Origin of the sequence: Streptomyces sp. CT34 (assembly GCF_000805335.1) — a bacterium.
Taxonomy (GTDB): Bacteria; Actinomycetota; Actinomycetes; order Streptomycetales; family Streptomycetaceae; genus Streptomyces.
Map to the genome: position 1 here is coordinate 7,484,134 of NZ_KN708638.1, position 52,851 is coordinate 7,536,984.

Genomic DNA, 52,851 nt, shown 5'->3' on the forward strand with positions numbered 1-52,851 from the left:
GATCCCGGCCGGTGCCCGCCAGGTCGTAGCGGTCTACGGCAAGGGGCCCAACTCCCCCGACGCCACCGTGGTGCTGTACGACAGGGACGTCAACGGGTGGGAGCGCAAGGGGAGTTGGCCCGCGCACAACGGGCGCCGCGGCTGGACGGCGGACCATCACGAGGGCGATCAGCGCAGCCCCGTCGGGGTGTTCTCGCTGACCGACGCCGGGGGAGTGCTCGCCGATCCGGGCGCCGGGCTGCCCTATACACACTCGGCGGCGTTCACCCCGCCGTCGTACTGGTCCGAGAACACCCGCCATGACTTCGACTACGTGGTGGCGATCGACTACAACCGGGTCCCGGGGAGGTCCCCCTTGGACCCGACCCGCCCTCTGGGGCGGTCCAGGGGCGGCGGAGTGTGGCTGCACCTGGATCACGGGACCGGGACCTCGGCCTGTGTGACGGTGGCGAAGCCCGCGATGACGGCGCTGCTGCGGGCTCTTGATCCGGCCCGGCACCCCGTTGTGGTGATGGGGGACAGGGGCCACCTGTCGTCCTGAAGGCCGGCGTTCGGGGGTGGCAGGGCCCGCGTACGGGGCGGTCGAGCGATCTGCCGGCGCGGTCGGTCCGCCGCGTTGGAGTGCCGCCATGCACCTTCGGTATGCGTTCCGCCGGTACCCGAACGGGCCTCGGCGTGCCGCACTTGCCAGGGCGTTCGGGCGTGCGCGGGTGGTCTTCAGCGACGCGCTTCGTGCTCGGGGGACGGCCCGCGTCGCCGGGCTGCCGTTCCGCACGTCCGGCGAGTTGTCCGAGCGGCCGGGACCGCCGTGCGGCCCCGGCCGTCGGGCGGGTTGGGGCGCAAGAAGGCCAATCGGACTCCTGGTGTGCACAGTTGGGCTTTCCGCCGCGAGGTGTGTGCGGTCCGCGACCGGACGGGAACGCTCCGCCGCGCCGCCCCACCGGCCCCCGCCACCGCCTTTCGCAAGACACTGAAAACCCTTGCTTGAAACCTTGACGTGTCCACGCACGGAACGGCAGTCTCCGAAGCGGAACCCCCCATGGCGGCCTGGCGCGTGGCTGCTCTCGTGGGCGCGGTACGCCGTGCCCCATGACGAAGGAGCCGCAAGATGCAGCAACGTTCCCGTGTGCTGGGCGGGACGCTGGCCGGCCTGCTGGCCGCGGTCGGCCTCGCCACCTTCGCCCCCTGGTCCTCGCAGGCCACCCCACCCGGCGACAAGACCGTCACGGCCACCCTCTTCGAGTGGAAGTACACGGACGTCGCCCGGGCCTGCGCCGACCAACTGGGGCCGGCCGGCTACGGCTACGTCGAGGTCTCGCCCGCCTCCGAGCACATCCAGGGCGACCAGTGGTGGACGTCGTACCAGCCCGTCAGCTACAAGATCGCCGGCCGGCTGGGCGACCGCGGCGCCTTCGCCTCCATGGTCAGCGCCTGCCACAGTGCGGGCGTCAAGGTCCTCGCCGACGCCGTCATCAACCACATGTCGGCGGGGTCCGGTACGGGCACCGGAGGCACCCACTACACCAAGTACAACTACCCCGGCTACTACCAGGACCAGGACTTCCACAGCTGCCGCAAACCCATCTCCGACTACGCCGACCGCAATGACGTCCAGGACTGCGAACTGGTCGGCCTGGCCGATCTCGACACCGGAAGCGACTACGTCCGCACCACCATCGCGAAATACCTCGACGATCTGCGGTCGCTGGGCGTGGACGGATTCCGGGTGGACGCCGCCAAACACATCTCCGCCACCGATCTCGCCGCCATCAAGGGCAAGATGAAGGACCCCGGATACTGGGTGCAGGAGGTCGTCTACGGCGCCGGCGAGGCCGTCCAGCCCGACGAGTACACCGGAATCGGCGATGTCGACGAATTCCGCTACGGCACCCACCTCAAGAGCGCTTTCCAGAGCGGCAACATCGCTCAGCTCAAGTCCGTCGCGGACGGCAAGCTCGGCGGCGACAAGGCCCGTACCTTCGTCGACAACTGGGACACCGAGCGCAACGGCTCCACGCTGACGTACAAGGACGGCGCGGTCCATACCCTCGCCAGTGTCTTCATGCTCGCGTCGCCCTACGGTTCGCCCAACGTCTATTCCGGGTACGCGTGGACCGACAAGGACGCGGGCCCGCCGGCCTCCGGCAGCAGCGGCTGGACCAACGAGCACGCCAAGCAGGAGATCACCGGCATGGTCGGATTCCGCAACGCGGTGGGCTCGGCGGAGCTGACGGACTGGTGGGACAACGGGGGCGGTGCGATCGCCTTCGGCCGGGGCAAGGCGGGATTCGTCGTCATCAACAACGGTGACGGCGAACTGCACCGGACCTTCGCCACCTCGCTGCCGGGCGGCACGTACTGCAATGTCGTGGCCGCGGCGCCCGCCTCGTGCGACGGGCACACGGTCACCGTGGGCGCGGACGGCAAGGCGCAGATCACCGTCCCCGCCAGGAGCGCCGTGGCGCTGCACATCACGCGCTGACCTGCGCCGGGGCCGGTGTAACTCCCCGAGTCCGACGGGGAGTTAGCTCAGGCCGGGCCGGGGCGCGTCGCGCGTTCCAGTGCCAGGAGGGCCGAGTAGTAGCCTCGGCCCTCCGTGGCGTGGTCCATACCGATTTCGCACATCCGGTTCGCGGAGAGGTGCGCGTCGAAACGGCGGGCGGTGACCTCGGCGGCTTCCTTCGCCGTCGCCGACTCGGTCAGTTCCCGGTGCAGCATGCCGCGGTCGCCGGCGAACGCGCAGCAGCCCGCGTCGTCCGGCACCACCACCTCGCGCGCGCACGCCTCGGCGACCTGCCGGAGCCGGTCCTCGTCGCCCAGGTGCCGCATGGAGCAGGTGGGGTGGAGGACCGCGGAGCCGAGGGCGCGGTGGATGTCGAGACGGGGGAGGAGTTCGTCGGCGGCCCAGACGAGCGAGTCGATCACCGTCAGCTCGGCGTGCAGGGCGCGGTGGAACGGCGTCAGGTACGGCACGACCTCGCGGGCGATGCCGAGGGTGCAGGAGGAGGCGTCGACGATCAGCGGCAGTTCCCCACCGGCCGTCCACCCCCAGGCCGCCTCGACGATGCGCTGTGCCATGACGCGGTTGCCGCGCTGGTAGCCCTTGGAGTGCCAGATCGTGGCGCAGCAGGTGCCGGTGACGTCCGGGGGGATCCACACCGGGCGGCCGGCCCGCCGGGACACCGCCACCACCGCCTCGGGCAGCGAAGGCCCACGGTAGCCGGCCGGCTCGCCGAAGATCCGGTTCACACATGCCGGGTAGTACACGGCCGCCGCGCCCGCCCGCTGTGTGCCGGGCAGCTTGCGGGCCGCGGCCCCCGGGATCTGCGGCAACCACTCGGGTACCAGATCGGGGCGAACGGCCTTGCGGGCGGCCCCGGTCACCGACGTCAGCAGCCGGTCGCCGATCCGGTCCGCGGCGGCCACCGCCAGCCGCGCGGCCCGCTCCACGGCCGCGAACCGCCGCGCGGTCCGCTCGGCCAGCCACTCCTCGCGCGGCGAGTGCCGCAGATGCCGGAAGTCCCTCATCAGCGCACCGGTGTCGATGCCCACCGGGCAGGCCAGTTCGCAGGTGGAGTCGCCGGCGCAGGTGTCCACCGCGGCGTAGCCGTACGCGTCGAGCAGCGCCTCGCCGACGGCGGAGCCGGGCGGCTGGCGCAGCATCTCGCGGCGCAGCACGATGCGTTGGCGGGGTGTGGTGGTCAGGTCCTTGCTGGGGCAGGTCGGCTCGCAGAAGCCGCACTCGATGCACGGGTCGGCGATGGCCTCGACCTGCGGGATGGTCTTCAGCCCGCGCAGGTGCGCCCGCGGATCGCGGTCCAGGAGGATGCGCGGGGCCAGGATGCCGTGCGGGTCCACGGTCTGCTTGATCCGCCACATCAACTCCGTTGCCCGCGGCCCCCATTCGAGCTCCAGGAATGGCGCGATGTTGCGGCCGGTGGCGTGCTCGGCCTTGAGCGAGCCGTCGAAGCGGCCGACGGTCAGCCGGCAGAAGTCGTCCATGAAGGCGGCGTAGCGGGCCACGTCGTCCGGGTCGGCAGCGTCGAAGGCGAGCAGGAAGTGCAGGTTGCCGTGGGCGGCGTGGCCGGCGACCGCCGCGTCGAAGCCGTGCCGGGCCTGGAGCTCCAGGAGCGCCGTGCAGGCGTCGGCGAGCCGGTCCGGCGGCACCGCGAAGTCCTCCGTGATCAGTGTGGTACCGGACGGCCGGGATCCGCCGACCGCAGTGACGAACGCCCGGCGGGCCTTCCAGTAGCCGCCGATGGCCGCCGGGTCCCGGGTGAAGGTGTTGGTGACGGAGGCGACCGGCGCGACCAGCTCCAGCCCGTCCAGCAGCCGTGCCGCGGTCCTCTCGTACGCCTGCTGTGCGGCCTCGTCCGGCGCCCGGAACTCGACCAGCAGCGCGGTGGTCTCCTTCGGCAGCTCCGCCCAGTCGGCGGGCACCCCGGCCACGCTCACCGAGGCGCGCAGGGTGTTGCCGTCCATCAGCTCCACGGCCCGCGCGCCCGCCTCGTTGAAGCGCGGTACGGCGGCGGCAGCGCAGGCGAGGGTGGGGAAGAAGAGGAGCACGGTGGTGGTGTGCCGGTCCAGCGGCAGGGTGTCGAAGACCGTCTCGGCGATGAAGCCGAGCGTGCCCTCGGAGCCGACCATCAGCCCGCGCAGGATCTCTACCGGCGTGCCGCCGTCGAGGAAGGCGTCCAGCCGGTAGCCGTTGGTGTTCTTGATCCGGTACTTGGCGCGGATCCGCGCCACCAGCCCGGGGTCCGCCTCGATCTCCGCCTTGAGCGCCAGCAGCCCCGCGCAGAGCGCCGGTTCGGCGCGTGCCAGCTCGGTGTCCGCGTCCGGGCCGGCGGTGTCGACGACGGTGCCGGACGGCAGGACGAGGGTGAGCGAGGCGAGCGTCCGGTAGGAGTTGCGGGTGGTGCCGGCGGTCATCCCGGAGGCGTTGTTGGCGACCACCCCGCCGAGGGTGCAGGCGATCGCGCTGGCCGGGTCGGGACCGAGCAGCCGGCCGTGGCGGGCGAGCGCGGCGTTGGCCCGCAGCACCGTCGTGCCGGGCCGGATGCGGGCGCGGGCGCCGTCGTCGAGGACCTCGATCCCGGCCCAGTGGCGGCGTACGTCGACGAGGATGTCCTCGCCCTGCGCCTGGCCGTTGAGGGACGTTCCGGCGGCCCGGAAGACGACGTTGCGGCCCTTGCCGTGGGCGTAGGAGAACACCGCGGAGATGTCGTCGACGTCCTCGGCGAGCACCACGACCTGCGGGACGAAGCGGTACGGGCTGGCGTCGGAGGCGTAGCGGACCAGGTCGGAGACCTCGTGCAGCACCTTGTCCGGGCCGAGCAGCGCGACGAGGTCGGCGCGCAGCGGCTCGGGGGTGCCCGCGGCCAGCCGGTCGGGCACCCGGTCGGGCGCCGGCCCGGTGGTGGCCGTGGGGCGCAGGGCGTGGGGGCGGGGCTCCAGCAGGGGCACGGTCACTCCTCCGGTGAGGCGGCGCTGCCGTGGTGCTCGGGTCAGTGATGCCCACCCGGCCCGTCGACCAGAGCCGACAGCAGGTCGCCGAACACCTCGCGCTGCTCGGCGGTCAGTGGGGCCAGGATCTCCTCCGCCGCGGCCCGCCGGGCACTGCGCAACGCGCGGAGCGCCCTGCGCCCGGTGTCGGTGAGCTCGATCCGCACCACCCGCCGGTTGGCCGGATCCGGGACCCGGCGCACCGAACCGTTCGCCTCCAGCGCGTCCACCAGCGTCGTCACCGCGCGCGGTACCACCTCCAGGCGTTCGGCGAGGTCGGCCATCCGCGGCGGGGTGCCGTGGTAGTGGTCCACGATCCGCAGCAGCCGGGACTGGGCCGGGGTGAAGGCGATGTCCAGCTGCTCCAGATGGCGCTTCTGGGCGCGGTGCATCCGGCGGGTCAGCCGGACCAGCTGTTCGGCGAGGTTCCCGCTGCCGGCGAACGGTGCGGGGGAAGGCGAGGGCATGACCCGAGAATAGCAGGACCTGATTCATTGTGAGTATAGGTAACAATGAGCTAGGCTCCGCGTTGTCCCTTTCCGGTACGCATCCTCGAAGGAGCCCATGCGCCACGACGAACCCCAATGGACCGCACCGCCCAAGGACCCGGACGCCCCGGTCCCCCTGCGGCGGATCCTCGCCCTCTTCCGCCCCTACCGCGCCCGGCTCGCCCTCGTCGGCCTGCTGGTCGCCGCCTCGTCCCTGGTCTCGGTGGCGTCCCCGTTCCTCCTCAGGGAGATCCTGGACGTCGCCATCCCCGGGCGGCGCACCGGACTGCTGTCCCTGCTCGCCCTCGGTATGATCGCCACCGCCGTGACCACCAGCGTCTTCGGCGTGCTGCAGACCCTGATATCCACCACCGTCGGCCAGCGCGTGATGCACGATCTGCGCACCGCCGTCTACGCCAAGCTCCAGCGGATGCCGCTGGCCTTCTTCACCCGCACCCGCACCGGCGAGGTCCAGTCCCGGATCGCCAACGACATCGGCGGCATGCAGGCCACCGTCACCTCCACCGCGACGTCCCTGGTCTCCAACCTGACCTCCGTCGTCGCCACCGTCGTCGCCATGGTCGCCCTCGACTGGCGGCTGACCGTCGTCTCGCTCCTCCTGCTCCCGGTCTTCGTCTGGATCAGCCGCCGGGTCGGCAACGAACGCAAGAAGATCACCACCCAGCGGCAGAAGCAGCTGGCGTCGATGTCCGCGATGGTCACCGAATCCCTCTCCGTCAGCGGCATCCTGCTCGGCCGCACCATGGGCCGCGCCGACTCGCTCACCAGGAACTTCGCCGAGGAATCCGAGCGCCTGGTCGGCCTGGAGGTCCGCGCCAACATGGCCGGCCGCTGGCGGATGGCCACCATCGGCATCGTCATGGCCGCCATGCCCGCGCTCATCTACTGGGCGGCCGGGATCGTCCTCCAGCTCGGCGGCCCGGTCTTCTCCATCGGCACCCTGGTCGCCTTCGTGGCCCTCCAGCAGGGCCTGCTGCGCCCCACCGTCTCGCTGCTGTCCACCGGCGTCGACATGCAGACCTCGCTGGCACTCTTCCAGCGCATCTTCGAGTACCTGGACCTGCCGGTCGCCATCACCGAGCCCGCCGACCCCGTACAGCTGCCCGCCCCGCGCGGTGAAATCCGCTTCGAGAACGTGCGGTTCGGCTACGACCCCGAAGCCGCGCCCACCCTGGACGGCATCGACCTGACGATCCCGGCGGGCGGCAGCCTCGCCGTCGTCGGCCCCACCGGCAGCGGCAAGAGCACCCTGAGCTACCTCGTCCCCCGCCTCTACGACGTGACCGGGGGCCGGGTCACCCTCGACGGCACCGACGTCCGCGACCTCGGCTTCGCCACCCTCGCCCGCTCGGTCGGCGTGGTCGCCCAGGAGACCTACCTCTTCCACGCCTCGGTCGCCGACAACCTCCGGTTCGCCAAGCCCGACGCCACCGATGAGGAGATCGAACGCGCCGCCCGGGCCGCCCAGATCCACGACCACATCGCGGCCCTCCCGGACGGCTACGACACCCTCGTCGGCGAGCGCGGCTACCGCTTCTCCGGCGGTGAGAAGCAGCGCATCGCACTCGCCCGCACCATCCTGCGCGACCCGCCGGTCCTCGTCCTGGACGAGGCGACCAGCGCCCTGGACACCCGCACCGAACACGCCGTCCAGCAGGCCATCGACGCCCTCTCCGAGGGCCGCACCACGGTCACCATCGCGCACCGCCTCTCCACCATCCGCGACGCCGACCAGATCGTCGTCCTGGACGCCGGCCGGATCGCCGAACGCGGCACCCACGACGAGCTGCTGGCCGCCAACGGGCGTTATGCGGCGCTGCTGCGGCGCGATGCGCACCACGTGCCGGCGGACGGCGACGGGGCGGCGGACGACGGGCACGCCGCGGGCATGCTGGTGTGACCGGCGGGACGCCGGGCCGGCGGTGCGCACCCCGACCCGGCGCCGCCGCGCCCGGCGATCAGAGCGCCGTGAGATCGACCGCCGCCGCCATCGCCCGGTACCCCGCGTCGTTCGGGTGCTTGCGGTCCCCGCCGTCGTAACCGGGCGCCAGCGCCGCCGCGTCCGCCGGATCGGCCAGCACCGCCGCGAAGTCCGCCACCGCATCGAACGCGCCCGAGGTGCGGATCCACGCGTTGACCTCCCGGCGCTTCGCCTCGGCGGTCGGGGTGTGGTACTCCGACCCCTTGAACGGTGTGATGGTCGCCCCGGTGACCCGCACTCCGGCCGCCCGCGCCCGGTCGATCAACTCCTGGTACCCGGCGATGAGTTGACCGGCCGAGAGGTCCGGAGCGGGCTGGTACGTCGGCAGGTCGACCTCGCTGAACCCGATGTCGTTGAGGCCCACCAGCACGACGACGGACCGCACGCCCGGCTGCTCCAGCACATCCCGCCCGAACCGCTCCCCGGCCCGGTCGCCGTACCACGCCGAGTCGTGCAGCAGCAGATTCCCGCCGATGCCGTGGTTGAGCACCGGGCGCGGGGTGCCCACGGCGGCCAGCCGCTCGGCCAGCGCGTCCGGGTAGCGCGCATTGCCGTCGACCGTCGACCCGAAGCCGTCGGTGATCGAGTCGCCGAACGCCACGACGGTGTCCCGCCGCGCCGCCCCGCCGCCGGCCAGTTCCACGGCGGCGAGGTAGTACCACGACACCGTCGTCTCACCGAAGACCGCCGGATCCACCTCCCCCAACTGCTCGCCCGCCGCCCGGTAGGAGGTGGCGAACGCCTGCGCGTGGAAGGTCGCCGGGCCGGTCGGCCGGGCGAAATACAGGGACACGGTCAGCGCGTCGAAGGCCGCCACTCGCAGCTCCACCGCATCGCTGTGCACCTCGCCGCCCGCCGGGATCCGTACCGAATCCGCCCCGCCGAAGGTGAGCCGGCGGCCGGTACCGCCGTGCACCGCCGGCCCCCGGTCCGTCCGCGCGAGCCACCCGCCGGACACCTCCAGCGGCGCGGTCCCGTAGCGGTTGGAGAGCTTGATCCGGGCCGAGGTCCCCGCCCCGGTGACCCGTACGACCTGCCGTACGGTCTGGTCCGCGAACCCCTCCTCGGCCCAGTTCTTGTCGAACCCCGCACTGGGACGCTGCATGGACGCGGACCAACCGGCCTGCCAATCAAGGGAGTTGACGCTGCTCATGGTGTGCTGCCTGCCTCTCGGTCGGTCGCCCGGTGGCGATGACCAGGAGTCTGGCGGCCGGCGCGGGGGCGGCCCAGACACCTCCGTGTGGTACGCAGCGGATGCCTACCAACGCGAGGGTCACCCTCCGCGCCGCAGCCGTCAGTCCGCCGCCAGCAGGACCACCTCCAGCGTCCGCGGACCGTGCACCCCCTCCACCCGGTCCAGTTCGATGTCGCTGGTCGCCGACGGCCCGGAGATCCAGGTCAGCGGGCGGTCCGGGGCCAGCCGCGGCAGCGCCTCGGGGACCGAGCCGACGACCTGGCCGGGGACGCGCACGACGCAGATGTGATGGTCGGGGACCAGGGTGATCCGGCGCCGCCCCTGGTCGGGCCCGGCGTCCAGCACGATGGTTCCGGTCTCCGCGATCGCCAGCGCACACCCCGTCACCACACTGTCCACGGCGTCCAGTTCACGCGCCGTGGCCGACGGCAGATCGGGCACCCGCGTCACCTCGGCCGCGGCCAGCCACCCCGGCTCCAGCCCCGGCGGCACCACCACCGACCGCGCCCCGCGCTCCGCCAGCAGCCGGCCGATCAGTGCCGGCAGCCCATCCGGGCCGCTGCGGTGCACGATCGCACGGTATTCCGCGAGATTCCCGGCGAGCAGCTCGACGGTCTGCCCGGCCGTACGCGAGCCGTGCACCCGCAGGTAGTCGCGGGCAACCGGCGGATCGCTCGGCCCCTCACCGCGCGGCACATCGGCCAGCGCCCGGCGGATCCGCGCCAACACCACGTCCCTGCCGCTCACTTGGCGCCTCCCCGCTGCTCTCCGGACGCGCCGTGGTCTCCCGACGCCTTGTCAGGGCGCCGCTCGCCACGAGTGCGCCGCCACCAGTCGCGGAACGACTCGGCCGGCACCGCCGGCAGCTCACGGCTGTCGGACCAGGCCCGCCCCGGCCCCGGCAGCCGCCGCGGATGCAGCCGCCGGGTACGCGAGGCCAGCCGCATCCCGCCGCGCAGCGCGCCGGGATGGTCGAACGCCCAGGCCGCGGCCCGCATCGCGGCCCGCTCCGCGGCATGGCCCCTGGCCGGCTTGAGGACGGTGCGGGTGCCGCGCCGGGTGACCGGTCCGCCCTCCACCACCCGCTCCCGCAGATGCACCAGGACCTCGGGGATGTCGATGGCGACCGGACACACCTCGTAACACGCCCCGCACAGCGACGAGGCGTACGGCAGCGACGCCTCCAACGAGCCCTCGGTACCGCGCAGTTGGGGGGTGAGGATGGCCCCGATCGGGCCCGGATACGGGGAACCGTACGCATGCCCGCCGGCCCGCTCGTACACCGGGCAGACGTTCAGGCAGGCCGAGCAGCGGATGCAGCGCAGCGCCTGCCGCCCCACGGTGTCGGCGAGGGTGTCGGTCCGCCCGTTGTCGAGCAGCACGAGATGGAAGGTCCGGGGCCCGTCGCCGTCCGTGGTCCCCGTCCACGTCGTGGTGTACGGGTTCATCCGCTCGGCCGTCGAGGAGCGGGGCAGCAGCTGGAGGAAGATCTCCAGATCCTGCCAGGTCGGCACGGTCTTCTCGATGCCGACGACGGAGATCAGCGTCTCCGGCAGCGTCAGGCACATCCGGCCGTTGCCCTCGGACTCGACGACCACCAGCGTGCCGGACTCGGCGACCATGAAGTTGGCACCGGAGATCCCCACCTTCGCGGTCAGGAACTTCTCCCGCAGGTGCAGCCGGGCCGCCTCGGCCAGCTCGGCGGGGGAGTCGGACAGCCCCTCCGGCGCCGGACGTCCCCAACTCCCCATCTCCCGGCGGAAGATGTCCCGGATCTCGGAGCGGTTGCGATGGATCGCCGGAACCAGGATGTGCGACGGCAGATCGTCCCCGAGCTGCACGATCAGCTCGGCCAGATCCGTCTCGTACGCCCGGATACCGGCCTCGGCCAGCGCCTCGTTCAGCCCGATCTCCTGTGTGGCCATCGACTTGACCTTGACGACCTCGCGCTCACCGGTCTCCCGCACCAGCCGCGTCACGATCCGGTTGGCCTCCTCGGCGTCCGTCGCCCAGTGCACCCGGCCACCCGCGGCGGTCACCGACTCCTCCAACAGCTCCAGGTAGTGGTCGAGATGACGGAGCGTCCGGTCCTTCACCGCGGCGCCCGCGGCCCGCAGCTGCGCCCAGTCGTCCAGCTCGGCGACGGCCCTGGCCCGCTTGTCGCGGATGGTGTGGGTGGCATGGGTGAGATTGGCCCGTAGCCGGCCGTCGCGGGTGGAGACCGCGGCGGCCCGGGGGAACGCCGGCATCCCGAGATAGCTGCCGCTCATCGCACGCCCCCCTCCGCGCCGCCGGCCGCATCCGCGACGGCACCGCCCGGCGCATCGTCCTCCGTACCGTCCTTCGTACCGGCCAGGATCTCCGCGATGTGCACCGGACGCACCCGCGAGCCCTGCCGCGCCAGCGTGCCCCCGATGTGCAGCAGACAGGAGTTGTCGACCGTGCAGACCGCCGAGGCACCGGTCCGGGCCACCGCCCGGACCTTGTCGGCCCCCATCGCCGCCGACACCGCCGGATTCTTCACCGCGAAGGTGCCGCCGAACCCGCAGCACTCCTCGGCACCCGGCAACTCCCGCAGCTCCAGCCCCCTGACGTGCTCCAGCAGCCGCCGCGGCCGGTCGCCCAGCCCCAGCATGCGCAGACCGTGACAGGTGGGGTGATAGGTGACGGTGTGCGGGTAGTACGCGCCCACATCCGTCACCTTCAGGACGTCCACCAGGAATTCGGTGAGCTCGTACGTCTTGGGCACGGCCCGCGCCGCCGCGTCGGCCAGCTCCCGGCCGTGCCCCTCGGCCGCCGCCTTCGCCCCGATCCGCGGATAGTTGTCGCGCACCATCGCGGCACAGGAACCGGACGGCGTGACCACGTACTCGTAGTCCCGGAACGCCCGGTCGAAGCGGCGCACCAGCGGCTCGGTGGCATGCCGGTAGCCGGTGTTGAACTGGGGCTGCCCGCAGCAGCTCTGCGCGTCGGGAAAGTCCACCTCGACGCCCAGCCGCTCCAGCAGCGTCACCACCGCCCGCCCGGTTCGCGGATAGAGCGTGTCATTGATGCAGGTGACGAACAGTGCTACCCGCACGTTGCGATCTCCTTGCCGTCAGTGTGCCGTTTTCTTGCGGCGGTGTTTCGGCCGCCTTGCCCTCCGCCGAATCCCCTGGCGGTCGCCCGCCTCACCGGTACATGATCACGTGTCGGATCATCCTGCCCCAGCGGCAGGCCCAGGAGAAGAACCGGAGCGGAGGACCATGTCCCGTGCACAGCCGATAGCCGAGGAGCGGGCGCCCAGCGGCGACCGCTCGCCGTCGCCGTTGCGTCAGCTGGCCGCCGCCTCCATCGGCAACGCCGTCGAGTGGTACGACTGGTACGCCTACTCCTTCCTGGCCGTCTACTTCGCCGACCAGGTCTTCCCCAAGGAGGCCGGCAACTCCCTGGTGCCGCTGCTGTCGACCTTCGCGGTCTTCGCCGTCGGCTTCTTCATGCGGCCGGTCGGCGGACTGGTGATGGGCGCGGTCGCCGACCGACGCGGCCGGCGGGCCGCGCTGACCCTGACGATCCTGCTGATGGGCGGCGCCAGCCTGCTGGTCGCGCTCACCCCCACCTACGCGGCCACCGGCGTGCTCGCCCCGGTCGTACTGGTCATCGCCCGCCTCGTCCAAGGTCTGTCGGTGGGCGGGGAGTTCGCCGCCTCCACCACCTTCCTCGTCGAATCCGCCGGTCCGGGCCGGCGAGGGCTGTTCTCCAGCTTCCAGTACGTCTCCACGACCCTCGGCCAGCTGCTCGCCTCCGGGACCGGGGCGCTGCTCGCCGGACTGCTCACCGAGCGCCAGATGGGGCAGTGGGGCTGGCGGGCCGCCTTCCTCGGCGGCGCCCTGCTGAGCCTGATCGGACTCTGGATCCGGAGCGGCGCCCAGGAGACCCTGTCCGCAGCGCACAGCTCCTCTCCCACTCCGCCGTCCGCCCGCGCGGGCGGGGCCGCGAGCACAGCGGAGACCCCGGCCGCCGTGCCACGGGCCGACCGCCCCGGCCTCTTCGAGGGCCTGCGCCGTTACCCCCGCCAGTCGCTCCTCATCTGCGGCATCACCGCCGGCGGCACCCTCGCGTACTACACCTGGACCACGTACCTCCCCACCTACGCCCAGGTCAACGCCGGCTTCGACAAGGGCGATTCGCTCACCGTCGGCACCCTCTCGCTCGTCTTCTTCGCCCTGCTCCAGCCGCTCGGCGGCATGCTCGCGGACCGCATCGGCCGCAAACCGCTGCTGCTCGCCTTCGCCCTCGGCTTCGCCGTGCTGGCCGTTCCGCTGCTGCACCTGGTCACCGACGCCTTCCTCTCCCTCCTGCTGGTGCAGTGCGCGGGCATGGTCCTGCTCACCGGCTACACCGCGGTCGCCGCCGCGGTGAACGCCGAGGTCTTCCCCGCCCGGGTACGCGCCGCCGGCATCGGCTTCCCGTACTCCCTCACGGTCGCCCTCTTCGGCGGCACCGCCCCGTACGTCGGCACCTGGTTCAAGCAGGCCGGCCACCCGGACCTCTTCCCCTGGTACGTCGCCGTGCTCTGCCTGATCTCCTTCGGCGTCTACCTGACGCTGCCGGAGACCGCGCACCGGGAACTGGAGAAGTAGCCCGCGAACGCAAGCCTTGTCAGACAACCTGTCAGACAAGGCAGCCGGACCAAGCTCTCGGACAAGGAGCCCGTTCGTGCTGGCCCACACCGCACCGTCGGTGGGAAACTGCCCTGCGCGCGGGGTGCGACCCGTGCGGCACGGCGGCAGGCGGCACGCGGACGGCGCGCGGCTGTCTGACCACGGACCCGGGAGACGGATATGGCCGGCAGACAAACCCAGGGACGGCGCCCGGTCGTCGCGCTCTACGAGCGGATGGTCGAGGCGGTCCGCGCGGGCACCTACCCGCCCGGCTCCGCCCTCCCGACCGAGCCCCGGCTCGCCGCCGAACTGGGCGTGAGCCGCCCCGCCCTGCGCGAGGCGCTGATCCTGCTCCAGGAGGACGGCGTGATCACCGTGCGGCGCGGGGTGGGGCGCACGGTCAGCCACCATCTCCCGCCGCGCGGCTTCGAGTTCCTCAAGCCCGTCGAAGAGCTGCTGGGGAAGGGGCGGCAGGCCGTGACCGTGCCGCTGGCCCGTACCGCCGAGGAGCCGACGGACTTCTCCACGCAGCATCTGGTGCTGCCGTCCAACGGCGAGGTGCGCTTCTGGGAGAGCCTGATCGAGGTCGCCGGGATGCCCGCCTGCCTGACCCAGGAATGGGCCGCGGACGAGACGGTGGGGGAGCGGCTGCCGGACGCCGTCGCGGCGTTCGACGGGCCCGAGGGGCGCACGTCGTCCATGCTGCGGCTGCTGCTGGCGGCCGGGCGCGGGCTGCCGCTGACCGGCAGCAGTACCATCGTGGCCACCACACTCGGCCGGCAGCGCGGCCGGCAGCTGGGACGCCCGGCCGACACCCCCGGAGTCCTCGTCACCCAGGTCGTCCGGCTCGACCGCACCCCTCTCCTGGCCGCCAAGCACATGCTGCCCCCAGGGGCGCCCGCCCTCCCGGTGTGGCAGGCGCGGTGAACGGGTCCGGCGGCCCGATGACCCCTTCGGTGACGCGACGGCGGGGACGTGTCATACTCGCGCCCCATGACGTTGTCTGACAAGTTCCCCCGGCAGTCCGCCCACCCTCTGGACGGTGAGCGGATCCGCCGCGCCCCCAAGGTGCTGCTCCACGACCACCTCGACGGCGGTCTCCGTCCGGAGACGATCATCGAGCTGGCCGAGGCCGTCGGCTACCGCGACCTGCCGACCACCGACCCCGCCGCGCTGGCCGTCTGGTTCCGTGACGCCGCGGACTCCGGCTCCCTGGAGCGCTACCTGGAGACCTTCGCGCACACCTGCGCGGTGATGCAGACCGGCGAGGCGCTGTTCCGTATCGCCGCCGAGTGCGCCGAGGACCTGGCCGCCGACGGCGTCGTCTACGCCGAGGTGCGCTACGCCCCCGAGCAGCACCTGGCGGGCGGCCTGACCCTCGACGACGTCGTCGACGCGGTCAACGCGGGCTTCCGCGAGGGCGAACGCCGGGCGGCGGCGGCCGGCCACCGCATCCGCGTCGGCGCCCTGCTGTGCGCCATGCGGCACGCCGACCGCGCCCTGGAGATAGCCGAGCTCGCCGTCGCCCACCGCGACCGCGGTGTGGCCGGCTTCGACATCGCGGGCGGCGAGGTCGGCAACCCCGCGAGCCGGCACGCGGCGGCCTTCGACTACCTGCGCGGCCAGGGCGCCCGGGTGACGGTGCACGCCGGCGAGGCGGTCGGCATGGAGTCGATCCACGAGGCGGTGCTGCGCTGCGGTGCCCACCGCATCGGCCACGGCGTCCGTATCACCGACGACATCGCGATCGGCACCGACGGCCAGGTCACTCTGGGCCGCCTGGCCTCCTACGTGCGCGACATGCGGATCGCCCTGGAGGTCTGCCCGACCTCCAACCTCCAGACCGGCGCCGCCACCAGCTATCCGGAGCACCCGGTCGACCTGCTCCGCCGGCTCGGCTTCCGCGTCTGCCTCAACACCGACAACCGCCTGGTCAGCGGCACCACGATGACCCAGGAGTTCCAGCACCTGCGCGACACCTTCGGCTACGGCGCAGCCGAGCTGGAGGAGTTCACGGTCAACGCGGTGAAGTCCGCCTTCCTGCCCTTCGACGAGCGGACCGCCCTCCTCAACGAGGTCATCCGCCCCGGATACGCCAAGCTCCGCGCCGGGGAACTCAGCCGGGTCCCCATCCCGGACACCTCCGGCACCGCGGCGGCCTGACCGGGACCGCGGCGGCCTGACCGGCGCCGACCGGGATCCGGAGCGGTCCGGGCCGTCCAGGCCGTCCGGGATCGCCGCGCCCCGGATCCCGGCGCCGTCACCGGCGCCGACCGCTCAGGCCCGGCCGCCGGGTACGACGGAGGCGCCCACCGGTACGGGCACCGGCCGTCCCGGATCGCCCGCCGCCACTGCCGTCGGCCCGCCCGCCAGCAGCTCCCTGATGTCCCGGACCGCCGCCCGGCCCGCCCGGTTGGCGCCGATGGTGCTCGCCGACGGCCCGTAGCCGACCAGATGGATCCGCGGATCGCGGACCGCCCGGGTGCCCTCCATACGGATACCGCCCCCGGGCTCCCGCAGTCTCAGCGGAGCCAGGTGATCGATGGCGGCCCGGAACCCCGTCGCGTAGAGGATCACCTCGGCCTCCGCCGTTCGCCCGTCCGCCCACGCCACCCCGGTCGGGGTGACCCGGGAGAAGAGCGGCAGCCGCGTGAGGACGCCGCTCTCCCGGGCCCGCCGGACCGCGTCGGTCATCGGCAGCCCGGTCACACTCACCACGCTCCGCGGCGGCAGCCCCTGCCGGACCCGCTCCTCGACGAGCGCGACCGCGGCCCGCCCCTCCACCTCGCCGAACGGCCCGGCACGGAAGACGGGCGGTCGCCGGGTCACCCAGGTCGTGCCCGCCGCGACCGGCGCGATCTCCATCAGCTGCTGCACGGCCGAGGTGCCGCCCCCGACGACCACCACCCGCGCACCGCGGAACGCCTCGGGCCCCTCGTACTGCGCGCTGTGCAACTGCCGCCCGCGGAAGGTCTCCTGGCCGGGGAACCGCGGCCAGAACGGCCGGTCCCAGGTACCGGTCGCATTGATCACCGCCCGCGGCGCGTAGTCGCCCTGCGAGGTCTCCACCAGCAGCCGGCCACCGACGCCCGCACGCACCGCCGTCACACTCACCGGCCGGTGCACCCGCAGCCCGAAGGCCCGCTCGTACGAGGCGAAGTACCCGCCGATCACCTCGGACGACGGTCGCCGGGGATCGGCACCGGTCAGCTCCATCCCCGGCAGCGCGTGCATGCCGTGGACCTTGTCGTAGGTCAGCGTGGGCCACCGGAACTGCCAGGCGCCGCCGGGCCGCGGGGAGTGGTCGAGCACGACGAAGTCCCGGTCCGGCCGGTAGCCGGCCCGGCGCAGATGAAAGGCGGCGGCCAGTCCCGCCTGCCCGGCGCCGATCACCAGGACCTCGACCTCGCGCACCCAGGTGTAGTTCATGTTTCTACTAACCGAGGGAGGGGCGGATGTCTTCCCCGGCGGCGCCGGGCGGCCGGCGCGCGAGGCCGTACCCGGTGCGGCGAACGACCTCCCGGCCACCACCGGCGCGGTCCGGACTCCTCGGCGCCGGTGGTCAGCGCCCTGCGGCGCGGGTCACCGCCCGCCGGCGATCAGCAGCGGCGCACCGCCGGGCGCGGACGCCGGCCGCCCGTTCGCGGCCGGGACGCCGGCCAGCGGGGACGGCCCGGCGTCCAGCAGCCCGCGGGCGGCGAGCTCCGGCCGTACCCCCTCCCCGAACCAGTACGCCTCCTCCAGGTGCGGGTACCCGGACAGCACGAAGTGCTCGATCCCCAACGCGTGGTACTCCTCGATCCGGTCGGCCACCTCGGCATGGCTGCCGACCAGGGCGGTGCCCGCCCCGCCGCGTACCAGACCGACCCCCGCCCACAGGTTGGGCGAGATCTCCAGCCGGTCGCGCGAGCCGCCGTGCAGTGCCAGCATCCGCTGCTGACCCACCGACTCGCTCTTGCGCAGCGCCTGTTGGGCGGCGGCCACGGTCTCCGGATCGAGATCGTCCAGCAGCCGGCCGGCGGTCGCCCAGGCATCCTTCGACGAGTCCCGCGAGATGGTGTGCAGCCGGATCCCGAACCGCACCGTCCGCCCCTCCCGCTCCGCCAGGCCGCGCACCCAGTCGATCTTCTGCCGGACCTGCTCGGGTGGCTCCCCCCAGGTCAGATACACATCCACGTTCCGGGCCGCCACCGGACCGGCCGCGGCGGACGACCCCCCGAAGAAGATCTCCGGCAGTGGATCCGGCGGCAGCGCCGTCAGCCCGCCCTCGACCTGGTAGTGCTCCCCGCGGAAGTCGAACGGCGCCCCGCCCCACACACCCCGTACGACCCGCAGAAACTCATCCGTACGGGCATACCGCCGATCGTGGTCCAGATGATCCCCGAACCGCTTCTGCTCGGTGGCGTCACCACCCGTCACCACGTTCAGCAGCAGCCGCCCCCGCGAGATCCGCTGGTACGTGGCGGCCATCTGCGCCGCCAGCACCGGCGAGACGACCCCGGGCCGGAACGCGACCAGGAACTTCAGCCGCTCGGTGACCTGGGTCAGCGCCATCGTCGACAGCCAGGCGTCCTCGCACCACGTCCCGGTCGGCGTGAGCACCGCCTCGAACCCCAACTGCTCGGCGGCCTTGGCTATTTGGGCCAGGTACTCGACATCCGGGGCGCGTACCCCGCGCACCGGTGTGATGCGGTCCCGCCGGATGCCTCCGTCGGTGTACGCGTGCCGGTCGACGAGCGTCCGCCCGTCGCCGCCGGTCGGCAGAAACCAATGCAGGTGTACGGACATACCACCGGTCCTTTCCGTAGGTACGCGGTGCCGCGCTCGAAGGCGGCAGGCCACCGTTGAAGCGGGGGCGACGAACTCCCCGAGTCGTAGCCACGCGGAATCAGCTTCAGCGCCGCGAACGTGTCCACGATCTCGCCGCCGACTTCTCCCTCCCGCCCAGCGCGGCGGGCGCGGCCACCGGGAAACTCGGCCCGGTGACTCCGCACGGCCACAACACAGGCCCGCGAACAACTGAACAAAGAACCCGAACAAGAGCAACGGCCCAAGGCCCCAGCGCCGTCAGCCGACCCCGAAAGAAACCCCGGCGGAACCCGAAACGAAAACGGCTGGAACCCCGAAACGCGGAGTCGGGGGCAAGGGCGTCAGAACATCGGAAACGTCAGCAGCAGCCGCGACAACAACACGCGGCGGAGGCCACCCGCAGCAGGTCGACATGACCACGCGTAGTGAGCAGAGCGGACGAAGACATGCCCCCGAACGTAGCGCTGCCCCCGAACGGGGTCAAACCTCATCTCGCCTGCTGGACCTTTATTGCCACAGCATTGACCAGCGTTACGGAAATCCCACCCGCCTCAACCCAACTCCCCGTCCCCCACCGCGAAATGGACCCACGGCCAAATGAATCCATGGCCGGCGAAACTGAACCCCTGAGCCATCCCCCATTCACCACCGCACCCGCGAAGTGACGCCCGGAACCCGGTGGACTTGGGGCAGAACGGCAGACTCAGGTGCTGTGCCGCCCTTTGGGGACCCGCGGCGACCCGGTTCAAGTCCGGGGCGGGCGCCGCTGACGACCCCGAAACAAATGGGGCCTGAGCAAGTGCAGTGCGCGACCTGCTCAGACCGCCACCCATCCCTCCGGCTTTCCAGCAGCCTCTACAAGAAGCCCTTACTTGTGGTCACGCCACTTGGCAGCAGGCCCCCCTTTCGGGTTGGACGGAAGACCGAAGCGTGCCGGCTTCTCTGCTTCTGTACGGTTCCAAGGACGTTCGGCGTCAGAATAGCCCGCCCGTAAGGGACCCGATCTCGCGGGTCGTACACTGACCGGAAGTCACCAGCAAACACGGTTTGATGACCCTGCCCCCTGTGACGAAATAGTGCTTGTCCGGCAGTGGAATATCCGCTCCTCCGCACCGTTGACGGGCTTTGACGATGGGCATAGCGGCACTGCTGTCTCCGACTGCTCCGAGACCATGGGCCGTGTGGCCGGTGATACGCGCGGCCGTGCGTTCGTTGGCGCACGCGTTGTGGAAGGCCGGGGAGCGGGCCCCGATGATGCCGCCTGCCTCGGCGGGGCCGGCTGCGATAACTCCGGCACCGATGGTCGCCGCACTGACCACAAGCGCGGTCATTGAGTTACGAATGGTCATGTCACCTGCAACGACCGGGCTTTCCCAGGGTGCTGAGACACCACTCGTCCGGGCCAGCACTCGAAGTCCGGAATCGTGCCACGTTCAGTGCCCAACTTTCTCCGGCGGTCATGTCGGCGACCACCGCCGGCGGCTGTACGGCGTCGCGCCCTGGAAGCCCATGAAGCCTTTCGGGACTGAACCGCGTTCGGCGCCCCGGGCGGCGGGGCGCCGAAGTCTTCGCCTGCCTGCGATCAGCGGGTGGCCGCCCCAGAGGTGTTGGCTCACCTGCGGGGCCGTGCATATGCGGTTTCGTTGGCCGGCTCTGGGAGGATCGACCCATGGCTGAAATCATGGCTGCAAGCTTCGCGACACGTGAGATCGACGTCAGGACTGGCTCGCGTGAGACGGTCTACGACCTGACCCGAGAGTGTGAGTCCTTCTTGCGGGACGTCGCCCAGGGCCGGGACGGCCTGCTGAATGTCTTCACGCCTCACGCCACCATGGGCGTGGCGCTCCTGGAGACCGGAGCGGGCAGTGACGAGGACCTGTTGGCCGCCCTCCGTGATCTCCTTCCGGCGGATGACCGTTGGCGGCACAAGCACGGGAGTCCCGGTCACGGTCGTGACCACGTCCTTCCTGCGCTTGTGCCACCACATGCCACGCTGCCGGTGATCGGGGGCGAACTCGCCCTTGGGACCTGGCAATCGGTCTGCCTGGTGGACACGAACGTGGACAACCCGAACCGTCGAGTCCGGTTGAGCTTTCTGGGGTGACTTTGAGGTCGTTCGGGGGGCACCCCTTGTCGATCCGTCCGTGGTTTCGAGGAAGTCGAACGTCGTCCTGTGTATGGCACAAGGCAGCGGCCTGTACCTCCCCACCAGCTCGCTGTACTTCACCCGCGTCGTCGGCCTCCCCGTCACGCGGGTCTGCGTCGGCCTCACCGTCGCGGGTCCGGTGGCCCTCGCCGGTGCCGTGCCCATCGGCCACCTCGCCGACCGCCATGGCCCCCGGCGGGTCTTCGCCGGCGTCCTGGCGGTGCAGTGCGCGGCCATGCTGTCCTTCACCGTCGTCCGCTCCTTCCCGCCTTCCTGGCCTGCGCGCTGGTGTTCACGCTCGCCGACCAGGGCGGCAACGCGGCCCGCGGCGCACTGGTCGCCGCGACCGGCGAGGCCGTCGAACGCGTCCGGCTGCGCGCCTACCTCCGCGTCGTGACCGACCTCGGCATGGGCGCGGGCCTGGCCGCCCTAGCCATCCAGGCGGACAGCCCCGCCTGGTACACCGCCCTGATCGCGGTGAACGCGGCCACCTTCCTCGGCGCCGCGGTGCCGTTGCGATGGTTGCCGCCGCACAGCGGCCGCCACCCCGAAACCGGCTGGCGGCGGACCCCACCGTTCTCCCGCTGGCAGGTGCTGCGCGACGCCCGGTACGTGTGCACCACCGCCCGGTGCGGCGTGCTCAACCTCCAGCTCCAGGCGCTCTCCTTCGCCGTCCCCTGTGGGTGGCCGACCACACCTCCGCCCCGAAGGCGATGGCCTGGGTGATCGTCGTGGTCAACGCGGTCATGGTGGTGCTGTTCCAGATGCGCGCGAGCCGGGGAGCGGAGGACGACGGCCGCGCCGCCGCCCTGTGCCGCCGCGCCGGTGTGGCTCTGCTGGCCGCCTGCGCGGTGGTCGCGCTCACCGGCGGCCACGGCCCGGCGCCGACCGTCGGGCTGCTCCTGGTGCTCGCGGTGCTGCTCACCGTCGGCGAACTCCGGACCTCCGCCGGCGGCTTCGGCCTGAGCTTCACCTCCCCCCCCCGAGTCCGCCCACGGTCAGTACCAGGGCTTCTACTCACTGGGCAAGGGCTCGTCCCAGGCGGTGGCTCCCTCCCTGCTCGCCGCCCTCTGTCTGGGCAGCCACCCCACCGCCGGCTGGCTCGCCCTCGGCGGCTTCTTCGCGGTCGCGGGCATGCTGATGCCGATGGTGGTGCGCCGTGTACCAGGCGCGTCCGCCGTCGACCACCCCGACCGTCACGTTCGCTGAGCTTCCCGGCGTGGTGCTGCAAGGATCCTGCAAGTCGGGTGCAAGCAGGCCGCCGGGCCCCCTGGGCAGTAGCCGCGTCGAGAGAAGCAACCGACGACGCAAGCGACACACAGGGGGATGTCATGTCTGCTGTCGGCAGGCACTCGGAGCCGGCGCTCGTGCAGGGCGGGCAGTGGCTCACCAGGAGGGACTGCAAGCGTGTGCTGGTCATCGCGCACACGGTGGTCTACGCACAGCGGCTGAAGCACGCCTTCTCGCTGCTGGCCGCGGACTTCCGGGTCCAGGTGGTGTTCACCGTGGCCCCACATCCGTTCGGGGAGGGGGTCGCGCGGTACCTCCGGCGGGCCGGGATCACCGTCATCGCCTGGGAGGACGCGCTGCGCAACCGCTTCGATCTCGCGCTGGCCGCGGGGTCCTTGGGGATCGAGAAGGTACGGGCTCCGGTGATCCGGCTCTCGCACGGAGCCGGACACAACAAGGTGCTTCGGGAGCCGGCGGACCCGGCGGAGGCGGCTCGGCGCCCACCCGGCATGCTCAGCCGCCGGCACCTGATGCACGACGGCAGGGTGGTCCCGGCGGCGGTGGGACTCTCGCACGAACGGTACCTGGCGGATCTGGCCCGTTCGTGTCCTGAGGCACTGTCCGTCGCCACCGTGGTCGGCGATCCGGGCTACGACCGGATCGTGGCGAACATGCCGCGACGGGAGCACTATCGACGGATGCTGGGGGTGGCCGACGGACAGCAGTTGCTGCTCGTCACGTCGACATGGGGGCCGTCGTCGGCATTCGGCCGGTTCGACGTACTGCTGCCGCAGCTGCTCGGTCGACTGCCGGAGCGGCGATACCGGATCGCCGTCCTCATCCATCCGAACGTGTGGGCAGGGCACGGCTATTGGCAGGTTCATGGATGGCTGGCCGACTGCCGGAAGCACGGGGCGGTGGTACTGCCCCCGGAGACCGACTGGGAAGCGCTGCTGATCTCGGCCGACGCGATCATCGGCGATCACGGATCGCTCACCGCCTACGGCGCGTTGACGGGGGCACCGATCCTGCTCACCCACAGTCCCGAACGCACCGTCGCCGAGAATTCCCCGGCCGCCCTGATCTCCGCGGCGGCACCGGTCCTCTCCCCGTCACGTCCGCTGGAGGAACAGCTGAGGTACGCCGCCGACGCGTACCGAGAGGAACAGTACGCGGCGGTCGCCGCTCTCCTTTCCTCCGTGCCGGGCCAGTTCCACCGCCGGATGCGTGCCCTGATGTACCGCTTGCTGGATCTGGGCGAACCGGCCTTCGCGGCTCCGGTGCCGCCGGTGCCGGCGCCGCCCGCGTTGGACCGCGCAGGCGAGGGGGAGTGGGGGGTGTCGGCGTGAGGCGGACGATGCGGCCGGGGGTCGGAGTGTCGGCGGCGTTGGTGGGGGTACACCGTGCCCGGCGGCCCGAAGGGATCTGTGCGGAACCCCGGTTCCCGGTGTTCCGCGTGGCGTCTGGCCGTTTCCGGGGCATCGGCACCGGCACCGAGCCCGGTGCGGTGGCTCCGTATGAGAGTGGTGGTGCGTGGGGCGTGACGCGGCCGGAGGCGGGGCCGTGCGGTACGGCGCGGGACCGGAGGTTCGGGGCCGGGCCGGTGAGCACGGTGTCGCCGCGCCTGCGACGCACACGAGGTGATGGCGCTGAAGACGGTGTCAGGCAGGGCGCGTTGGCGGTCGGCGACGATGTGCATGTGCGCGTGGACCAGTCGGTACAGCGGGCGGCGGCCTGGCTTGAGTGCGCGGACGTCCTCGCCGCCACGCGGCCGTCGGGATACGGGGCCGGGGCCGCGCGGGCGGAGGTTACCGCGTTGCTCGACAGGTACCCCGGGTGCCTGATCGCCGCCGTGCCGGACGCCGGCGGAGGCTGTCTGATCGGCACGCGCGGCGGCGAGACACTCCTCGCCTCGCCCGCGGCCGGATCCGCGGGACCTGGCGCCTGCTGCCAGGTCCTGGCCTCCTTCCTGCACGCCTGGCTGGTGGCCGGCGGATCCGTGGCGTCCCTACGGACCGTCGTGATGCGGGGGCGTGGCGGCACGGTGTACATCCGGCTGGCAGTGTGCTGACCAAGCGGGAGCCGCCGTGACGGGCCCGCGGATCAGAGTTCCCGCAGGCGGGCCTCAAGGCGACAGGTGTCGCTGGGGCTCAACGGTCGGTAGATCTCCCATGCTTGGCGGTAGCGGCGGCGCGCCTCGGGCGCGTCGCCGCGCAGTTGGGCGGCCTGGCCGAGCATTTCCAGGGTGCGCGCCTGCCAGTGCTGGGACCCGGATGCCCGGAACTGCTCCAAGGCCCCTTCGAGGAAGTGGACGCTCTCCGTCTCGTTCCCCAGGGACGCCGCGGCCTGTCCCAGAAAGGCGAGGGCGCGCGCGGCGTCGTAGGAGTCGCCGGCCGCGACGAGGTCGGCGTGCGCCCGTCTGAGGTGCTCGGCCGCCAAGGAGTGGTCGTCGCGGGCCAGGGCGGTCTGCCCCAGACACAGCCGGGAGAGGGCGGCGCCGCGCTGGTATCCGATCTCCTCGCGCAGCGCGAGAGCGCGGGTGAAGTGCGCTTCCGCCTCCCGGACTCGGCCCTCGGCGAGATCGGCGTTGCCCAGTCCGTTGAGGGCCTGCGCCTGCTCGCGTACGTTCTCGTCCTGCTCGGCGTTGCGCAGCGCGCGGGCGTACCAGTCGGCCGCCTCGCGGTGCCGGCCGGCGTTGCGCAGACCGGCACCTCCTGAGGTCAGCATGCGGCTCTCGGCGCGACGGTCCCGCACCTGGCGGGCGGCGGCCAGTCCCAGCCGGTGCGCGTCGATCCACAACTCGGCGGGACGCAGCCGGAGGAAGAGTGGCCACAGGGCATCCACCAGCTGCCAGCACGCGCCGTGCCAACCGGCGGCGGCACTGTGCCGGACCGCCGCTTCGAGACCGGCGCGGTGGGTGTCCAGCCAGGCCAGTGCGTCCTGCGCGGCACCGAACTCGATGGGGAACTGCGGGCGGTACGCGTCGTCGCGGGCCAGGGTCCGATGACTGGGGGTGAGCAACTCCTCGGCGGCGGTCGCGGCGGCCAGGCACCAGCCCACGTAACGCCGTACGAGTTCTTCCCGAGCCGCTGTGCTCTCTTCCGCCTCGCCGCGCTGCCGGGCGTGCCGGCGTACCAGGTCGTGGCAGCGGAAGCGGTTCGGACCCGTCTCCTCGAGCAGATTGCCCTCGATCAGCGCGTCCAGGTCGCGGCCGACCTCGGCGGGTGGCCGTCCGATGGCCGCGGCGACCATCTCGCGGTCGTAGGTGGGAGCGGGGAGCAGCCCCAGGCACCGGTACGTCGACGCGACCGACGGGGCCAACAGCCGGTAGGACTGGTCCAGTGCGGAGCGCACGGCGGCCTCGCCGTCCACGTGGAGGGCGTCCAGGGACCCGTGCCCCTGGGAGAGCGTGGCGGCCAGCGCGGCGAGGGACTGCTGGGGATGGACCGCCAGTTGGGCCGCGGCGACGCACAGGGCGAGTGGTAAGTACGCGCAGAGCGCCACCACTTCGCGTGCTGCCTGCGGATCCTGGACGGTCCTCAAGCCCGCCCCGCTGCTGGAGAGGAGGTCCAGGGAGGCGTCGGTGGCCAGCGGCTGGAGCTGGTGCAGCGTGGCCCCGTCCGCCAGCAGGCCGGTGAGGTGCCCGCGGCTGGCGACCGCGACCAGACTGCCGGCGCCGGACGGGAGGAGGGGGCGCACCTGTGCGGCGGTGAGTGCGTTGTCCACCATGATGGCCAGTCGTGATCCAGCGGTCAGCGTGCGCCACAGCGCCGCGCGCTCGGCGGTCTCCACTGGGACCGACGATGCTCCGATCGACCGCAGGAAGTGCTCCAGGACGTCACCGGGGGTGACCGGGTCGGCGTTCGCGTAGCCGCCGAGGTCGACGTACAGCTGGCCGTCGGGGAAGTCCGCCGCGCACTCCTGCAACCACCGGGAGACCAGCGCGGTCTTGCCGACTCCGGCCAGTCCGCTGACCACCATCAGCTGTACGGCGGATGCGGGGTGGGCCGCCCGCATACCGTGCAGCGCGCGGAGATCGTCCGTCCGATCCACGAAGTTCGCGCGTGAGGGCGGAAGTTGACGTGGGGTCGGCGTCGGCAGCTGGTCCGTCGGGGGCTGGTGGAAGTGGACTCCGCCGCGGATCTCTCCTGCCTGAACGGTGGGGCCGTGCAGCGTGGCCGATCCGCCGATGCTGTTCGCCCGGCCGGACCGTGGCGTGTGCCGCGACAGCCAGGCGAGCACGGCGGTCCGCACCTGGGCGTCACCCGCCGCGCTATGGGCCAGCGCGCGGGCCAGGAGCGGAAGGAGCACCAACGGATCGTCCGCGGCGTGCACTTCGGCCCACTGAGGGACAACTCCCGGATTCTGCACGGCCGCTGTCCGCACGAGTTCTCCCAGTTCGCGCCAGGCCAGCGCGTTGCGATCCGCGCTACAGGGAATCATGGCCGATAACAGCGCCATGGCCATGTCAGTTTCCAACATCTTCTCTCCTACACCCCGCCCCGGTTGGGCGCCACCCCGTCCCGCGAATGCGCAGGTGGATGGTCCGTCGTGCTCCCAGTTCAGGTATATCTACCCTGGATATGCCACACGTTCGCAATCGATCATCAGACATCCAATTTCAGACCTAACTGCGGCTGAATGTGGCCGTGAATATGCCGGAGGTGCCATTCTCGTGTGCACGGCAGGTCGTACCGGCGGGAGGGGGCGCTGGTGGAACTCCGCATACGATTGTTGGGCGCCGTCGAGCTGCGGGTGGGTGGCGAACGTAGTCGGCTCGGCTCGGCCAAGGAACGCAGGGCCCTCGCGGCGTTGGCGTGGGACGCCGGCCGAACGGTCAGCATCGACACCCTCGTTCACCGCATCTGGGACGATTCGCCGCCCACCAACCCGCGAGGCGCCCTGTACGCGCTCATCGCCCGTATCCGCAGGACGTTGGAGGCCCTCGCCGGAGACCGGGCACCCGCGCTCACCAACGGCACCCACACCTATGCGCTGGAAGTCGACCCGGACGCCGTGGACCTGCGGCGCTACCTCAGCCTCCTCAACCAGGCCAGCTGCCTGGCCGACAGCGACAGCGGCCGGGAGGCGCTGCGCTTCCTGGAGGAGGCCGCCGCACTATGGACCGGCGACCCCTTGGCCGGCATGCCCGGCGCCTGGCCGGAGGACCTGCGCAGCACGGTCACGGAGCGGAATCTGGCCGCCGCCCAGCTGCGGGCCGGCCTGGCGCTGCAACGCGGGCGCTACGCGGAGGCCGTCGCCGAACTGCTGCCCTTGGCCGATCGCCACCTCGCGGATGAGTTGCTCCTCGGGCAACTGGCCGTCGCGCTCTACGGATCGGGACGCCGTGGAGAGGCCACCCGCTGGCTCCAGCGCTGCCGACATCACTCGCTGAGCGAATTCGGAGCCGAACCGGGCGAGGGAATGCAACGCATCCACCGCGGCATCCTGACGGGCGCGCCGGTCACCGCGCTCATCCCGTCATCCAAGGACGGCAACTCGGACGCGCCGACCCGGACCCCTCCCGACACCCTGCCCGGCGACGTGGTCTGGGTGGGGCGCGACGCCGAACTGGCCCGCCTCACCGGCGCGCTCAGCGGTGCTCATGGGGAGACCTCCGTCGTTGCCCTGGAAGCGCTCGACGGCATGGGCGGCGTCGGCAAGACGGCGCTGGCGGTGCACGCGGCCCACCAACTGCACGACCGGTTCCCCGATGGCCGGCTCTTTCTGGACCTGCGCGGCAACACCGCGCTGCAAGCCCCGTTGACACCGGCCGAGGCGCTGACCGAGCTGTTGCGTCAACTCGGCACTCCGGGGCGGGGGATGCCCGAGGAGCTCGACGCCCTGATCGCCCTGTGGCGTACCACCGTGCGCGACCGTCGCATCGTGGTCGTCCTCGACGACGCCGCCGGCCCGGAGCAGGTCCGCCCCCTGCTTCCCACCGCGTCCCCCGCCCTGGTGATCATCACCAGCAGAAGGCGTCTCGCCGGACTCCCCGGCGTTCGGCCGATCTCCCTGGACGTGCTGCCGGATCAGGACGCCATCGCCCTCTTCCAGCGTCTGATGGGCGAGCGTGCGCCCGACGCTTCGGAGGCCGCCCACGTCGTCCGACTGGTGGGCCATCTCCCCATGGGCATCACCCTGGCCGCCAGCCGTCTCCTGACCCGGCCGTCGTGGAGCGTCGCCGATCTGATCGACCGCTTCAACCGGGCAGGGGGTCGGTTACCAGAAATCCGCAGCGGGCAGACGGAGTTGTCACAGGTCTTCGCGGTTTCCTACCAGACGCTGAGTGCCCGGCAGCAGCTGGCCTTTCGCCGCCTCGGACTGCACACCGGATCGGAATTCGGATCACCGGCGGCCGCGGCACTCATCGGTCTGCGCCTGGACGAGACCGAACGCGTACTGGAAGACCTCCTCTCCTACCACCTGATAGCGGAACCTTCTCCGCACCGTTACCGCCTCCACGATTTACTCCGTGAACACGCCCGAACTCTCGCCGCTCGTGAACCTGAAGAGGACACACGAGAGGCCGTGGGGCATCTCATCGACCACTATCTGCACGCGGCGGACCGGGCGGACCGCCTTGCCTTCCCCCACCGCGCCCGTATCGCCATCTCCGACAGCCCCCTGCCCGAGGGCTCCGGACGAGTCATCGAATCCTGGGTGGGCACCGATCCGCAGCAGTGGTTCACCGTCGAGGGCCCCAATCTGCTCGCCGCCCTGGAATACGTCCGCGCCCACGGAACCCAGCGCGAAGTGGCGCTGCTGACACACACGCTGGCCGGGTTTCTCGACAACGAGGGATATCTCGCAACGGCTGAGCCACTACTGCGACGCGCCGTCGCGTTCTGGCAGGGCGCGGACGACGACGGTGCGCTCGCCCGCGCACTCCTGGATCTGGCCGGAGTGGCCACCCGTAGGTCCGACTACGACGTGGCGATTCGCGCCGCATCCCAGGCATTGAAGACGTCTCAGGAGTTGCGCGACGGAGAACTCGAAGCCGAATCCCTGCATCTGCTCTCCATACCTCACTGGCATGCGGCGAAGTACCGGGAGGCATTCGACTACCAGTGGCGGGCACTGAATCTGCGGTTGCGGACCACGGACCGCCTCCAACAAGCCAGGTCCTTCAACCTGCTGGGCATGACGTCGTTACATTTGGCGCGGTACAAAGAGTCATTGAAGTTCTTCCTGGAGGCACTTTCTCGTTTTCGCGAGGTCGACGATCGACGCGGCCAGTGGATAGCGCTCAACAACCTCGCTGAGCTGTACAAGGAAGTCGGAGATTTGGAAAGCGCCCACCGCGCCTACCGGCAGGCGATCAGCCTGTCGCGCGCCATGGGCAGCAAAGGCGAGTACGCCACGCTCCAGATGAACCTGGCGAGCACCCTGCACGCCGTCGGAAGGGCTGACGAGGCCCTCGACCTCTTCCGGAAGGCACTTCCGTCGCTACGCGGCATGGGCGACCGACGCAGCGAATCCATCGCCACCAACGGGATCGGCCGCGCGCTCCACACCGTAGGCCGCAGCGAGGAAGCACTCCCTTACCACACGGCAGCGCTGGCACTGGCCCGCCGGATCCACGCGGCGCAGGAAGAGGCCCAGGCGCTCCGCGACCTCGGTAGGGCGGAGCAGGCCACCGGTCGATTCGTCCAGGCAAGCGCACACCTCGAATCCAGTCTCGCCATCAGCCAGGAGATCGGTGCCCGGTCGGAGGTGTCCGAGACGCGGGAGACGCTGGCCGACGTGCGGCGAATGATGCGGCGACGTAACGAAATTTAGGCTCGCCGAGCCTGCGCGTTCTGCTCGCGGCCTTCGAGCGCGGACGAGGCGGACTCGTCAACGCCTGGCCACATTTTGAGATGTGGATGGGCACCCTTATGGTGTGATCGACGTCATGGGCCGTCAGCGTTGATGCCGCTGACGCGTACTGACGCCTGTCCCCCTTGTGTCACTTTTTTCGAGGAGAAGTTGAGCGTGCCCCGAATTGGCGCTGTGGTGCTATTCGCCGCCCTGGTGTGTATCCCGTATGTGGCCTCCGCTTTCACGATGTCGGGCACGCACGCGGCCTGATCCCGCGCCGGAAGGGGAGCCTCTCTTGACCGGCCCTCCCCGCAGCCGGTCGACCGGTGTTCGGGGCACGGCGCGCGCGCCGACGAGCACCGGCGCGTCCTGAGCGATGAACGGCGCATACGACGCGGGCAGGTCGGCGACGGCCCTGAGCCGCGTGCGGCCGTCGGCTAGGGGAGGATACCGTGGGCGCGAGCGGCTGCCAGCCAGACGGGGAACTCCCCGAGTAGCCGGTCAAGCGTTCGCCGTCCGGGAGGGCGCGTGGGGTGGTGCCGGCAGGGAAGAAGCCGGCGTTGTCCACGATCCTGCCGCCGGGACCGGGAGTTCGTCCAGCCGGCAGAGGAAGTCGAACTCCCGCTGCTGGGGGTCGCCGAAGCCGATGAACTGCCAGAACAGCGGCAGACCGGCCGCCTTGCACAGCCACTTCTCGGCGGCGGTCCGACTGGTGGACCGACCGTCGGTCTGGAATACCACCAGTGCCGGCGCGGTCGCCCCGGAGGCGAGATAGTGGTCGAGTACGGCGTCCATCCCGGCCTCGTAGTGGGTACGCCCTATGCGCCCCAACTGCTCGTGGTAGGCGGCCACGCGCCCCTGGTCGCCGTTCGGGCTGATCTCGTGAACCCCGTCGACGTCGATGGAGAAGAACACCAGCGGCACGACCGCGTCGTCGTCCAGGTGGGCGGAGACCGCCAGGACCTGTTCGGCAAGGTGCTGCATCGTGCCGTCCTTGTAATACGGCCGCATCGAGCCCGACCGGTCCGGCACCAGGTACACTGCGGCCCGCTGCCCCTGTAGCCCGTGCTTGCGCAGGCCGACGCCCGCTTGTTTGTAGAGGCTCACCAGCGGCGGCGCGGCCTCCTGCACCTTCTCCAGACTCAGCGGACCCATCTCGACCAAGCGCCTTTCCCTCCGGGCGCCTACGCACCCCGGCGCCGGAGCCGTTCGCCGTACGTCGCGCGCAGCGCGCAGCGCGTGGCCAGGCAACGCCGCCACCGCACTGTGTGGACCCGGAGCGCGAGGACGAGCGGTGCCAATGGCAGCTCACCCCTCGAACGCCAACGTCCTGCACATGGAGCTGTGCGTGCTCGCCGACGAACACGAGGGCGACTGGGGAGTGTTCACCTATCTCCCCAAGCTGACCTTCACGGCCGATCTCCAGTGGCGCCGTCGGTTCGCCCGGGCCGCCGACGACCTCGCCGGCGACCTCGAACGTGGGCGGTGGCCGGAGCCCACCTGCACGGCCGAGGAACTTGCCCTCCATCTCGCCCTCCGCGACGCGGACGAACGAGGAGACGAGGAGCACGCCACCGGTAGGCACGGCAGGCTGCCCGTCCACCGCTACGATTACGACTTCGACACGTGCTCCGAGGTGTTCTTCCAGGACTACGACGTGTTGATGCTCTACAGCGCCCGGTTCGACGGGATCGAGGACCCGGACGACGAAACGAACCGGTACATGGGTATCGGTGATCTCCGCCCCGCGGCCTGGTTCGACCCGTTCCTGAACGTCCCTGCTGCGGACCCCCACCGCGGGTTCCGTCGCTCACTGCGCCGACTTCCGATCCGCTTGGTGGCCGTATGCACCCGGCAGGGCGGCGCTGGTGCCTGACTGCCTGTCCGGGGATCGCTCAGGCAGTCAGGCTCTTGCGGCGGACCCGGAGGGAGTACGTGGTGCCCTCGGGGCCGCTGCTGCTGCTCCACCCGACCGAGGTGGCCACAGCCCAGCCCTTCTGTTCTCGCATCTGCGCGGCGAACACGTCGATGTTCTGGATCTTGCACCCGCATTCCAGCGAGACCTCGATGCCGATGTAGGGGCTGCGGGGATTCTGCTCGTCGCCCGATTCGGTCCATCGGACCTGGTGCACGTGCTCGGCCAGCCCTGTCCGCCGCACGTCGTGCTTGATGCCATGGGCCTTGGCGTACTCGTCCAGATCGTCGATCACGAACAGATGGCTGGACCACTCTCCCGGCCACACCGCGTACAGCTTGGACTCGCCGGCTACTGCTCGCTCGTACGTCTCCTGGTCCGTACCGTGGGTGACGCGACCGTCCTGGTGGATCTCGATGTAGCAGGTGGTCCGTGCGGTGTAGGGGAAGTCCCGTCCCGCCGCCGCAGCGCTTCTCGGTTCCATCGCAGGCCCTCCCGATACGCCGGCCCCCAGACTTGGGGCCACTCTCACCAAGATCTTCTCCCAGAATTCTCCCAGACGATCACCAAGAGGCTGGAAGGGGCTGATCCTCATTGAGGGACAGACCCTTGACCTGGTCTCATGAGAAGGCGCTTTTGTGGGTGGGCGAGATGGGCACGTGACCTGCAGGTTTGCTTGTGAGTGCAGGCTATGTGCCCGTTCTCCCGGTGTTTTCGGGAGGGGCGGTCAGTCCTGCGCCTGGCGTTGGCCTGGTAGCAGTCGGATGGCGAGGACGGAACCGTCGGCGCCCGCATGACCGCGCTCACCCTGCGGGCCGCCGACCGCGCGGTGATGATCCTGCGCGGACTGCCCCGGGGCATGCTGTGCCCGAGCTGCTTCGAAGGCGTCCTCTACCCGGCCTACGACTGCCCTCGCATGACCTGCCGACGCCGGCACGCCGATGTCCGCCCGGGCACCTTCGGCCTCTTCCGACGCCGGTGCGCCTGCGGCGAGCGGATACCGATCTGCTGATGCTGATGAGCAGGGACGCCCGGCTCAGCGGCCACTGCGGGCACGAACACTGCGGCAAGCCGATGAACCCGGACGCCGGGCACCTGCCCGAGCTGATCCTGCCGCTGATCGGAGGCCGGGTCGCGGGCAAGACGCAGCTGATGGCGGCAATGGTGAAGTCCCTGGAGAACACGGCGGAGGACGGGGGGTCGGCGATCCGGCTTGTGGACCCTGAGTTGACTGCCAGCCAGCGGGTGCTGAACGAGGTCTTGGAGATCCAGGGCCACACCCGCCCCACCCAGAAGACGCTGCCCCGAGCCCATTCGTTCGTCCTCGGCACCGGCCGTGCCGAGCGGCTGGGGTTGCGAAACCTGGTGAAGGCGATGGATCTGGAATTCGGCGAGGTCCGGTTCTTTTGCACGGCGGCCGTAGCGGACCAGATGGGACTGGTGGAACCGAGCACTGCGGCTTTCGCCGAGTGGTGCCTGCGAGAGTGAGAGCGCCGCGACATGTGGGATGGGATAGGGGAGTTGGTGAAGTCCGGGCCGGTCAGGACGAAGGCTCAGGGGGCACTTCGCGCCGGTTCCTGCGGCTCGCTTTTCGTGGCCGCGACATGTGCCACAACGGATCAAGTTCGGCGACGCGTTCAACACCAACGACTCGACACATCACCACCAACCGTGCGGGACCTCGCTGAGCAATCCGGTTGCCTTAACGGAGCTCAGCGCATGTGAGTGTCGATAACGCGAGCCGCCATCAGCGCTCTCGAAGTATCCATGACAGTAGGTGCGTTGGGGATGACGGTCCCGTCGCTCGCTCTGGCGAAGCAGTTGCCAACTCCCCTGAGGACACCCAGGCGGCCGTCCTGGCCGGGGCCATCTTTGCAGTCCCCGTTCTCCGCCGTACCCGCTCCTGCGTGGAGACGTGCAATGGCGGGTGCAAGCCGCGCATCGGGCAGAGTACCCGGTCGGGGAACTGCACCGGGTGGGTCAGCCTCCAGGCTGTGGGCGGGGATAGGTTCCATGGAAGTGACGTGCTGCCGCACCGGAAGCCGGCGTTGGTCAGCGTCCGAGATCGGCGTAGCGCACGACCTGGATGGCGAGCCCGATGACCATGGCCGCCTCTGCCACCGAGACCAGGATCAGCCACCACTGCATCGGACCGAGCAGCCAATAGACGGTGAGCGCTGCGAGCGGGGCCACGCAGAAGGTCAGGAGATCCACGACGAGCTGAATCCGCTTGCGGGAGTGACGATGCGTGTCGCGACGGTGTGCGGATTCCCAACCGAAGACCTTGGTTCGTTCTGGTGTGAGTTCCTTGAGACGGGGGGCCAGTTCATCTCGTATATAGCGGCCAACGGCCGAGATCTTCTCGTCGTTGACCAGGTAGGTCCAGCCGAGCATGACCGACAGGGGTGGCAGCATGAGCAGCAGTTCGAGATGGCCGCCCCGGGCCAGCGTCGAGCCGACGACCGCTGCCATGACGCCGAGGGTGGCATAAATGAGGTTGTCGCGGAAGCCGATACGGGCCCGCTGTTCCTGCTTGATCTGTTCGTACTCGGCGAGCAGGAGTTGACCGGTGTCGATCACTGTTGTTCATTCTCCAGTCGGGCCAATTGGGCCGCCAGGGCTCTGAGGCCGGTTTTCTCGGCGCCGCTACGGAGCCGGGACAGATCGGGGAACTCCAGGCGCAGTTGGCGGGCCAGGCGCGCGATGGCTTCCTCCGCTTCCTGCCGGGTGACCTGCCGCCGAGAGCCGAGGCGCTGGTCCAGACGTTCCAACAGAGCGTGCTTGCGTGGCGTCTCCGCAGGGCACCACACCCGGAAGAAGCGGTGGCCCGCCATGCGGTAGGTGCCGATTCGGGACACCGGGAGCCCGTTCTCGCCGAAGGCGGTGGCGGGCAGCGCGACCGACCAGGTGCCGTCCTCGTCCTGCTCCGGGGCGACCGAGTCGATGCCCTGGTCCCGGAGCCAGTTCCGGGCAGTCCGCAGAACGCGCTCGTCCGCCTCCTCGCCCCCCTCCTCGTTGTCGAGGGCACTGATCAGCTCTGGAGCACGGGCGCAGAGCTCGCTGAGCTCCGGGTCGTGCGCGGCCCCTGCCCCTGCCTGGCCGTAGACCAGAAGTCCCTTCCGGCCGCGCACCAGATAGACCGGTAGGAAGACGAGCTTCTCGCCCAGGCTCTCCAGTGAGTCCAGGGCGACGGGCAGATTGAACCGGGCCCGATCCTTGCGCTCCTTGAGCCGGTCCAGGGCTGAGCGGTCGAAGCCGGATGTCACGTGGATCGGGGTGAAGCGCGGGTAGCTGTCGCTTCGCGTCGCCCCGGCCAGTTCGTCAGCGGACAGCAGGGTCACGACATCTTCGTCGTAGTGGGCCCGGGGCAGCGGGGTGCAACTCAGGGCCTCGAAGTACAGCCTGCGGCGGTCTTGATGGGTGATCACATAGCGGATGTCGTCGTCCACGGAGCGCTGCCCCAGTGGCGTCAGGGAGAGACGGCCCGCGGACTCGTGAAGATGGCCGATCGCGGTCAGAAAGCGCACGGCCTGCGCGACCAGGGCACGGTCCAGGGCGAAGAACGCGGCGAGTTCGTCGACCGTGTGCAGGGCGCCGTGACGCAGCCCGCGCTCAAGGAAGCGGTCGATGAGGAAGAAGTCCTCACCCTCGGTGATGTCGGCGCGGATCTCCACCTGCCAGACCGGCAGCAGAAGAGCGTAGAGCCGTGTGGGGACGATGCTTTTGCCGAAGGCGGCATCCTCCAGGACCCGCTCCTCGGGGAAGGGCATCAGGCGCTGGGCGGTGGTCATGGCCGGTCTCCTTCCGAGGCCGGGCCGACGCCGTGCGCCAGGTCCGGGACGACTTCGTCGAGCGCCGTCATGACGTCCCGGTAATCCCGCAGGTCGCCGCAGTCGAGCAGATGCCGGTGCAGGTCCTCGATGAGAGCGCGGAAGCCGGGGTCGTCTGCACGAAGCAGGGTGCTCAGGTCGCCTGTCAGCACCAACTGGCTCTTGGCGCGAGTGAAGGCGACGTTGGCGCGGCGCAGCTCTTTGAGAAAACCGATCCGGCCTTCGGGATTGCTGCGCGTGAAGCCGTAGAGGACGACCTCGCGCTCCCCTCCCTGGTAGGAGTCGACGCTTCCGACCGAGGCATCCGCGAGCTGGGAGTCGCCGATCAATGGGGTGAGGTGCTGGACGACCTCCAAGCGCTGTGCCAGGTAGGGGACGATCACCACCCACTCGGAACCCCGCCCGTGGTAAAAGGCGGCGAGGCGGGCCAGCAGACGCGCCTCACAGGTGTTGAAGGAGCCCCTGCGGCCGCGGCTCTCGGTCCGGCGTCCGTCCGACTCGCGACGTACGTGGTCGGGCAGTGCGGCGGTGTCGACGAAAGCCATCGGGCTCGCGAACAAGGGGTCGGCGTGCCGGTGTTCCTTCTCGGTGAGCAACGCTCCCCGGTAGAAGGCGGCCGAGATGAAGTCGGCCACCTCGGCGGGCATCCGACGCTGCCGGGTCAGCTGGACGATGTGGGAAGAGGGCAGTTCGGCACGCAGTTGCTCCAAGGCGCTCTGCGAAATGAGCCGGAGCAGTTCGGGGTCGCCGATGTCTTGTCCCCATTCGGCCACCGCGGAGTCGAGGAACGGCGGCAGTTGTCGGTCATCGCCGACCAGGACACCGCGGCGGACCCGGCTCAGTGGCACCAGCGCGTCCGCGACACTGATCTGGCCGGCTTCGTCGACGATCCCCAAGTCGAAATCGACACCGGACAGTTCGGACCGGGAGGCGGTCCCGATGCAGGTGGCGCCGACCACCTGGGCATAGCGGACGAGTTCGGGCACCAGTTGACCCGTGTCCTGGCCGATCGCGGCTTGCCATTGCCGGGTGAGTTTCTGGCGTTCGGAGAGGAGCGGCAGCCATGCTTCCAACTGTCGGTGCAGGGCGTGGAGGGCGCCTGCCGCATCGGCCGGATCCGCCGGCCGAGTGGGCGTGGGCACGCCCGCCATGACCGTGCCGAGCACCCGGACGACCATGTCGGCAGCCTCGTAGGCGGAGTGCAGGCTCTCGCTGAGCCGACGCTCTGCCGCCTGACGGGCGGCCAGCGCCGAGCCGACGGCGGGGTCCTCGCGGACCGCGCGGTCCGCCTCGGCGCTCGCTGCTTCGGTCTGCCGGCGCAGCTCAGGGCTCTGGGCATCCAACCGTTGGATCTCGTGCGACGCCGCGGTGAGTTCTTCTTCGCCACGGCGAGCCCGGGACCGGTGCAGTCGACCGGTCAATCGGGCGTTGGAACGCTGCCGCTCGGACAGCACCTTCGCCTGGAGCCGCAAAACCCGTTCGGCGAGTTTCTGCCGGGCCACCGCCCTTTCGTTCTCCTCGCGTCGGAGTGAATCCAGCCGCTCCCGGGCCGGTGCACTGGCCGCTTCGATCGCGTCTTGCAGACGCAGGGCCGCGGCCTTCTCGTTCCGGGTGAGGTCGTCGACGTCGCGGAGCCGGGCGGCGAGCTCTGCCGTCCATGGCGCGGCTGCCTCCGCCTCTTGGTACGCCTGCGTGCGCTGGAGCATGGCGTGTCGGATTCCCTCGGAAAGATTCTCCGACTGTTCTTCCAGGAGGAGTGGTTTCACATCGACGTGGACCTTGCTCTCGTCCCCGACCCGGATCACCACGAGATCCCGTGGCAGCCGGGCCAGGACGTTGTCCACGGCGCGGTTGGTGTGGGAGGTGACGAGGACTCGGCCGCCGCCGGTGGCGGCCGTCAGGGCGGTGGTGTGGGCGATCTCGGTGATGGTCCGGGTCTTGCCGGTACCGGGCGGGCCGAGCACCACCAGCAGGTCCTCGGTGGTCAACGCCCTGCGAAACGCGTCGAGTTGTTCGGGGTCGAGCTCCTCATGCGGCCGCGCGGTCGTGGCCGGGATGTTGCGTACGCGGTGCTCGACCAGTGCCGGGAGGAGCCCCGGGTTCTTGGTGTCTCCTGCGCGGAGGGCCGCTACCGCCTGCCGCTGCTTGTTGAAGACCACGTTGCTTGGGATCAGCTCCAGCGCGCCGCGCGTCGGCAGCCGTTCCCACGACGTGGGATGGTCGAAGCGGACGGTGACGGAACTTCCCGTCGTCCGGCTCACCTTGCCGCGGGTCTCCGTATCGCCCTGAATGCGGACGAAGGCGCCGACTGCTGGCACCCCAGGCCCGATGAGCTGGAATTCGTATGCAGACTGCGGAGTACTGCTACGCCTGCCGCCGGTGGCCGTCAGGCGCTGATACGGGAAGGGGGCGGCCTCGCGCTCTTCTCGGGTGGTGATCTCCTCGGTTGCGTCGATGAGCCTGTCCACCGTGCGGAGGAACTCCGACTGGTCTGCGCTGATGGAGGCGGCCTCTGGCTGCTGCGTCTGCGATTGTCCGAGCCGCTGCCAGGCCCCTTCAAGGTCCTGCCACTGGGAGTCCGAGCCCTCCGGCACCGCCCTCAGCTCGAATACCATCTGCCAGGCGGGAGGGCGCACGAGGAGACAGGACCGAGCAAGACGCGCGTGGTCGGCGAGGCGCAGCGGGTCGATGTGCTTGACGAAGTAGCCGGTGCCTCGGTTCGTCGCCTCGAGGCGTAGTCGGTACGTACGTGTGTGGACCAGCAAGGATGGTTTGTACCTGCCGTTTCCGGAGCTGACGCTCACGGCAGCACCGCCATCGAGCTGGTTCAAATCGTGGATGATCTGTGGGACGTCGGGCGGCAGCCCGGCGCTGGATTCGGCTTTCGCACGGAGCTGTTCGTCCAGCGTGCGCCCCGGGACGAGTACCAGCGGAGCGCGTAAGGCGACGGTGGTGACAGACAACGGCGCTCCTCAGCGCTGGGGCGGCGGGACGGACGTCAGTTCGCGGGCTGCGGCGAGCAAGGCGAGACGCAGTGTGCGGACACCTGGGCGCGCGGCCGGGTCCTGTTGCAGTGCGCCGCTGACCGCGTGGCCGAGGCTGGCTGGCACGGAGGCCGAAGGGCGGTAGGCAGGCAGCCCGGGGACGGGTGGTCGGCCGGCCAGCGCTTGGTACAGCAGCGCTCCTACTTGGTAGACATCGGTGGCGGGTCCGGGGCGGACACCGGAGCCGTACCGCTGCTCAGGAGCCTGATAGGGCCCGGGGTTCTCGCCCGGGCGGGGTGGCACGGCGGCGAGGCCGAAGTCCCGCAGCGCCGTGTGCGACCGGTTCATGACGACTGAGGTCGGCCGGAGCGCGCGGTGTGAGAACCCCTCGCCGCTCAACCGATCGAGCACGACGGCGACCTCGGCGAGCCCCGTCACGATCGTCCACAGCCGCATTGGGTCCGTCGGCGCTGGCGGCTCGGGCAGCAGGTCGTGCAGGGTCGGCAGGGGCCGGCCGAGCTTCGCGTCGGCCGGCCAGGTCAGGGCCAGGGTGACTGTGTTCCCGTGACGGGCCAGCTGTACGACGTCGGGGCCACGGAAGGCACGACACAGCTTGGCCTCCTGCTCGAGTGCGGCCAGAGGGTCGAAGCCCGGGCCCGGCAGTGGCTGTGCGCACTCGACCTGGCGCAACCAGACGTAGGAACCGCGGGAGGCCTGGCCGGATACCACACGTGCCACTGCCTGACGCCGTACCACGTCGCCGTCCCGCGACTCCTGGAGGAGGTCCTCGGGCCCTTCGTACAGCAGGTATTCCCGTTCTTCGACTTCGACGACGGGCCGACTGTCCCAGGCTGTGGGGCTGGACAGGCGGTCGGGTCCGGACACCGTTACGACAGGGGGTCCCGGGGGCCGCTCTTGGGCCGGTCGCCCGACGGGGCGCAAGTCGCGCAGCACCCGCAGCGCGAAGGCGGCGGCGTGCCGTGACGCCGTCTCCTGAGAGCCCGCGGCGTCGGACGCGGCCTTGCCGGGGCCGGCGAAGTCGCTGATACCGCGAACCGACAGCATGCGCACCGTGCGGTGCATGCCGGCCGCGTGCGCGACGCCCTGGCTCTCCATGTCGACGGCCACGGCGTCGTTGTAGTGGCTGCGGATGCGGCGGGCCGTCTCGGATTCCCGGGAACCGATAAGGACGTCGCCCGAAGCGATCGGCTCGAAGTGAACCTGGGGTGGCGCGACGGGCTGCGGCCCTGGGGTGAGGAAGGCCCACGGCTTGTTGCGGCGGGCGGAGCGCACCAGCTGATCCATGTCGTGCGACGGTCGCCAGGCGTCGGGCCGGGCCTCGAACCCGTCTACGCTTTCCCGACCGCCTTGATAGTCGTAGACCTTCCTGGCGACCACGACGTCACCGAGGCGGATGTTGTCCTTGAGCGCACCGGCGACGCCGACGAAGAACACGGCCTCGGCGTCGAAGTACTCGATCGCGGGCTGCGTGACGAGCGCGGCGCGGGTGTTGGTGGGGCCCGTCTCGGCCAGAGCCACTTCCCAGTTGAGGCCGGGTATTCGGCCGACGTCGAGGAGGGTGCCCTGCGGCAGCTCGATCTCGCGAACGTCCTCCAGGTGCTGGCGGACCGCCTCGTACTCCACCTGTAGGGCGGTGAGCACGACCACAGTGGGCCGCCGACTCCTTGCTCCCCCCAACGTAACCCCTTACCTTCACGGGATCTGCGACTCCACCCCCGGCTCCCGCCGACGAATCCGTCCGGCACCAGAGGCGGAGCGAAGGACCACTCTAGCCCGTACGTCCCGGAGCCCATTCGAGAACCAGTTGACTCCGTCGACGCACCTGGGCGTGACACTACGGACGGCATGGTCCCGGTGCGGTGTCCGCCTGGTGCGGTTCGCTCTTGCTTCTTTCGTTCATGGGCTGACGTGTTGGCTGCGAGCGCTGGGCTGCCGCGGGAGCCGGGGCTCGGGCGGCAGCCCAGGGTGGGTGGTGACGTTCAGGTGATCAGTCGCGCGGCTGCTTCGGGGCGTCGGACGCCAGGAGGCGGCGGACCTGGTCGAGGAGTGCGCTTGCGTCCGGCTCGGACGTGCCCTCGTCGAGACCGCTGCCGCGGAGGGCGTCGGCGATTTCCTTGAACTGGACGTCCCAGTCGTTCTGGTAGACCTGCTCGTGTTCCTCGGCCCCGTGCGCCTGGCGGAGGCCGATGGTGCGGTCGACCAGCTTGCCGATCAGTGCGGTCATGGCGAACGAGAACAGGCCGATGACCAGCACGGCCACCAGCTGTTTGCCGAGCAGGTCCCAGCCGCCGCCGTAGAGCAGGCCCTTCTTGCCGGTCATCGTTCCGGTCGCCGCGAGGCCGACCATCACCATGCCGAACAGCCCGCCCCAGCCGTGGATGCCGACCACGTCCAGGGTGTCGTCGACTCCGAAGCGGTACTTCCAGCTGATCGCGAAGGCGCAGGTCAGACCGGCCAGGAAACCGATCGCCACGGCCCAGAACGGGGTCACATCGCCGGCGGCCGGGGTCATCGCGACCATGCCGGTGACGGCGCCCATGCTGATGTCGAGCAGACCGACCTGGCGGGTGCGCCAGTAGCTGGTCACCGCCCAGCCCGCCATGGCGGCACCGGCGGCGAACTGGGTGTTGACGAAGCCCATCGCCGCCGCCCCCGGCACGCCGAGGGAGGAGCCGGTGTTGAAGCCGAACCAGCCGAACCACAGCAGGGACAGGCCGATGACCACCAGCGGCAGGTTGTGCGGGCGGATCGGCTGGCGCTCGAAGTCCGCACGCCGCCCGGCGACCGCGGCGAGCGCCAAGCCGGCCGCGCCGGAGGCGAGTTCGACCACCGTACCGCCGGAGAAGTCGACGGCCCCGAGGTGCTCGGACACCCAGCCGTCGGGTGCGAAGACCCAGTGCGCCATCGGGACGTAGACGAGCAGGGTCCAGGCGCAGACGAAGACCAGCCAGCCGTTCATCTTGGCGCGTCCCGCCACCGAGCCGCTGATCAGCGCGACCGTCACGATGGCGAAGGACATGTGGAAGACCGAGAAGGTGACCGTGGGTATGCCGCCGGTGCTGCTCTCCAGGCCCACGCCGGACATGAAGACATGGCCGAGCCCGCCGATCAGCCCGAGCCCGCCGGCGTCCCTGCCGAAGGCGAGGGAGTAGCCGAGTGCGAACCAGATGATGCTGACCAGCACCACACAGCCGAAGCACATCTTGAGCATGGTGATGACCTGTCCGGTCTTGACCATGCCGCCGTAGAAGAAGGCCAGTCCCGGGGCCATGAGCAGCACCATGGCCGCGGCCATGATCAGCCAGGAGGCGTTGCCCGTGTCGAAGATGTGGGGCATGTCAGTTCCTCGATTCGACGGGCCGAGGGTGAGCAGTCGTCACTTCTCCTGCTCCCGTCGCTGGAGGACCTCCCGCAGCTCGGCCAGCAGCTCGGCGTCGGCGCTGCCGGAACCGGGCTCCGCGGCACCACCCGGGCCCACGGCGACGGGGACCCGGGCCTGCGCCAGCCGCCGGCGGATCTCGGCGATGGTCTCGTCGTCGTACGCCTGCTCCTCCTCCGCGCCGGGGACGTGCTCGTAGTCCTCGGCGGCCCGGAAGCCGACCGTCCGCTCGATGGCCTGGGCGATCAGCCAGGTCACGCCGAAGGAGAAGGCCGCGCACACCAGCGCGCCGACGGCCTGGCGCCACAGCAGGTCGATGCCACCGCCGTGGAACAGGCCCTTCTTGCCGCTCATCTGGAGGGTGGCGAACAGGCCGATACCCAGGACGCCGACGATGCCGCCCCAGCCGTGCACGCCCACCACGTCGAGGGTGTCGTCGTAGCGCAGCTTGTACTTGACGTTGATCGCGAAGGCGCAGACCACGCCCGCGACAAAGCCGATCACCAGGGCGCCGATCGGGGAGACCTCACCACAGGCCGGGGTGATGGCGACCATGCCCGCGACGGCCGCCGAAGCCACCCCGAGCATCTCGACGTGTCCGAGCCGCCACTTCTCGATCAGCGGCCAGCCGACCATCGCGCCGCAGGCCGCGAGCTGGGTGTTGAGGAAGGCCATCGGGGCGCTGCCACCGGATTGCAGCGCGGAGCCGGCGTTGAAGCCGAACCAGCCGAACCACAGCAGCGCGAGACCGATCACGACCAGCGGCAGGTTGTGCGGCCGGATGGTCTCTCGCTCGAAGTCCTTGCGCTTGCGGACCACGATCGCCACCGCGAGGCCGGCCGCACCGGAGTTGATCTCCACCGGCATACCACCGGCGAAGTCCAGCGCGCCGAGGTGGGCGGTGACCCAGCCGTCGGGCGCGAACACCCAGTGCGCCATCGGGACGTAGACGAAGAGGGTCCACGCCAGGACGAACCACAGCCAGCCGCGCATGGTCGCGCGACCGGCGATGGAGCCGCTGATCAGGGCCACGGTGATGATGGCGAAGGCCATCTGGAAGCCGGAGAAGATGACGGTGGGGATGGAGCCGTTCAGGCTGGTCATCCCGATGTCGTGCATCATCCAGTGCGCAGGGGAGCCGATCAGGCCCCAGCCGCCGACGTCCTTGCCGAAGGCCAGGCTGTATCCGATGGCCAGCCAGAGGAGGGTGACCAGGGCCAGGCAGACGAAGCTCATCTTGAGCATGACCAGCACATGCTTGGTCTTGACCATGCCGCCGTAGAAGAAGGCAAGGCCGGGCGTCATCAACAGCACCATGGCGGTACTCGCCATGAGCCACGCGGTGTTGCCCGTATCGAGAGTGGTAGACATCCGAGTCTTTCCGGGTAGGGGCGCCGTGCTGATCGGCACGGTGGCGGTCAGGCAGTGGGAGCGGGGTGGGCTGGGTGTTGCGGGTCGGCACGCGCGCATCACGAGGCGCGCATCACGGCATGTGCATGACGACGTGCGCATGACGATGTGTGCATCACCAGGGGCGGTACGCCGATCGGAGCCGGCGTACGGCATCAGGCACCGGCGGACGGGCGCGGTAAGCGTGGGGGAGTGGGGGCCGATACGGCCGCGTGCGTGAGATCCCGGCCCCGGCCCACGGTGACGGTGCGGAATGCGGGCTCCGGATGCCCCTGGCCGGATCGGGGAGCCGGTCTCATCTCTCGATCTCCAGTGGAGCGAGATTCATGGCGGCGCTCCTTCTGCGGGCGCGGGGACGTCCGCCCGTCGGAGCGTGCGGCACCCTGGCAATGTATTCCGTAATGCGGAAAATTGGTTCCGTTTGGAATGCAATGTAAGGGTGGCCAGCGGGTTCGTCAACGTATGGCTGAAGGGCTTGGGCTTTTCTTTATCTGTGGCCGCAAGCGAAAGTGGGCTGACGAACGGTCAGTTGAGGGGGATCGGCGGTTGCAGGCTGGTGGGTCCGGGGGGATCTGCCCGCCCTGTCGACAAACGCCGGGATAGTGAATGAATCGCGAGTATTGTGCCCGGTTCGGATTCTTCCTGACCTGACCGACCACAAGATCGCCTAGACGGTCACGGCCACAGCCACGCCACGGCCACAGCACCGGCTCTACAGCCGCTTGGCGTTGCGCAGCAGCTGTGCGTAGAAGCCGTTCCCGTCGAGCCGTGAGACCCCGCCCTTGTCGCCGATCGTGGGCCCGTTGACTTCCTTGCGGCTGGAGATGAACACCTTGTGGCCCTCGGTGTCAGGTCCCAGGTACAGGCCGACGTGGTCGAGGCGGTTGCCGGTGTGGTGGTCCATCTTGAAGAAGACCAGGTCTCCGGGCTGGAGTACGTCGATGTTCTTCGGCCGCTCGTACCAGGGGGCGGGGCCGGACAGCGGGATGATCTCGGCGCCGAGGTCCGAGCGGCCCATGCCGTTGGCGGTGCGGGGCAGCCCGTTGCCCTTGTTGTCGGCGGAGGCCAGCGGGTAGCGGGCCCGGTAGCCGAAGACCATCCGCATGAAGCCGGAGCAGTCGACGGCGCGGTAGCGGGCCGCCTCGGGCTGCTTGGTGGTGCCGTCGCGGAAGGTGTAGCGGACGCCCAAGTAGTCGAAGAAGTCGGACTGTTCGAGCAGCGGTGTGCCGCGGTGCTTGGCCAGGTCCGGGTTGACCGGGCCGAACTTGGCGTCGCCCGCGTACGTGGTGCCCGAGCCGTCCTTCTTGTCCGGCGCCCCGCTGACGTACTGGAAGGCGATGGCGAAGAGATCGTCCTCCCGGCTGCCGTAGTACTTCTTGAACCAGTCCTGGAACCACTGCTCCTTCTCGGCCCCCGCACGCCATGGCTCGGGCATCAGACGCGCCCAGTCCTCGGTGACCACTCGGGTCGCGGTGTTCTCGGCTTCGCTGAAGGTGCGCGAGGGGCCCCTGAGCGTGGCGGTGCGCGACCTGTCCGTGAAGGTGGCCAGGACCTGGCCCTGCTCGCCGCGCAGCACCGTGCGGTCGGGGTTCTTCAGGCGTTCCCAGCTCTGCCTGCCGTCCTGTCGGCCGGAGCCGGACCCCGGGAGCGGGCTGTCGGTGACGGCCTGGGGCCGGGGCGCCTTGTCCCCTTCGTCCTTGCGTAGTTCCACGGTGAGGTACGCGCTGCCTCCCAGCAGGGCGAGGACGGTCAGGGCGTGCAGGAAGGGGCGCTTGTTGTGGGGAGACATGGGGTGGGTGGGCTCCGTTGGCGGGGTCAGGCGGACGGCATGACGCCGAGCAGGATTCCGGCGGTGAGGACGACGTAGGCCATGAGCGTCACCGAGCCGGTGGCGAGCAGGGTGGGGCCCTTGGGCTGGCGCACCAGTTGGTAGGCGATCAGGCCCGGCACGATGAAGCCGAGGGTCTGGTTCGCGTACATCAGCGGGAACTCCAGGGACAGCACGATCATGACCGTGCCCTGGAGCGCGACGCCGAGCAGGACGACCGCCGCGAACAGCCGTTTGCCGTAGAGGATCACGTACCGCTGCATCAGGCGGGTGCCGATGTAGGTGAGGACCGTGACGCCGACGACCATCGCGGCGCGCTGGAGGTCTTCGACGAGGGTCAGTGCCAGCCAGCCCGGGGTGATCATGCCGCCGGGGGAGAGGTTGGTCGTCAGATAGCAGACCAGGGAGAAGAGCAGCCCGATCGCGATGCCGATCGCGGCGATCTCGGGGGTGAGGACGGAGGGGATCAACGGTGCTGCTCTCCTGGGTTGTGCCACTGCTGAGAGGTGTCGGTGGGGCGCACGGGCGGGACGCGGGGCTCGAACGGGCCCCGGGCACCGGCCGGTTCGGGCGATCCGGCCCGGCCCGGAGGCCGGCCTTCGGGCCGCCGGGCGGCGGTGGGGTCCGGATACGGGGACTCCGCGGTGCGTGGCGCCGGCACGGGTGCGTACGACGCGGCGTACCGCGCCTCATGTGCCTGGGGATACTGCTGGTAGGGGTCGAGGTGCGGCGCGTACCGCGGCGGCGTCCCGTCGTGCGGGGGCGCGTCCGCGGGGGCGTCTGCGGGGGCGCCCGCGGGGGTGCGGGCGGCGGTGCTCTCGTCCGGTGTGAGTTCCGCGAGGTGCTCCAGGAGCAGCTCACCCTGGCCGTGGATGTTGCCGACGGCGACGAGTGAGGAGTCCGGGCCGAGCCGGCCGAGCAACTGGCCCATGAACTCCTCGGGTTCACGCCGGTCGCCGCCGAGGTCGACGGCGCGGTCGCGGAAGGCGGCCGGGATCGCGTCGATGGCGGACTTGGCCGGGTGGCCGATGACGAAGACGTGCTCCGGGTCGAGGTCGGGGATGAGCTCGCCCATCTGGCCGTTGCGTTCGACGCGGTCCGGGCGGCAGTTGATGACGACGTTCAGGGGGCGGTGGATGGCACCGAGGTCGAGCAGCTGGTTGATGTTCATCAGCGTCGACTCGGGATCGTTGGCCGCGAAGACGTTGGCGAAGCGGAGTTTCTTCCGCTCGTGTGTGACGTACCGCTCCACGGAGAGGACGCCGGGGTCCGGCGGGGCGTCGTACATGCCCTGGAGCGCGGTTTCGCGGTCGACGCCCAGGAGTTCGGCGACGACGAGCGCGATGGCGACGTTCTCCTTGAAGGTGAACCAGCTGAAGCCGCGCAGCTCCTCGTCGCTGACCATCGCCGGGTCGGCGTAGACCAGTTGGCAGTTCCTTGCGTCCGCCTCCTCCTGGAGGATGTGGAACCGGTCCTTCTCCGCGGTCACGCAGATACCGTTCTCGGGCATCGAGCGGCACAGGGAGCGCGCCACGTCGTCGAGGGTCGGGCCCATTTCGGCGAGGTGGTCCTCGCGGACGTTGCACAGCACGCCGATCGTGGAGCGGATCAGCTTGGACTGGTTGATCTCCTGGAGCGCGGGCATCACGGCCATGCACTCGATGACCAGCGCGTCCGGGCGGTAGGCGGCGGCGCGGCGCACGATGCCGATCTGCTCGACGACATTGGCGATGCCGAACTTGCGGTAGACGGGTTCCTCGGTGGCGTCCGGGTGGATGAACCGGGCGGCGGTGCCGGTGGTCTTGGCGACGGTGACGAGGTCGCCGCCGCGCAGCGCGCCCGCGCACAGGCGGGTGATGGAGCTCTTGCCGCGGATGCCGTTGACGAGCACCCGGGCCGGTATGCGATCGAGGTTGCGGAAGTGTCGCCGCTGTTCGATCACTCCGGCGACCAGCAGTACGGCACCGCACGCCACGAGCACGGTGTAGAGGAAGAGCACGGGTTACTTGTTCCTTCCGGCCTCGGCGGGCGGGCGCGGGTCGCGGTCATGGTTGCGGTCGCGGTCGCGCGGCTGTTCCTGCAACTTCTGGCGGATCAGTTCCAGGCTGCGGACGACGGCGCCCACCTCGTCGTGGTGACGGGGGAAGAGCACGGTTTTGCGGTCGCCGTCCGCCAGCTTCTCGGCGTGGACCGCCAAGGCGCGCAGCGGCCGTACCACGACGATGTGCAGCCAGCCCAGGCAGGCGGTCGCCGCGGTGACGCCGAGCAGACCTACCAGAACCGTGCGGTTCTGCCGGGTGTACTCGGGGATGGCGAGCCCGGCGGCGTTCTGCGAGCTGACCACCGTCCACCGCAGGTCCTTGGCCGCGCCACCGCCGGAGAACGGAGCAGCGGCGACCACGCGGACGCGACCGCCGTCGCGCTGCACCTCGGCGTGCGTGTTCTCCTTGGCGAGCAGCGGCTTGAGATGGCCCGGCAGTTGCTGGAAGGCCCGGTAGCCCGAGTTGCCGCCGATGACACGCCCCTGGGTGTCGACGACCCGGACCTCGCCGAGTCCCTGCCGGCCGAGGAGCCCGTTGACGAAGTCGATGCGGAACTCGCCGACCACGGCGGCCCCTTGGCGGCCGGGCACCTCGGCGGTGGCAGTGATGACGGGCTTCTTGCCGCCGTGCCCGCTCACCTCGAAAGGCTTGTCCGAGGGGCCCTTGCCCGGCACGGGGTGGGGTGCCCGGCCGGCCCTGGCGAGGGTCTCGCCGTCCGGGCCGAGGACGGAGATCGACTCGTAGCGCTGGTGGTCCCGTGTCGTGCGTTCCAGGACCGTCCGCATGTCGTCGGGCGAGGTACGGTCGCCGATCAGGGCGGCGACCGCGGCCAGGTCCGCGTGGCCCTCGTTGAGAGCCCGGCGCACGCGATCGCTGAGCGTCTCGGTCCGGGTCTTCTGATCACGGACGGTCTGGGTGGGGACGCGCACGCTGCCGTCGGCCCGGTTGAGCAGCAGCATCAGCGGCACCGACCAGACCAGCAGCAGGACGGCACTGACGGCGAGCAGGGCGCGGGCGCCAAGTCCCTTGCGGGGCCCGGGGCCTTCGGTGTCGACGACGGGCGCGCCGCGCAGCTGGCGGCGCAGCCGTTCCAGGGCGGCGCCGATCCGCGCGGCCTCGCCGGTCCTCGGCACGGTCACCGGGCGCGCCAGGTCGCCGCGGGTGAGGCGACGGCTCTCCAGGAACAGGCGGATGAGCGGACGTTGAACGGTGGACACCAGCAGCAGCACCGCGATGCCGCCGATGAGCAGCAGGGCACCCGCGGCGACGAGGCCGAAGGCGGGCCGGGCGAGTTGCGAGGCGTGCTCGGCGACGTGGACCTGGGTGACGACGGTGAGGCCGAGCCCGGCGGCCGTCGTGGCATCGGCCTGCCCGGCGGTGGCGAGCGAGGCGTATCCGGCGGCGGTCTGCCTGCCTTCCGCGGCTCTTCCGGTGAGGTGGCCGCTGACGCCCGGGTAGCCGCCGGAGCCCGGCTGCTTGGCGGTGATCGGGTTCTGCTTGGCCTTCTCCGCCGCGATCCGGGCGAACGAGGCGAACTCTTCGCGGTCCCGCTTGCCGTCGAGCGCACCGCGGCTGCTCAGCACGCGCCCGTCGGCGGCGATCACGCCGACCGCCCGGTTCCCGCCGAGGCTCACTCCCGGAACGTTCAGGCTGCTGGAGGCGATCAGGAGTTGCTGCGGTCTGCCCTCCCAGGACAGCAGGGCGAGCGTGACCAGACGGGTCTGGCCGTTGGGCAGGCGCACCATGCGCGGCGCGAGGCCGCCCCGGTCGGCGAGCTTGGTCCGGTCGATGGCGGTGAGCGGTACGTTCTCCCCGCGCGCGCCGAGCAGCTTGCCGGACCTGATCTCGATGACGGCGGTGCCGCGCCACTTCTGGTAGACGCTGCCGACCTTGTCCAGGACGGCGTCGGGCGACACGGGCCGCCCCTGGTTGAACAGCGTGGCGGTGCGCGTCAGATCGGTGACCGACTCGTCGAGCGAGGCACGCAGCGCCATGGCGCCGTCCTCGGCGACGTACTGCTGGGACGTGCGCACGGCCTCCGGTACGAGGGCGTTCTCGGGTTTGCCGAGCGTGAGCGCGGTGATCCCGGCGAGCGAGAGGAGCAGAGCCGACAGCGCGGCAATGGGCGGGCGTATGCCGCCTATGAGTGACATGTCTGCTCTCCGGCGGACCTTGTGCCGTCGCTTCGAGCGCGAAGCGGCCACCCGTTACTCCTTCCCTGGAAATCCCGATCACGCTGTTTGCCCTCTTTGGGGGCGTAACGCCGTAAGCGCTCTTGTGCGCCCCAGATGCGTGCGACCCGAAGAGTAAAGAAAGAGTTGAGCTTTCCTCAAGAAAAGTGAAGTTGATCTCTCATGTATCGCCTTAAAGGCGAACGAAAGGGACATGGGGTGAGCGGAATCAGCGCCCCGTATCTTTGGTCCGGTCATGACTGTGCATCGGAAGACGCCCTCGACCATCGCCGCCTCGGCGGCCGTGCTGCTCGCCCTGCTCGCGTCGCTCGTCGCCTGCGGCTCAGGCCACTCGCGCGACCACGGGACACCTGACGGCGGGCCGGAGCCCCGGCCCGGCCGGACCTCCGCGCCGAGCGGGCCGCAGACCGTACGACTCGACCGCCGGATCGCCGAATACGCCGCCCCGTTCTCCGCGGACTCCGGGTACCGGCAGCCGCGCCCCGACGACCGGCGAGCCATCGCCGAAGCCGTCGCGCTCGTCCTCGACGGCCGGCGCGAACAGGCGGCGCAACGGCTGTCCGCCGTCGGCTACCGGCTGAGCACCCTCGTCGACGCCACGACGGGCCATACGTACGCGGAGCTGTCCGACCGCTCGACGCAGGTCCCCGCGCCGCGTGGCTGGGGTCGGGTCTACATCGACCTGTCCGCACCGGCGCGCTGGTCGGTCCAGGTACCGCATCCCGTCGCCGACCTGGACACCGAACGGCTCGGCGCGCGCGTGCTGTTGAACTCCCCCGGAGGCGTCCTGGTGATCGCCGGCGCCCACCGCGACGCCGGACGGAACGGGGCCGCGGACGTGGCACACCGCCGGGACACCGTCTTCGACGCCGTCTGCGACGAGCTGGCCCGGCGCGGCCTGCCCGGCATCCAGGTGCACGGCTTCGCCGACGACTCGGCACCCGAACACGACGTCATCGCCTCCCCGGGCATCGGCAAGGCGGGCCGCCCCGACGGCCGGATCCTGGCCGACGCACTCCGGGACCGAGGCTTGCGAGTGTGCCGGGCCTGGGTCCGCTCCTGCCCCCTGGAAGGCACGCAGAACATGCAGGGCCGCCGGGCAGCCGACGACCACCTCCCGTTCCTCCACGTCGAGTTCGCCAACTCCGTCCGCACGGACGGCCGGCGCGCGGCGCTGGCGGCTGCCGCGGTCAAGACACTCACCGACGGGTGGGCGGCGCGGAGCGGTGGTTCGGGGTAGCGGGCCATGCGGCTGCCCCATGGCCGCACCCGGGCGGCGACCACACCGAAGCCCTCAACGTCCCTGCACGGCCCTGACGTTGTCGCCGAAGGTCCAGTTCTTCGAGCCGTCCCAGTTCAGGGACCAGGTCATCAGGCCCTTCAGGCCGTTGTGGTAGGTGTTCCACGCCTGGGTGACCAGGTCCGGGGGCAGGTAGCCGCCGCCGGCGCCTGGTTGGGCGGGGAGTCCGGGGACCTGCTGGTCGTAGGGGACCCTGATCGTGGTGCCCTGGACGGTCAGGCCCTGGTCGAGGCAGGTTGTCTGCGCGGTGAAGCCCTCGACCGTGCCGGCCTCGTACGAGTCGCCCGAGCAGCCGTACATGCTGCCGTTGTAGTACTGCATGTTCAGCCACCAGAGGCGGCCGTTGTCCGCGTACTTCTTGATGATGGGCAGGTACGCGCCCCAGATCGATCCGTAGGTGACGCCGCCGCCGGTGACATAGGCCGTCTCGGGGGCCATCGTCAGGCCGAAGCCCGGGGGCATCTGGGCGAGGATGCCGTCGATGATGCGCATCAGGTTGGTCTGGGAGGCGGACGGCTGGTTGATGTCCCCGCTGCCGGTGAGGCCGGTTTCGATGTCGATGTCGATGCCGTCGAAGTTGTACTTCTTCAGGAGCGGCACGATGGTTTCCACGAACCGGTCGGCCACGGCGGTGGAGTTGAGGTCGATGCCGGCCGAGGCGCCGCCGATGGACATCAGCAGCGTGAGGCCGTCGCTCTTGGCCTGGCACATCTCGGCCGGGGTCGGCACCTTGACCGTGGCGTCCATCCCGTCCTCCCACAGGGCCGTGCCGTCCGAGCGGATGACGGGGAAGGCGGTGTTGAGGACGTTGTATCCGTGGTCGCGGATACGGGCGTCGGTGATCGGCGTCCAGCCGAAGGGTGGGTGGACGCCGTTCGCCGCGCCGTCCCAGTTCTCCCAATACCCTTGGAGGACCTTGCCGGAGGGGCGCGCCTGCGTGGCACAGGTGTCGCCGGTGTCGCCTTGGGGGGCGCCCGGGCTCGCGGCGCCCAGCAGGGGCAGGACGCAGGCCGCCGCCAGGCCGACCCTCAGCAGACGCGCCGTCCGACGACCGATCACGCTGTGCTCCCTTCGCGTCCGTGACGTTGCGTCACGAGCATTGCGGGATGCGGGAGTTCGGCGGATGGCCGGGGCCGGCCTCGTCCCGGAGCGAGTGTGATGCGCCACACCGTAAGTTGGTCCGTACCTATGGTCAATAGGCGTGGACCAATTCGGGAGAGGAGGTGGAGTTGTCGCGGTTGGCGGGGCCCGGCCGGGCTCAGGGGGCGCGTCGGTTCGCTACGCGTCCTTGTCCTTGTCCTTGGTCTTCTCGTTCTTGTTCTTCTCCTTGAGGCGCGCGGCTTCCTTGCGGACCTCGGCCTGGATGGCGCGCTCCTTCTGGAGCCACTCGGGGTTCTCCGCCTTCAGGGCGTCGATCTGCTCCGTGGTGAGGGCCTCGGTGATCCCGCCGCGGGCGAGACCGGAGATGGAGACGCCCAGCTTCGCCGCGACCACCGGCCGGGGGTGCGGGCCGTTGCGTCGCAGCTCCCGCAGCCACTCGGGCGGATCCGCCTGGAGCGCGTTGAGCTCGGTACGCGAGACGACACCGTCCCGGAACTCGGCGGGGGTGGCTTCGAGGTACACACCCAGCTTCTTCGCCGCGGTGGCGGGCTTCATCGTCTGGGCGGTCTGGTGCGACTTCATGCTGTCCAGGGTATCGAGCGTGTGCGCGGTCGCCGACCACGGCCGGTAACCTGGCGGGGTGACAGGCTCGGAAGCATCCCCTTCGTTCCGGCTCGCGTACGTCCCGGGAGTGACGCCCGCCAAGTGGGTGCGGATCTGGAACGAGCGCCTGCCCGGCGTCCCGCTGCATCTCGTCCAGGTATCCGCCGCCGAAGCGGCCGATGTGCTGCGGAACGGGGGTGCCGACGCCGGGCTGCTGCGGTTGCCGACCGACCGGACGGACCTCAGCGCGATCCCCCTGTACACCGAGACGACGGTGGTCGTGGTCCCGAAGGACCACCTGGTGGCCGCGGTCGACGAGGTCACCGCCGAGGACCTCGCCGACGACATCGTGCTGCACCCGCTCGACGACACCCTCGACTGGGAGCGCCCACCGGGGCGGCCGGCCATCGAGCGGCCCGCCCCGG

At 70.6% G+C, this 52,851-nt stretch carries 39 protein-coding genes and 2 pseudogenes; 18 read left to right on the plus strand and 23 right to left on the minus strand.

The annotated features are described in order from the left end of the window. The 3 genes from RZ84_RS32575 to RZ84_RS32580 all read left to right on the plus strand — a co-directional run. Positions 1–541: lipoprotein (locus tag RZ84_RS32575; RefSeq protein ID WP_043271524.1), on the plus strand; the 541-nt coding region annotated here is incomplete at its 5' end. An 88-nt stretch (positions 542–629) separates the two neighbouring features. Further along, on the plus strand, positions 630–974 hold the full coding sequence (locus RZ84_RS42550; protein WP_078894435.1) for a helix-turn-helix domain-containing protein: 345 nt from the start codon (positions 630–632) through the stop codon (positions 972–974). 134 nt (positions 975–1,108) lie between these two features. Continuing rightward, a complete protein-coding gene (locus RZ84_RS32580; protein ID WP_043268051.1) occupies positions 1,109–2,482 on the plus strand; it encodes an alpha-amylase in 1,374 nt (457 codons plus the stop codon). A 47-nt stretch (positions 2,483–2,529) separates the two neighbouring features. Here the strand turns inward: RZ84_RS32580 and RZ84_RS32585 are convergent, their stop codons facing one another. Together RZ84_RS32585 and RZ84_RS32590 are read right to left on the minus strand one after the other, a co-directional pair. After that, a complete protein-coding gene (locus tag RZ84_RS32585; RefSeq protein WP_043268052.1) occupies positions 2,530–5,466 on the minus strand; it encodes an FAD-binding and (Fe-S)-binding domain-containing protein in 2,937 nt (978 codons plus the stop codon). 41 nt (positions 5,467–5,507) lie between these two features. Then, positions 5,508–5,972 (minus strand): MarR family winged helix-turn-helix transcriptional regulator, encoded by a 465-nt coding sequence (locus tag RZ84_RS32590; RefSeq protein WP_043268053.1) that lies wholly within the window; start codon positions 5,970–5,972, stop codon positions 5,508–5,510. Positions 5,973–6,069: 97 nt separating this feature from the next. Here RZ84_RS32590 and RZ84_RS32595 point away from each other — a divergent pair, with 97 nt between their 5' ends. Continuing rightward, on the plus strand, positions 6,070–7,914 hold the full coding sequence (locus RZ84_RS32595; RefSeq protein ID WP_043268054.1) for an ABC transporter ATP-binding protein: 1,845 nt from the start codon (positions 6,070–6,072) through the stop codon (positions 7,912–7,914). A 58-nt stretch (positions 7,915–7,972) separates the two neighbouring features. Here the strand turns inward: RZ84_RS32595 and RZ84_RS32600 are convergent, their stop codons facing one another. From RZ84_RS32600 to RZ84_RS32615, 4 genes are all read right to left on the minus strand, one after another. Beyond that, positions 7,973–9,148 (minus strand): SGNH/GDSL hydrolase family protein, encoded by a 1,176-nt coding sequence (locus RZ84_RS32600; protein ID WP_043268055.1) that lies wholly within the window; start codon positions 9,146–9,148, stop codon positions 7,973–7,975. A gap of 141 nt (positions 9,149–9,289) precedes the next feature. Continuing rightward, positions 9,290–9,937, minus strand: coding sequence for a LutC/YkgG family protein (locus RZ84_RS32605; protein WP_043268056.1), 648 nt, complete (start codon positions 9,935–9,937; stop codon positions 9,290–9,292). After that, positions 9,934–11,460: a lactate utilization protein B gene (locus RZ84_RS32610; RefSeq protein ID WP_043268057.1), complete on the minus strand. Its 1,527-nt coding sequence runs from the start codon at positions 11,458–11,460 to the stop codon at positions 9,934–9,936. Before RZ84_RS32610 ends, RZ84_RS32605 begins: the two co-directional genes overlap by 4 nt. Continuing rightward, complete coding sequence (locus RZ84_RS32615) at positions 11,457–12,269, minus strand: (Fe-S)-binding protein (RefSeq protein WP_043268058.1); 813 nt, start codon at positions 12,267–12,269, stop codon at positions 11,457–11,459. The genes RZ84_RS32610 and RZ84_RS32615 overlap by 4 nt, the downstream gene beginning before the upstream one ends. Before the next feature lie 166 nt (positions 12,270–12,435). Here RZ84_RS32615 and RZ84_RS32620 point away from each other — a divergent pair, with 166 nt between their 5' ends. The 3 genes from RZ84_RS32620 (at position 12,436) to RZ84_RS32630 (ending at position 15,996) form a co-directional block, all read left to right on the plus strand. Further along, entirely contained in the window at positions 12,436–13,812 is a 1,377-nt protein-coding gene (locus tag RZ84_RS32620; protein WP_043268059.1) for an MFS transporter, read from the plus strand. Positions 13,813–14,013: 201 nt separating this feature from the next. Next, positions 14,014–14,760: a GntR family transcriptional regulator gene (locus RZ84_RS32625; protein ID WP_043268060.1), complete on the plus strand. Its 747-nt coding sequence runs from the start codon at positions 14,014–14,016 to the stop codon at positions 14,758–14,760. A 66-nt stretch (positions 14,761–14,826) separates the two neighbouring features. Continuing rightward, positions 14,827–15,996, plus strand: a complete 1,170-nt coding sequence (locus RZ84_RS32630) for an adenosine deaminase (RefSeq protein WP_043268062.1) — start codon at positions 14,827–14,829, stop codon at positions 15,994–15,996. 114 nt (positions 15,997–16,110) lie between these two features. Here the strand turns inward: RZ84_RS32630 and RZ84_RS32635 are convergent, their stop codons facing one another. Next, a complete protein-coding gene (locus RZ84_RS32635) occupies positions 16,111–17,262 on the minus strand; it encodes an NAD(P)-binding domain-containing protein (protein WP_043268064.1) in 1,152 nt (383 codons plus the stop codon). 153 nt (positions 17,263–17,415) lie between these two features. After that, the gene (locus tag RZ84_RS32640) at positions 17,416–18,621 is read right to left on the minus strand and encodes an LLM class flavin-dependent oxidoreductase (RefSeq protein WP_043268066.1); all 1,206 of its coding nucleotides are present in this window, start codon (positions 18,619–18,621) and stop codon (positions 17,416–17,418) included. Between the two features lie 1,702 nt (positions 18,622–20,323). Between RZ84_RS32640 and RZ84_RS32645 the strand changes: the two genes are divergently transcribed. The 5 genes from RZ84_RS32645 (at position 20,324) to RZ84_RS32660 (ending at position 24,089) form a co-directional block, all read left to right on the plus strand. Next, complete coding sequence (locus RZ84_RS32645) at positions 20,324–20,746, plus strand: YjbQ family protein (RefSeq protein ID WP_043271526.1); 423 nt, start codon at positions 20,324–20,326, stop codon at positions 20,744–20,746. Positions 20,747–21,013: 267 nt separating this feature from the next. Further along, positions 21,014–21,514 carry a hypothetical protein gene (locus RZ84_RS37495; protein ID WP_052230320.1) on the plus strand — a complete coding sequence of 167 codons (501 nt, stop codon included), beginning with the start codon at positions 21,014–21,016 and terminating at the stop codon, positions 21,512–21,514. Between the two features lie 318 nt (positions 21,515–21,832). Beyond that, positions 21,833–21,997, plus strand: coding sequence for a hypothetical protein (locus RZ84_RS39380; RefSeq protein WP_157878973.1), 165 nt, complete (start codon positions 21,833–21,835; stop codon positions 21,995–21,997). Positions 21,998–22,119: 122 nt separating this feature from the next. Then, positions 22,120–23,367, plus strand: coding sequence for a hypothetical protein (locus RZ84_RS32655; RefSeq protein ID WP_198540092.1), 1,248 nt, complete (start codon positions 22,120–22,122; stop codon positions 23,365–23,367). A gap of 350 nt (positions 23,368–23,717) precedes the next feature. Beyond that, the gene (locus RZ84_RS32660; RefSeq protein WP_157878974.1) at positions 23,718–24,089 is read left to right on the plus strand and encodes a hypothetical protein; all 372 of its coding nucleotides are present in this window, start codon (positions 23,718–23,720) and stop codon (positions 24,087–24,089) included. A 32-nt stretch (positions 24,090–24,121) separates the two neighbouring features. Here the strand turns inward: RZ84_RS32660 and RZ84_RS32665 are convergent, their stop codons facing one another. Further along, a complete protein-coding gene (locus RZ84_RS32665; RefSeq protein WP_241777970.1) occupies positions 24,122–26,329 on the minus strand; it encodes a tetratricopeptide repeat protein in 2,208 nt (735 codons plus the stop codon). A gap of 402 nt (positions 26,330–26,731) precedes the next feature. Between RZ84_RS32665 and RZ84_RS32670 the strand changes: the two genes are divergently transcribed. Continuing rightward, a complete protein-coding gene (locus tag RZ84_RS32670; RefSeq protein ID WP_043271528.1) occupies positions 26,732–29,800 on the plus strand; it encodes an AfsR/SARP family transcriptional regulator in 3,069 nt (1,022 codons plus the stop codon). A gap of 458 nt (positions 29,801–30,258) precedes the next feature. Here the strand turns inward: RZ84_RS32670 and RZ84_RS32675 are convergent. Continuing rightward, positions 30,259–30,976 (minus strand): annotated as a pseudogene (locus RZ84_RS32675) (VWA domain-containing protein). A 145-nt stretch (positions 30,977–31,121) separates the two neighbouring features. On the opposite strand from RZ84_RS32675, the gene RZ84_RS35380 reads away from it, so the two are divergent. Then, positions 31,122–31,697, plus strand: a complete 576-nt coding sequence (locus RZ84_RS35380) for a hypothetical protein (RefSeq protein WP_052230321.1) — start codon at positions 31,122–31,124, stop codon at positions 31,695–31,697. A 19-nt stretch (positions 31,698–31,716) separates the two neighbouring features. Here RZ84_RS35380 and RZ84_RS32685 read toward each other — a convergent pair whose 3' ends face one another. Beyond that, a complete protein-coding gene (locus RZ84_RS32685; RefSeq protein WP_043268074.1) occupies positions 31,717–32,220 on the minus strand; it encodes a hypothetical protein in 504 nt (167 codons plus the stop codon). 309 nt (positions 32,221–32,529) lie between these two features. Between RZ84_RS32685 and RZ84_RS42105 the strand changes: the two genes are divergently transcribed. Further along, positions 32,530–32,748 carry a hypothetical protein gene (locus tag RZ84_RS42105; protein ID WP_052230322.1) on the plus strand — a complete coding sequence of 73 codons (219 nt, stop codon included), beginning with the start codon at positions 32,530–32,532 and terminating at the stop codon, positions 32,746–32,748. Continuing rightward, the gene (locus RZ84_RS32690; RefSeq protein WP_052230323.1) at positions 32,748–33,224 is read left to right on the plus strand and encodes a hypothetical protein; all 477 of its coding nucleotides are present in this window, start codon (positions 32,748–32,750) and stop codon (positions 33,222–33,224) included. Before RZ84_RS42105 ends, RZ84_RS32690 begins: the two co-directional genes overlap by 1 nt. A 564-nt stretch (positions 33,225–33,788) precedes the next feature. Here RZ84_RS32690 and RZ84_RS32695 read toward each other — a convergent pair. From RZ84_RS32695 to RZ84_RS32740, 10 genes are all read right to left on the minus strand, one after another. Beyond that, entirely contained in the window at positions 33,789–34,316 is a 528-nt protein-coding gene (locus RZ84_RS32695) for a hypothetical protein (RefSeq protein ID WP_043268076.1), read from the minus strand. After that, a complete protein-coding gene (locus RZ84_RS32700; protein ID WP_043268078.1) occupies positions 34,313–35,527 on the minus strand; it encodes a hypothetical protein in 1,215 nt (404 codons plus the stop codon). The genes RZ84_RS32695 and RZ84_RS32700 overlap by 4 nt, the downstream gene beginning before the upstream one ends. Beyond that, positions 35,524–38,331, minus strand: a complete 2,808-nt coding sequence (locus RZ84_RS32705; protein WP_157878975.1) for a DEAD/DEAH box helicase — start codon at positions 38,329–38,331, stop codon at positions 35,524–35,526. Before RZ84_RS32705 ends, RZ84_RS32700 begins: the two co-directional genes overlap by 4 nt. Before the next feature lie 207 nt (positions 38,332–38,538). Further along, complete coding sequence (locus tag RZ84_RS35390) at positions 38,539–40,218, minus strand: phosphorylase family protein (RefSeq protein ID WP_052230325.1); 1,680 nt, start codon at positions 40,216–40,218, stop codon at positions 38,539–38,541. A gap of 340 nt (positions 40,219–40,558) precedes the next feature. Next, a complete protein-coding gene (locus RZ84_RS32715) occupies positions 40,559–41,908 on the minus strand; it encodes an ammonium transporter (protein ID WP_043268080.1) in 1,350 nt (449 codons plus the stop codon). 39 nt (positions 41,909–41,947) lie between these two features. Continuing rightward, entirely contained in the window at positions 41,948–43,321 is a 1,374-nt protein-coding gene (locus RZ84_RS32720; RefSeq protein ID WP_043268082.1) for an ammonium transporter, read from the minus strand. A 751-nt stretch (positions 43,322–44,072) separates the two neighbouring features. Next, positions 44,073–45,149, minus strand: coding sequence for an NlpC/P60 family protein (locus RZ84_RS32725; protein WP_043268084.1), 1,077 nt, complete (start codon positions 45,147–45,149; stop codon positions 44,073–44,075). A gap of 26 nt (positions 45,150–45,175) precedes the next feature. Continuing rightward, the gene (locus RZ84_RS32730; protein ID WP_043268086.1) at positions 45,176–45,658 is read right to left on the minus strand and encodes a poly-gamma-glutamate biosynthesis protein PgsC/CapC; all 483 of its coding nucleotides are present in this window, start codon (positions 45,656–45,658) and stop codon (positions 45,176–45,178) included. Then, the gene (pgsB, locus tag RZ84_RS32735) at positions 45,655–47,187 is read right to left on the minus strand and encodes a poly-gamma-glutamate synthase PgsB (RefSeq protein ID WP_043268088.1); all 1,533 of its coding nucleotides are present in this window, start codon (positions 47,185–47,187) and stop codon (positions 45,655–45,657) included. Before pgsB ends, RZ84_RS32730 begins: the two co-directional genes overlap by 4 nt. A 3-nt stretch (positions 47,188–47,190) precedes the next feature. Beyond that, positions 47,191–49,383, minus strand: coding sequence for a HAMP domain-containing protein (locus tag RZ84_RS32740; protein ID WP_052230326.1), 2,193 nt, complete (start codon positions 49,381–49,383; stop codon positions 47,191–47,193). Positions 49,384–49,657: 274 nt separating this feature from the next. On the opposite strand from RZ84_RS32740, the gene RZ84_RS32745 reads away from it, so the two are divergent. Then, a complete protein-coding gene (locus RZ84_RS32745; RefSeq protein WP_052230327.1) occupies positions 49,658–50,662 on the plus strand; it encodes a hypothetical protein in 1,005 nt (334 codons plus the stop codon). A gap of 54 nt (positions 50,663–50,716) precedes the next feature. Here the strand turns inward: RZ84_RS32745 and RZ84_RS32750 are convergent, their stop codons facing one another. After that, the gene (locus RZ84_RS32750) at positions 50,717–51,778 is read right to left on the minus strand and encodes a chitinase (protein ID WP_043271542.1); all 1,062 of its coding nucleotides are present in this window, start codon (positions 51,776–51,778) and stop codon (positions 50,717–50,719) included. Between the two features lie 222 nt (positions 51,779–52,000). Further along, on the minus strand, positions 52,001–52,405 hold the full coding sequence (locus RZ84_RS32755; RefSeq protein ID WP_043268090.1) for a DUF5997 family protein: 405 nt from the start codon (positions 52,403–52,405) through the stop codon (positions 52,001–52,003). 58 nt (positions 52,406–52,463) lie between these two features. Between RZ84_RS32755 and RZ84_RS42110 the strand changes: the two are divergent. After that, a pseudogene (locus RZ84_RS42110) lies at positions 52,464–52,851 on the plus strand (substrate-binding domain-containing protein); the annotation flags it as partial.

Excerpts from the sequence above, each read along its gene's own strand:
- RZ84_RS32690 (WP_052230323.1), top strand. The coding sequence starts at position 32,748 with ATGCTGATGAGCAGGGACGCCCGGCTCAGCGGCCACTGCGGGCACGAA.
- RZ84_RS42105 (WP_052230322.1), top strand. The coding sequence starts at position 32,530 with ATGACCGCGCTCACCCTGCGGGCCGCCGACCGCGCGGTGATGATCCTG.
- RZ84_RS32720 (WP_043268082.1), bottom strand. The coding sequence starts at position 43,321 with ATGTCTACCACTCTCGATACGGGCAACACCGCGTGGCTCATGGCGAGT.
- RZ84_RS32595 (WP_043268054.1), top strand. The coding sequence starts at position 6,070 with ATGCGCCACGACGAACCCCAATGGACCGCACCGCCCAAGGACCCGGAC.
- RZ84_RS42550 (WP_078894435.1), top strand. The coding sequence starts at position 630 with ATGCACCTTCGGTATGCGTTCCGCCGGTACCCGAACGGGCCTCGGCGT.
- RZ84_RS32600 (WP_043268055.1), bottom strand. The coding sequence starts at position 9,148 with ATGAGCAGCGTCAACTCCCTTGATTGGCAGGCCGGTTGGTCCGCGTCC.
- RZ84_RS32590 (WP_043268053.1), bottom strand. The coding sequence starts at position 5,972 with ATGCCCTCGCCTTCCCCCGCACCGTTCGCCGGCAGCGGGAACCTCGCC.
- RZ84_RS32635 (WP_043268064.1), bottom strand. The coding sequence starts at position 17,262 with ATGAACTACACCTGGGTGCGCGAGGTCGAGGTCCTGGTGATCGGCGCC.
- RZ84_RS32700 (WP_043268078.1), bottom strand. The coding sequence starts at position 35,527 with ATGACCACCGCCCAGCGCCTGATGCCCTTCCCCGAGGAGCGGGTCCTG.
- RZ84_RS32580 (WP_043268051.1), top strand. The coding sequence starts at position 1,109 with ATGCAGCAACGTTCCCGTGTGCTGGGCGGGACGCTGGCCGGCCTGCTG.
- RZ84_RS32625 (WP_043268060.1), top strand. The coding sequence starts at position 14,014 with ATGGCCGGCAGACAAACCCAGGGACGGCGCCCGGTCGTCGCGCTCTAC.
- RZ84_RS35380 (WP_052230321.1), top strand. The coding sequence starts at position 31,122 with ATGGCAGCTCACCCCTCGAACGCCAACGTCCTGCACATGGAGCTGTGC.
- RZ84_RS32740 (WP_052230326.1), bottom strand. The coding sequence starts at position 49,383 with ATGTCACTCATAGGCGGCATACGCCCGCCCATTGCCGCGCTGTCGGCT.
- RZ84_RS32645 (WP_043271526.1), top strand. The coding sequence starts at position 20,324 with ATGGCTGCAAGCTTCGCGACACGTGAGATCGACGTCAGGACTGGCTCG.
- RZ84_RS32655 (WP_198540092.1), top strand. The coding sequence starts at position 22,120 with ATGTCTGCTGTCGGCAGGCACTCGGAGCCGGCGCTCGTGCAGGGCGGG.
- RZ84_RS32745 (WP_052230327.1), top strand. The coding sequence starts at position 49,658 with ATGACTGTGCATCGGAAGACGCCCTCGACCATCGCCGCCTCGGCGGCC.
- RZ84_RS32715 (WP_043268080.1), bottom strand. The coding sequence starts at position 41,908 with ATGCCCCACATCTTCGACACGGGCAACGCCTCCTGGCTGATCATGGCC.
- RZ84_RS32620 (WP_043268059.1), top strand. The coding sequence starts at position 12,436 with ATGTCCCGTGCACAGCCGATAGCCGAGGAGCGGGCGCCCAGCGGCGAC.
- RZ84_RS32685 (WP_043268074.1), bottom strand. The coding sequence starts at position 32,220 with ATGGAACCGAGAAGCGCTGCGGCGGCGGGACGGGACTTCCCCTACACC.
- RZ84_RS32755 (WP_043268090.1), bottom strand. The coding sequence starts at position 52,405 with ATGAAGTCGCACCAGACCGCCCAGACGATGAAGCCCGCCACCGCGGCG.
- RZ84_RS32725 (WP_043268084.1), bottom strand. The coding sequence starts at position 45,149 with ATGTCTCCCCACAACAAGCGCCCCTTCCTGCACGCCCTGACCGTCCTC.
- RZ84_RS32610 (WP_043268057.1), bottom strand. The coding sequence starts at position 11,460 with ATGAGCGGCAGCTATCTCGGGATGCCGGCGTTCCCCCGGGCCGCCGCG.
- RZ84_RS32640 (WP_043268066.1), bottom strand. The coding sequence starts at position 18,621 with ATGTCCGTACACCTGCATTGGTTTCTGCCGACCGGCGGCGACGGGCGG.
- RZ84_RS32630 (WP_043268062.1), top strand. The coding sequence starts at position 14,827 with ATGACGTTGTCTGACAAGTTCCCCCGGCAGTCCGCCCACCCTCTGGAC.